The 57,671-nt window shown below is 62.9% G+C and carries 45 protein-coding genes and 1 pseudogene (1 of these 46 running past the window's edge); 26 read left to right on the top strand and 20 right to left on the bottom strand.

Going from position 1 to position 57,671, the window contains the following annotated elements; translation table 11 throughout:
- Positions 1–510, top strand: the 3' end of a protein-coding gene (locus AB7849_RS08775) for an SPFH domain-containing protein (RefSeq protein ID WP_008212435.1). It extends 522 nt beyond the left edge of the window; only the last 510 of its 1,032 coding nucleotides appear in the window; its start codon lies beyond the left edge, outside the window; its stop codon occupies positions 508–510.
- Between the two features lie 4 nt (positions 511–514).
- The gene (locus AB7849_RS08770; RefSeq protein ID WP_369500867.1) at positions 515–1,453 is read left to right on the top strand and encodes a sugar kinase; all 939 of its coding nucleotides are present in this window, start codon (positions 515–517) and stop codon (positions 1,451–1,453) included.
- A 127-nt stretch (positions 1,454–1,580) separates the two neighbouring features.
- Here AB7849_RS08770 and AB7849_RS08765 read toward each other — a convergent pair whose 3' ends face one another.
- On the bottom strand, positions 1,581–2,528 hold the full coding sequence (locus AB7849_RS08765) for a hypothetical protein (RefSeq protein ID WP_369500866.1): 948 nt from the start codon (positions 2,526–2,528) through the stop codon (positions 1,581–1,583).
- A 348-nt stretch (positions 2,529–2,876) separates the two neighbouring features.
- On the opposite strand from AB7849_RS08765, the gene AB7849_RS08760 reads away from it, so the two are divergent.
- The 4 genes and pseudogenes from AB7849_RS08760 to AB7849_RS08745 all read left to right on the top strand — a co-directional run bounded on the left by AB7849_RS08760 (position 2,877) and on the right by AB7849_RS08745 (position 7,758).
- Entirely contained in the window at positions 2,877–5,321 is a 2,445-nt protein-coding gene (locus tag AB7849_RS08760) for a transposase (RefSeq protein WP_008212433.1), read from the top strand.
- Between the two features lie 5 nt (positions 5,322–5,326).
- Positions 5,327–6,403, top strand: a complete 1,077-nt coding sequence (locus AB7849_RS08755) for an ATP-binding protein (RefSeq protein ID WP_369500865.1) — start codon at positions 5,327–5,329, stop codon at positions 6,401–6,403.
- A pseudogene (locus AB7849_RS08750) lies at positions 6,400–6,831 on the top strand (hypothetical protein); the annotation flags it as partial. The gene AB7849_RS08755 and the pseudogene AB7849_RS08750, both read left to right, overlap by 4 nt.
- A 345-nt stretch (positions 6,832–7,176) precedes the next feature.
- Positions 7,177–7,758, top strand: coding sequence for a hypothetical protein (locus tag AB7849_RS08745; RefSeq protein WP_237711839.1), 582 nt, complete (start codon positions 7,177–7,179; stop codon positions 7,756–7,758).
- 710 nt (positions 7,759–8,468) lie between these two features.
- On the opposite strand, the gene AB7849_RS08740 is transcribed toward AB7849_RS08745, so the two are convergent.
- Positions 8,469–8,666, bottom strand: coding sequence for a transposase (locus AB7849_RS08740; protein WP_369500938.1), 198 nt, complete (start codon positions 8,664–8,666; stop codon positions 8,469–8,471).
- Positions 8,667–8,898: 232 nt separating this feature from the next.
- Here AB7849_RS08740 and AB7849_RS08735 point away from each other — a divergent pair, with 232 nt between their 5' ends.
- The 4 genes from AB7849_RS08735 to dsr1 are packed head-to-tail and all read left to right on the top strand — an operon-like array spanning position 8,899 to position 20,497.
- Positions 8,899–12,000: a BPTD_3080 family restriction endonuclease gene (locus AB7849_RS08735; RefSeq protein WP_008212430.1), complete on the top strand. Its 3,102-nt coding sequence runs from the start codon at positions 8,899–8,901 to the stop codon at positions 11,998–12,000.
- The gene (locus AB7849_RS08730) at positions 11,993–13,855 is read left to right on the top strand and encodes a GmrSD restriction endonuclease domain-containing protein (RefSeq protein WP_369500864.1); all 1,863 of its coding nucleotides are present in this window, start codon (positions 11,993–11,995) and stop codon (positions 13,853–13,855) included. Before AB7849_RS08735 ends, AB7849_RS08730 begins: the two co-directional genes overlap by 8 nt.
- Positions 13,855–16,704, top strand: a complete 2,850-nt coding sequence (locus tag AB7849_RS08725) for a site-specific DNA-methyltransferase (RefSeq protein ID WP_369500863.1) — start codon at positions 13,855–13,857, stop codon at positions 16,702–16,704. Before AB7849_RS08730 ends, AB7849_RS08725 begins: the two co-directional genes overlap by 1 nt.
- A 4-nt stretch (positions 16,705–16,708) precedes the next feature.
- Complete coding sequence (gene dsr1, locus AB7849_RS08720; protein ID WP_037100257.1) at positions 16,709–20,497, top strand: anti-phage defense-associated sirtuin Dsr1; 3,789 nt, start codon at positions 16,709–16,711, stop codon at positions 20,495–20,497.
- A 13-nt stretch (positions 20,498–20,510) separates the two neighbouring features.
- On the opposite strand, the gene AB7849_RS08715 is transcribed toward dsr1, so the two are convergent.
- Positions 20,511–20,924 (bottom strand): DUF5615 family PIN-like protein, encoded by a 414-nt coding sequence (locus AB7849_RS08715; RefSeq protein WP_008212425.1) that lies wholly within the window; start codon positions 20,922–20,924, stop codon positions 20,511–20,513.
- Entirely contained in the window at positions 20,921–21,604 is a 684-nt protein-coding gene (locus AB7849_RS08710; RefSeq protein ID WP_008212423.1) for a hypothetical protein, read from the bottom strand. Before AB7849_RS08710 ends, AB7849_RS08715 begins: the two co-directional genes overlap by 4 nt.
- A 132-nt stretch (positions 21,605–21,736) precedes the next feature.
- Here AB7849_RS08710 and AB7849_RS08705 point away from each other — a divergent pair, with 132 nt between their 5' ends.
- The 4 genes from AB7849_RS08705 (at position 21,737) to AB7849_RS08690 (ending at position 27,193) form a co-directional block, all read left to right on the top strand.
- Positions 21,737–23,914 carry a 3'-5' exonuclease gene (locus AB7849_RS08705; RefSeq protein ID WP_369500862.1) on the top strand — a complete coding sequence of 726 codons (2,178 nt, stop codon included), beginning with the start codon at positions 21,737–21,739 and terminating at the stop codon, positions 23,912–23,914.
- A gap of 320 nt (positions 23,915–24,234) precedes the next feature.
- Positions 24,235–25,245, top strand: a complete 1,011-nt coding sequence (locus AB7849_RS08700) for a two-component system sensor histidine kinase NtrB (protein ID WP_037101297.1) — start codon at positions 24,235–24,237, stop codon at positions 25,243–25,245.
- Entirely contained in the window at positions 25,238–26,614 is a 1,377-nt protein-coding gene (gene ntrC, locus AB7849_RS08695; protein WP_092704614.1) for a nitrogen regulation protein NR(I), read from the top strand. The genes AB7849_RS08700 and ntrC overlap by 8 nt, the downstream gene beginning before the upstream one ends.
- A 123-nt stretch (positions 26,615–26,737) precedes the next feature.
- Entirely contained in the window at positions 26,738–27,193 is a 456-nt protein-coding gene (locus AB7849_RS08690; RefSeq protein WP_369500861.1) for a GNAT family N-acetyltransferase, read from the top strand.
- A 132-nt stretch (positions 27,194–27,325) separates the two neighbouring features.
- Here the strand turns inward: AB7849_RS08690 and AB7849_RS08685 are convergent, their stop codons facing one another.
- Positions 27,326–28,462 (bottom strand): hypothetical protein, encoded by a 1,137-nt coding sequence (locus AB7849_RS08685; RefSeq protein WP_369500860.1) that lies wholly within the window; start codon positions 28,460–28,462, stop codon positions 27,326–27,328.
- A 115-nt stretch (positions 28,463–28,577) separates the two neighbouring features.
- On the opposite strand from AB7849_RS08685, the gene AB7849_RS08680 reads away from it, so the two are divergent.
- Both AB7849_RS08680 and AB7849_RS08675 read left to right on the top strand, forming a co-directional pair.
- On the top strand, positions 28,578–29,864 hold the full coding sequence (locus AB7849_RS08680) for an acetyl-CoA C-acetyltransferase (RefSeq protein WP_008217429.1): 1,287 nt from the start codon (positions 28,578–28,580) through the stop codon (positions 29,862–29,864).
- Between the two features lie 121 nt (positions 29,865–29,985).
- Positions 29,986–30,522: an energy transducer TonB family protein gene (locus AB7849_RS08675; protein WP_008212874.1), complete on the top strand. Its 537-nt coding sequence runs from the start codon at positions 29,986–29,988 to the stop codon at positions 30,520–30,522.
- Between the two features lie 42 nt (positions 30,523–30,564).
- On the opposite strand, the gene AB7849_RS08670 is transcribed toward AB7849_RS08675, so the two are convergent.
- The 5 genes from AB7849_RS08670 to AB7849_RS08650 all read right to left on the bottom strand — a co-directional run bounded on the left by AB7849_RS08670 (position 30,565) and on the right by AB7849_RS08650 (position 35,809).
- Positions 30,565–32,490 carry a phospholipase D-like domain-containing protein gene (locus AB7849_RS08670; protein WP_369500859.1) on the bottom strand — a complete coding sequence of 642 codons (1,926 nt, stop codon included), beginning with the start codon at positions 32,488–32,490 and terminating at the stop codon, positions 30,565–30,567.
- 31 nt (positions 32,491–32,521) lie between these two features.
- Positions 32,522–33,118 (bottom strand): YceI family protein, encoded by a 597-nt coding sequence (locus tag AB7849_RS08665; protein WP_237711975.1) that lies wholly within the window; start codon positions 33,116–33,118, stop codon positions 32,522–32,524.
- Positions 33,119–33,314: 196 nt separating this feature from the next.
- The gene (locus AB7849_RS08660; protein WP_092704625.1) at positions 33,315–33,788 is read right to left on the bottom strand and encodes a SixA phosphatase family protein; all 474 of its coding nucleotides are present in this window, start codon (positions 33,786–33,788) and stop codon (positions 33,315–33,317) included.
- Between the two features lie 169 nt (positions 33,789–33,957).
- Positions 33,958–34,590: a ParA family protein gene (locus tag AB7849_RS08655; protein WP_008213764.1), complete on the bottom strand. Its 633-nt coding sequence runs from the start codon at positions 34,588–34,590 to the stop codon at positions 33,958–33,960.
- Between the two features lie 178 nt (positions 34,591–34,768).
- Positions 34,769–35,809, bottom strand: coding sequence for a hypothetical protein (locus AB7849_RS08650; protein ID WP_008213767.1), 1,041 nt, complete (start codon positions 35,807–35,809; stop codon positions 34,769–34,771).
- A gap of 169 nt (positions 35,810–35,978) precedes the next feature.
- Between AB7849_RS08650 and AB7849_RS08645 the strand changes: the two genes are divergently transcribed.
- Positions 35,979–36,161 carry a hypothetical protein gene (locus AB7849_RS08645; RefSeq protein WP_037101090.1) on the top strand — a complete coding sequence of 61 codons (183 nt, stop codon included), beginning with the start codon at positions 35,979–35,981 and terminating at the stop codon, positions 36,159–36,161.
- 125 nt (positions 36,162–36,286) lie between these two features.
- On the opposite strand, the gene speE is transcribed toward AB7849_RS08645, so the two are convergent.
- Positions 36,287–37,156, bottom strand: a complete 870-nt coding sequence (gene speE / locus AB7849_RS08640; protein ID WP_008213772.1) for a polyamine aminopropyltransferase — start codon at positions 37,154–37,156, stop codon at positions 36,287–36,289.
- Positions 37,157–37,437: 281 nt separating this feature from the next.
- On the opposite strand from speE, the gene speA reads away from it, so the two are divergent.
- Positions 37,438–39,327, top strand: coding sequence for a biosynthetic arginine decarboxylase (speA, locus tag AB7849_RS08635; protein ID WP_369500858.1), 1,890 nt, complete (start codon positions 37,438–37,440; stop codon positions 39,325–39,327).
- A gap of 108 nt (positions 39,328–39,435) precedes the next feature.
- Positions 39,436–40,221, top strand: coding sequence for a 3-hydroxybutyrate dehydrogenase (locus AB7849_RS08630; RefSeq protein WP_369500857.1), 786 nt, complete (start codon positions 39,436–39,438; stop codon positions 40,219–40,221).
- Positions 40,222–40,324: 103 nt separating this feature from the next.
- Here the strand turns inward: AB7849_RS08630 and AB7849_RS08625 are convergent, their stop codons facing one another.
- From AB7849_RS08625 to radC, 4 genes are all read right to left on the bottom strand, one after another.
- Positions 40,325–41,077: an SDR family NAD(P)-dependent oxidoreductase gene (locus AB7849_RS08625; protein ID WP_369500855.1), complete on the bottom strand. Its 753-nt coding sequence runs from the start codon at positions 41,075–41,077 to the stop codon at positions 40,325–40,327.
- A gap of 141 nt (positions 41,078–41,218) precedes the next feature.
- On the bottom strand, positions 41,219–41,917 hold the full coding sequence (locus AB7849_RS08620; RefSeq protein WP_008215582.1) for an SPOR domain-containing protein: 699 nt from the start codon (positions 41,915–41,917) through the stop codon (positions 41,219–41,221).
- On the bottom strand, positions 41,917–43,605 hold the full coding sequence (gene argS / locus AB7849_RS08615) for an arginine--tRNA ligase (RefSeq protein WP_008215580.1): 1,689 nt from the start codon (positions 43,603–43,605) through the stop codon (positions 41,917–41,919). The genes AB7849_RS08620 and argS overlap by 1 nt, the downstream gene beginning before the upstream one ends.
- A gap of 630 nt (positions 43,606–44,235) precedes the next feature.
- On the bottom strand, positions 44,236–44,907 hold the full coding sequence (gene radC / locus AB7849_RS08610; RefSeq protein ID WP_092704641.1) for a RadC family protein: 672 nt from the start codon (positions 44,905–44,907) through the stop codon (positions 44,236–44,238).
- Positions 44,908–45,003: 96 nt separating this feature from the next.
- Here radC and coaBC point away from each other — a divergent pair, with 96 nt between their 5' ends.
- The 3 genes from coaBC to AB7849_RS08595 are packed head-to-tail and all read left to right on the top strand — an operon-like array spanning position 45,004 to position 49,019.
- Positions 45,004–46,209: a bifunctional phosphopantothenoylcysteine decarboxylase/phosphopantothenate--cysteine ligase CoaBC gene (gene coaBC, locus AB7849_RS08605; RefSeq protein ID WP_369500854.1), complete on the top strand. Its 1,206-nt coding sequence runs from the start codon at positions 45,004–45,006 to the stop codon at positions 46,207–46,209.
- Entirely contained in the window at positions 46,206–46,661 is a 456-nt protein-coding gene (dut, locus tag AB7849_RS08600) for a dUTP diphosphatase (RefSeq protein ID WP_008215807.1), read from the top strand. The genes coaBC and dut overlap by 4 nt, the downstream gene beginning before the upstream one ends.
- A 36-nt stretch (positions 46,662–46,697) precedes the next feature.
- Entirely contained in the window at positions 46,698–49,019 is a 2,322-nt protein-coding gene (locus AB7849_RS08595) for a phosphomannomutase/phosphoglucomutase (RefSeq protein WP_369500853.1), read from the top strand.
- A gap of 107 nt (positions 49,020–49,126) precedes the next feature.
- Here the strand turns inward: AB7849_RS08595 and AB7849_RS08590 are convergent, their stop codons facing one another.
- The 3 genes from AB7849_RS08590 to AB7849_RS08580 all read right to left on the bottom strand — a co-directional run bounded on the left by AB7849_RS08590 (position 49,127) and on the right by AB7849_RS08580 (position 51,089).
- Positions 49,127–49,780: a DUF4124 domain-containing protein gene (locus tag AB7849_RS08590; RefSeq protein WP_008215803.1), complete on the bottom strand. Its 654-nt coding sequence runs from the start codon at positions 49,778–49,780 to the stop codon at positions 49,127–49,129.
- A gap of 91 nt (positions 49,781–49,871) precedes the next feature.
- A complete protein-coding gene (pyrE, locus tag AB7849_RS08585) occupies positions 49,872–50,519 on the bottom strand; it encodes an orotate phosphoribosyltransferase (RefSeq protein ID WP_369500852.1) in 648 nt (215 codons plus the stop codon).
- 75 nt (positions 50,520–50,594) lie between these two features.
- Positions 50,595–51,089, bottom strand: coding sequence for a GNAT family N-acetyltransferase (locus AB7849_RS08580; protein WP_008213576.1), 495 nt, complete (start codon positions 51,087–51,089; stop codon positions 50,595–50,597).
- 35 nt (positions 51,090–51,124) lie between these two features.
- On the opposite strand from AB7849_RS08580, the gene AB7849_RS08575 reads away from it, so the two are divergent.
- The 3 genes from AB7849_RS08575 to AB7849_RS08565 all read left to right on the top strand — a co-directional run bounded on the left by AB7849_RS08575 (position 51,125) and on the right by AB7849_RS08565 (position 53,567).
- Entirely contained in the window at positions 51,125–51,895 is a 771-nt protein-coding gene (locus AB7849_RS08575) for an exodeoxyribonuclease III (RefSeq protein ID WP_008215798.1), read from the top strand.
- 10 nt (positions 51,896–51,905) lie between these two features.
- Positions 51,906–53,150 (top strand): AmpG family muropeptide MFS transporter, encoded by a 1,245-nt coding sequence (locus AB7849_RS08570; protein ID WP_369500851.1) that lies wholly within the window; start codon positions 51,906–51,908, stop codon positions 53,148–53,150.
- Between the two features lie 105 nt (positions 53,151–53,255).
- Positions 53,256–53,567: a hypothetical protein gene (locus AB7849_RS08565; RefSeq protein WP_008213583.1), complete on the top strand. Its 312-nt coding sequence runs from the start codon at positions 53,256–53,258 to the stop codon at positions 53,565–53,567.
- Between the two features lies 1 nt (position 53,568).
- On the opposite strand, the gene AB7849_RS08560 is transcribed toward AB7849_RS08565, so the two are convergent.
- Together AB7849_RS08560 and AB7849_RS08555 are read right to left on the bottom strand one after the other, a co-directional pair.
- Positions 53,569–54,687: an anhydro-N-acetylmuramic acid kinase gene (locus tag AB7849_RS08560; RefSeq protein WP_008215794.1), complete on the bottom strand. Its 1,119-nt coding sequence runs from the start codon at positions 54,685–54,687 to the stop codon at positions 53,569–53,571.
- 12 nt (positions 54,688–54,699) lie between these two features.
- Complete coding sequence (locus AB7849_RS08555) at positions 54,700–56,151, bottom strand: OapA family protein (protein ID WP_008215793.1); 1,452 nt, start codon at positions 56,149–56,151, stop codon at positions 54,700–54,702.
- Between the two features lie 182 nt (positions 56,152–56,333).
- On the opposite strand from AB7849_RS08555, the gene tyrS reads away from it, so the two are divergent.
- Positions 56,334–57,545: a tyrosine--tRNA ligase gene (gene tyrS, locus AB7849_RS08550; protein ID WP_008215791.1), complete on the top strand. Its 1,212-nt coding sequence runs from the start codon at positions 56,334–56,336 to the stop codon at positions 57,543–57,545.
- The last annotated feature ends 126 nt before the right edge of the window (positions 57,546–57,671 follow it).

Genomic DNA, 57,671 nt, shown 5'->3' with positions numbered 1-57,671 from the left:
GCCCAGGTTCGCGAGCAGATCCTCAAGCAAGCCGATGATGCAACCTATGTGCGCCGCAATGCCGCGATCGAGCAGGAGCGCGCCGTCAAGGAGAACGAGCTCAATACCGAGATCGCGGTGGAGACCAAGAAGCGCCAGATCCGCGAAACACAGCTGGAAGCCGAACAGGCGGTATTGGCCAAACGCCAGGCAATCCAGGATCAGGATATGGCCGGTAGGATTGCCCTGGAAGACAAGAACAAGAGCCTGACCTCCTTGCGTGCCGCGAATGCACAGACTGAAGCCGATGCCAAGGCCTATGCGGTGGCGGCCACCATGAAGGCAGTACAGGGCATCGATCCGAAGGTGCTGCAGGCTCTGATGGTCGGACAGGCCGACCCCAGCGTGCTGATTGCGCAGGCCTTCCAAGGTTTGGCTGAAGGTGCCGGTCGGATTGGCGAGCTCAACATCTCGCCGGATCTGTTGCAGCAGCTGACGCAGCCGCGAGCCAAGTTACCGGCCAAGGCCTGACGCCATGGATGCGCTGAACCAGCGAATCGTGCTGGTGACTCGCAAGACGCGGCTGGAGGAGTTGATCGTGCGTTTCAACACGATCGAACAGGCGCGCTTCTACGTCGAGCATCTGGGTGCGGACTTTTCGGACTATGAGGCCGAGCATCGGGTCTATCTGGAAGCTGTTCGTACAGCCGAGGTGACCTTGGGTCGCTTCGGCCGTGTCCAAAGGCTGGATCGCGGATTCCTCTCCAACTATCTCTTCGCACCGGACGCCTTGGTTGTAGTACTGGGACAGGATGGCCTTGTGGCCAACACGCTCAAGTACCTCAAGGGGGCACAGCCGGTCATTGGGGTCAATCCGGATCCGGCGCGTTGGGACGGGGTTCTCCTTCCCTTCGAGGTTGAAGATCTGTCGGCTATAGCGAAGGAGGCTATTGCCGGGAAGCGGTCGCTGAATCGCGTCACGATGGCGCGAGCAAACCTGAGCGATGGGCAGGAGCTCTATGCGGTCAATGACCTTTTCATCGGCCCGCGCTCGCATGTATCCGCGCGCTATCAGATCCATCAAGGGGGTCGATCCGAAACGCATTCCTCCAGTGGAATCATCGTGTCTACTGGGTTGGGCTCAACTGGGTGGTTTCAGAGCCTGTTGGCCGGTGCGGCTGGCGTTGCTGGGCACGCACTCGCGGGGCCGGCACAAGCCATGCGAGAACATGGATTTGCATGGGATGCCAACCATTTGCAGTTCACGGTGCGCGAACCATTCCCCAGTCGCACGACACAAGTCGAGTTGGTTTTCGGGCGAGTGACTCATAAGGAACCATTGCAACTCGTCTCGCAGATGGCAGGTTACGGCGTGATCTTCAGCGATGGGATCGAAGCTGATTTCCTGGAGTTCAATGCCGGGATGACGGCGACCATCAGCGTGGCGGAAAGGTACGGACAGTTGGTGAACTGATTGCTCGGGCAAATGCGTTGGAGAGCAGAGCTTGATGAGAGTTTGGAATCTCAAGGCTTACGAGCGCTTTCAATGGAGACGCGGTGATTTTTCCTAGTCATCAATGAACGCGGGCAGGTACAAACCTTTACCTCTGGCGACCAAAGAGCCTCAATTTTTCGAGCTTTCCGATAGCTTCCCTGTGCATATGATGTCGGCCACTGGACGACTCCAGTAGATCGGTCAAATCGACGCGAGCATCTTCGCCAGGAGTAGATAGTGCGAAAGCATGGGCGTGAAACAGATCTACTGTCGTCCTCGGATTGAGACTTCTGCCCTTTAGGGATCTGTGCACACCACCAGCGGCTTGTATCACGTCCTCAAAGCGATCGCGCATGGCCTCACCAAATGCTTCAAATGCGGTTCGCGACTTCTGTATGACGTATTCACCGTTGGAAAGACCGTCAAGTACGCCTTCGCCGATCACCAGCGACACGACATCGAAGGATCCTTTGTAGCGAGGGTCTACACAAATCAATCCTAGGATATAAACCAAGGCACGACCGTAGTCGAAAGCCTTCGGATGGGCTTTTTCCGACATGGCAACGCGAATCGCTGCGACAAGAGCCGTGACCACATCGAGTTCGATGACGTTCTCACGACTCGCTGGAGACGCACCTCGAGAGAGATAGTCGACGAGTGAGTCAGCACTGTAGCTGCTGATCAAAGACGCCAGAATGGCCCTGCATGTCGGGACATCCGTATCTGGCCTAAGAGCTATCCATAGCGCGTTCTGGTGAACATGTTGACTCAAAGGGGCTGTAATGCCCACGCCATCCAGTGTCTTCCTGTTTGGTTTGCGGGTTCCGTCCAGGAACTCCTTCTGCCTGGTCTTATCGAGTGACCGCCAGCTATTTGGCGTGGCATGCAAGGACTCGTGGTTCATACGAGCGAGCGCTTTTGCGTGCCAGTCCTCGTCGTCGGCGATGCTCGCCCAAGTAGCTGTGCGAGCTTTCACAACCATTGATAGATACGCAGGACCGCGCGTGCTCGTCCAGCCATCTGGCGTACCGGAATTTTTGCTGGTGCTGGTCATTTAGTGCGAATCAATGACTTACATCAATTTTCCCGCCAAAGCAGGGGATTTCAAACCCCTAACCGATGTGCCTAATCTATGAGGCCTCGCCCGCGCACTGCGCTTCACGACGTCCTAGATAAGGAGAGACCATCACCAAATCCGTGCCAGGAAAAAGAAAAGCCCAAGGGTTTGCGTCCCTTGGGCTTTTGCTGATGGAGCGCTGACTGCAAGAGTCTGCTCCTCTAGCTTCCTGCGCTCCCATTCCTAAGTCAAGTAACCCCGTCCATGGGGTTAGGAAGAGTGCGTCCTGGCGCAAGGTTGCTGCCATGCAGCAAATCCCGACAGGTATGTGCTCGAGGAGAACGCATGACGATGAAATCCCACACGCATGCCGTGGCGGCAATGTATGAGCGAGACGTTGGCGGTTTGAATGAGCCAGAGCGGCAATTGATCTATGCCCGATGTGGGCTGACCCAGGCACAGATCGCGAACGCAGAAACAATGGTGCGCAACAGCGGACTTCGCGATGTCGGTAGTGGCGCGTTAAACAATGTGCGTGTGCAACTTCACTCGAAGAAGAATGGAAGTTCTCGAACTGTCGAGAGCCATACCTGCGAGCGCCTGTTCGCTTATTCGCTGGAAATGGATCTCGAAGTATTGGCCTATTACGTGCAGGTACCCTGCAGACGAATTATCCGCATCAAGGACAACGGCCAGCAACATGTATCGCAGGCAACGCTCGATTTCCTGGTGTTCTACAACGACCGCGTCGAGCTTGTTGAGTGTAAGTACGAAAGATGGCTTCAGAAGGCCGCGTTAGAATCGGTAGAGTGGGAACTTGCCGATGGACGCTGGACCTGCACGCCCTACGAAAATTGGGCAACGGTCAATGGACTTTCCTTTGAGGTTTGGTTCCCACCATGGCCGCTCGGCATCTACTTGCGCAACGAGGAGGCTGCATACGCCCTAAAGGGCGTAGCACTCAATGCCGCCGAGCAACGTGCAGCAGATCGCGCTTTTTCAGAGATATCGGTGGCTCCCCGCAGTCTCGACGAATTGTGCGAGATCGTTCCGAATTTTCGGGAACGGATCGCCTTATGGCTCATTGCGCACTCCAAGGCATTCGGACCTATGCAGAGTACGCCGATTGAGATGGGAAGCTGCTTCCTGCTCTATTCGGATCCGAGACAAGCAGAGTGTGTCGACAGAGGAACACTGCATCAAATCGCATGCAACTTTGCGCAACCGCAGCTCAACGATCCCCTGATAACGGCACCGACGACCGACTTCCAGAAAGCAGCGAAACGCCTGGAACGCCTGGATTCCATTGCGTGCGGAAAGGACAACCCCACCCGCCGGATGACTGAACTTGCCCGTCATGTATCCAAAGTTGTGGCGGCAGGCCGATCACGGCTCTCGGCTTGCCTTACACGATACGCATCAAGTGGCAACCGAGAGTCACGCCTTCTGGAGGGGCAACGGGTCGCCATTGAAAGCGTCATTCGGACTCATTGGGATCGCTACCAAGTTCGCACACTTCGGACACTATGGTTTGAGCTGGAAGACGAATGCAAACGGCGCAGCGTCCCGACGCCGAAGTTCACGACGCTCAATCGTGCGGTAAAGCAACAGGACGTGACCAAACGAGCGCTGGCCATGGGAGGCATGCGTGCTTACCAATCGGTGCGATCGAGCTCTGATCCGCGGGATCGGTCCCAACACGCTTTAGGCTATGGACACACACTGCATATAGATTCGTCCATCTTTGACAATCGCTGTGCGCCGGATTTGGTACTGCTTTTCCCCGCCGAGAAGCCTACCTTCTACATCGGCGTCGACGAAGCGACATCAATGCCGATGGCGCACTCGTTGATTTTTGGATCAGCTCGGACAGATGGCTTTGCCATCCTCATCCGGGAATTCGTCTTCCGACATGGCTTTCTGCCGTGCGTGATCTTCGTAGATCGAGGGCCGGAAAATACGTCCGATTGGCTAAAGGAATTCTGCCGCCAGGAACAGATCTCGTTGATGCACTCCCCCACGGGTGGAAGCGTGTTCAACGGTCTAGCCGAGAACACAATCAAACAGATCAACACGCAGGTCGCTCACGACTTCGCCGGATCCACTGAGCTGGACATGAAAGGTCGTAGCGTCGATGGCAAGTACAAGAGTCGGAACAACGCAAAGACCACCTTTCTGACCATCTCCAAGGCGTTTGATGAGTTTGTCTATGGGGATCTCCTCAAAACACCTCTGGCAGACGGTGGGACGCCGAGTGAAAAAAGGGACGAGTCGTTATCGCGATACGGGAATCTGGGAAGGCTTCACGAATACAACGATGACCTCCTCATCAAGACATCGATTCTCATCGACTTCAAAGGTAAAGCGACCGAGCGCAAAGGAATCCGGACGGGCGAAGGCTTTTTCACCAGCGAGGAACTGAAGATCCATTTGCGTTCCAAGCAACCGGACGCGGTTCGCCGAGACTGCGCGGATCCCTCGGTACTGTATGTGAAGATCGATTCTGCCTGGGTCAAGGCGTTTCACAGCAGCGCCCAGAGCATCGCTTTGATGTCGAAGCGGGAAAAGTTGTTCGTCTTGATGAGTCAGCCCTTGGTCAACCGCGAAAGGCGGAGCAACAAACTGGCCGTGGATCGGGACCGCTACCACCGGCATCGGGCGCAGGCAGCAATGCCTGCTCACCCACATCTTGCGCCCTCAGCGAAGGAGGAAACAACGTCGCCGGAAAATCTCGATGTGCGGCCACCGGTTCCCGAGTGGGATGCGCTCGAGTCACTACCTGAGGAGTAGGAAGCATGCCAAAGCTGATCATGCACCGGAATTTTCAGGTGCCCAAGGACGAGCTTACTCGGGCGATTGAAGGTGCGGAGCCGGGCCAGTTGATCTTTCAGATCGGACCAACCGGTGTTGGAAAAACCACCATGCGACATGCCGTGCTGAGGACCATCTTCGGTAGCCCTGAACATTGGGGGCCCGGGCGGGTACCTGCCATCGAGGTAATGGCATTGCTCCAAAACCAAGCATATTTCACGTCATTCGGACTGGTGGATTCCCTCTTGGGCGAACTATTCGCTCCCGACCTGCATTGGCTTCTCGACGGTGGTTCAGACAGTCCATCGGTCCTTCGGATCATCAGTGAAGTAGCGGAGTCACGCAAAATCTGGGAAACACGTCCGCGACAAACACAGCCCGAAAGAAAGGCGTGGGAACAATTTGGACAGCTCGCAAAAAATCGATCGATGCGTCTCGCATCCATCGACCAGGCCGCTGCCCTTTGCACAAATCACAAGAACACGTCGCCTGCCGACCACATCCTAAATTTGATGTCGATCGCTGAAAAACACCGGTTGAATATTTTGCTAAGCGGAGTACATACGATTGCGCAGCTTTGGAACACGCGAGCAGAGATTCGCCGACGCTCAATTATTGTCTGGGTGCCGCCCTATAGCTTTGTCCGACCGACGGATCGCGATCCGTTTTTACAGCTGCTTCGAACGCTTGGAAGCCGATATCGGCTTTCCAAGCCTCGATTGCTGTACGACATGGCGGCCGTCATTTTGGCGGCAACAGCGGGCATCTACGGCATCGTCGAGAAATTGCTAAAGGACGCATCGGTCAAGGCAGCAGGCGCGGGTCGAGGCGAGATCAGAAAGGTGGATATTGAAGCCTCGGTGTATGGCGATGCTGATCTCAGACAGCTGTGGGAGGATGTTCATGCATTCGAAGAGGCGAGAAAAGAAGGCTCCACAAAAGCGCAAGCCTCCGTCGTCGTAGCAAAATGGAATCTGCCTAGTCCTCGTCAGGGTAAGAGTAAGAAAGGGGCCGCCGAGGCTGTGAGGGCCAACGACGTGCCGCAAGGGACGGTGGCATGAGCCCTCAGCATCCATGGTGGACTACCCTCCCTCCCATACCGCTGCGCGGAGTCGGTACCGCGATGGTCGAGTCCCTTGACCATTATGTGCATCGGATGGTGTGGACCGTCGGTATATCGCGTTCTGGTCTCATCGCACTGAGCAGCGCAGGCGGTTCTCAATCGAGCAACCCCAGTCATCCTTGTGCACTTTCTGGGCTATCTCCCTATTCGGAGAGTTGCATTTTTGGTTTGGAGAGGCTTACTGGAGTAGATCAGCTTCGGTATGGCACGCTTTGGGTATTGAAAGACGTTGCTGGCAAACTTGCATTCGGGCGACCGGCCCGTCTACGACGTTGGTGTCCGGCTTGTTACAAGGAGTGGAGTCAGGAGGAGTCATGGGAGCCGCTGATTTGGGCGGTGCAAGTCTTCTCGTTATGTCCTACTCATGGCTGTGCATTGGAATCGCAGTGTTCAGCCTGCGGCGCATTTCAGCCAGCGAACATATCGTTAATGCGACGACGCGCATGCACCAAATGTCAGAGCGATCTTGGGGGTAAGGGGCAACGTCCAGCGCAGTCGGGCTTCATGGCATGGGTGGATCGACAGGTAAGCGATGTTATCGGGTTGTGCGCGACTCCCGGGCAGGCCCCTGTTCGTGCGGATAGTTTCTCCATCTACATGGAATCGTTGGTGGAGCGAGCAAAAGGCCGAGAGAAAGTGCCACGCATCCTTAAGAGCCACATAAAGAACACACGATGTAATAGCGGACCATCTAAGCCGTCGATTCGCACCATGATCAATATGTGCGCGTTACAAGGGGTTTCCGTTCTTGAGATGTTGCTGAGTCCTGAGGGCGCATCTTCAGCACCGTTGCTCGACCTCTGGAACGGCTACACCATTTTACCTTTTGGTCCAGGTCCGTATGGGAGCAAGGTGGGGATCGTCGATTGGCTTCTGCGGAAAGTAATAGCCAAGTGCAGAGGCTTCTATTTGCCGCCGATGGAGTGTGTTCTTGCTGAGACGGGATTGAGCCGCTCCTGCTTGCGTGAACTCAATGTCGATCTATACGAGGACTATGAGAGCCTTTACCGAACCCAAGCGGGGCCGACAAAGACGTATCGCCTTGCGCATGCGTTCCAGATTGCTTTGGACTACCTGTCAAACGTGGATGCTCCAAGGCTTGACCGTAACCTTTTTTGGTCGCTTCCAAAACGGGTCGCTCCTGTTGCACATCTTTCATCAGAAGAGGCTGAGCCGGCCTGTTGGTCCGCTGTCCTGTACTTGCGCCTGGCGCGTAGAGCAAAAGAACGATCGGAAAATGCCTACCTAGATGCTATGGTGGATCCGCCCTGGCTGCACGGAACTTCGGAGTAGTGGAGCAAGAGTTTCGCGGATAAGCGGAACAATGGTGCTCGCAATTTCTGGCGCTCCAGCGCCAACCATCTTGCTGATCCCAACTTGTCGCAGTCCACGATACGGCGTGGGTGCAGGCTGCAGCTCTCCTGATCGGCGGAGGCTTTGTCATGATTGAGTATCTCAGACCGCATGCTGCAATGGATGGATATCCTCAACGATTCAAGCATTCACCGAATCAGCGCGCAACGGGCCTAACCTTCCAGGGTTTCATACGTGTTGCGCCACGGCATTTGACTGAACGATTCGGCCCGCCATCCGGAGCTAGCGGTGATGGCAAGGTGTCAGGGACTTATGTCTTTGAGGATGATCGCGGTAGCACCTTGGCGATCTATGACTGGAAGTCTACAGCGCTATATGACGGCCATCCGGCGGCCAACCTCCCCACCGTTCAGGCGTTTTGGGCTTGCCGAGAATCCGCGGAGCTCTCCTTGGCCGTTAGAGGCAGCGTCGACCTGGTTGAGTTCGCTAGGTGGATTGGGGCCACGAGCATAGGCGTGGAAAGAACATTGCAATGGGTGGAGCTCTGACGCTCGGCATGCCGCTCACTTCAACAACCTTCGGCTTGGTATTTCGTCGCAGACCATGCGACATCGATAAAAGACGCTGCCTCAAGAAAGCTTACGTGAGGATCGGCCATGACAATGCCAGACGAAAGAACCAGAGCACTCCTATGGGCAGGCAGCTTCCTGATAGGCCGCATCGGCCAGAACGACACCCCTCGGAATCCCGGCTGCTAGGGCCGCATCGATTTGTTCCAGGTTCAGTGATTGTCTTGGCGCGAAACGCCATCCGATCCGAAACCCCCGTCTTCGTGCGACGCACGGTGTCTTGCACCACTCTTCGGGCAGATACAGCTGGCACCCCATGGGTGCCTGCGTGAAGACTCTGCTGACCAAGTCATCCGCCGCAAGACCTGCCAGCCACGTGGCGTGCGACTGCGCCATGAAAATATGGTGGCGGAGAGGCGATCTCCTAGTGACTCCACCACCTGCGCTCCTTCCGTGAAAATCACTCGTTGCCCATAAGAACGCATCGCCATACAGTGGATGGTCGAGGCGTGCCATCTAGCGCCAAACAGCAAGTAGACACAGGGGAAGTATGGACAGCCAGTTCTTCGAGAAGCCGATTCTCAACTCGCCGTATGAGTATCCTGCGCGGCATTGGGAACTCGACGATACCGGCCAGCCAACTCAGCGTGTGCAGGCGAGCCGCCGCACAGCTGAGTTCTTTACCCCGATACCGAAACCCCGTAAGCGCAAAGGTAAGGCCGAACAAGGCGACTTGGTGTTTGACGAGGGCAAGGGCCTCTCGACCGAAGCCCAACGCTACGACCACACCACCGTCATCAATACGGTACGTCAGCAAGTGGATCGCTGGCGCCAGTTGCCGAATCCCGCCGATTGGCATGTCACGCCGGAAACCGTGCGTCTGCTGCAGCACTGGCGCCATCACCCGTTCGGTGGGATACGGCCGTTCTTCTGCCAGATCGAGGCGGTGGAAACAGCCATCTGGCTGAGTGAAGTCGCCCCGCACATCGGCAAGGCAGGCCAGGGCATCCTGGAACACCTCGCCAATGCCAACAACGACGCCAATCCGGAGTTGATGCGGCTGGCACTTAAACTGGCGACCGGTGCCGGCAAGACCACGGTCATGGCCATGCTGATTGCGTGGCAGACCGTTAATGCCGTGCGCCGTCCGACCAGCAAGCGCTTCAGTCGTGGCTTTCTGGTGGTCGCTCCCGGCATCACCATCCGCGATCGTCTGCGCGTGCTGCTGCCGAACGACCCGGACAGCTACTACGCCAGCCGCGAGTTGGTGCCCAGCGACATGCTGGAGGATCTGGGCAAGGCCAAGATCGTTATTACCAACTACCACGCATTCAAGTTGCGTGAACGCATCGAGCTGTCCAAGGGTGGTCGGCTGCTGCTGCAGGGACGTAATGGAGCGCCACTGGAGACGCTCGAAACCGAAGGTCAGATGCTGCAACGGGTGATGCCTGAGCTGATGGGCTTGAAGAACATTCTCGTCATCAATGACGAAGCGCATCATTGCTATCGCGAGAAACCGGGCAGCGACGAAGACGAAGACCTGAAGGGCGATGACCGGAAGGAAGCCGAGAAGAACGCGGAGGCCGCTCGCCTTTGGATATCAGGCCTTGAGGCGGTGAACCGCAAACTCGGCGTGGCACGAGTGATGGATCTTTCCGCCACGCCGTTCTTCCTCAGCGGCTCCGGCTACGCCGAGGGCACGCTATTCCCGTGGACCATGAGCGACTTCTCGCTGATGGACGCGATCGAATGTGGCATCGTCAAACTGCCGCGCGTGCCCGTGGCCGAGAACATCCCCGGCGACGAAATGCCGATGTTCCGCAAGTTGTGGGAGCACATCGGCAAGAAGATGCCCAAGAAGGGCCGCGGCAAGAACGCTACGCTCGACCCACTCAGCATTCCAGTGGAGCTGCAGACCGCACTGCAGGCACTGTACGGGCATTACGAGAAAACCTACGTGCTCTGGAAGGCCTCCGGCATCAAGGTGCCGCCGTGCTTTATCGTGGTGTGCAACAACACAGCCACGTCCAAGCTGGTCTACGACTACATCTCGGGCTTCGTCCGCGATAACGAGGATGGCACGTCCAACGTCGTCAACGGTCGCCTGGAACTGTTCCGCAACTTCGACGAGCACGACAATCCGCTGCCGCGGCCCAACACCTTGCTGATCGACAGCGAGCAGCTCGAATCCGGCGATGCGCTCGACAAGGGTTTTCGCGACATGGCCGATCCCGAGATCGAGCTGTTCAAGCGCGAGGCGCTCGAACGCGGCGGCGCCTTGGCCAACGATCTGCGCGAGGGCAAGGACATCGACGATGCCACGCTCCTGCGCGAGGTCATGAACACAGTCGGCAAGCCAGGCTCGCTGGGCGAATCAATCCGCTGTGTAGTTTCCGTGTCCATGCTTACCGAAGGCTGGGATGCGAACACCGTCACCCATGTGCTCGGTGTACGCGCGTTCGGAACTCAGCTGCTATGTGAACAGGTCATCGGCCGCGCCCTACGCCGTCAGTCCTACGACCTCAACGAAGAAGGCTTGTTCAACGTCGAGTACGCTGACGTGCTCGGTATCCCGTTTGACTTCACCGCCAAGCCGGTCGTTGCACCGCCACAGCCACCTCGTGAAACCATCCACGTCAAAGCCATGCGACCCGAGCGCGACGCGCTTGAGATTCGCTTCCCGCGCGTAGCCGGTTACCGCGTTGAGCTGCCCGAAGAGCGTCTAACCGCCAACTTCAACGAAGATTCAGTCTTTGAACTCACGCCAGCCATCGTTGGTCCGTCCAAAACCAAGAACGCAGGCATCATTGGCGAGACTGTGGATCTGAGCTTGGATCACATCCGCGACATGCGTCGATCCACCTTGCTGTTCAACATTACCCAGCGTCTACTCACTACCAAGTGGCGTGACTCGGGCGAGCAGCCCAAGCTGCACCTGTTCGGTCAGCTCAAGCGCATCACAAAGGAGTGGCTCGATACCTGCCTTGTATGCAAGGGCGACACTTATCCCGGCCTGCTGATGTACCAGGCGCTGGCCGATATCGCGTGCGAACGAATTACCAAGGCCATCACAGCCGACGAAATCAAGAAAGGGCGCGCAGTCAAGGCCATCCTCGACCCGTACAACCCCACTGGCTCCACCGTCCACGTCAACTTCAACACATCGAAGACAGATCGCTGGGAGACCCTCGGGCCGCCACCGAAGTGCCAGCTCAACTGGGTCATCCTCGACAGCGATTGGGAAAGCGAGTTCTGCCGCGTTGCCGAGGCGCATCCCAAAGTTCTGGCTTACGTCAAGAACCACAACCTCGGCTTCGATGTGCCATACCGCTACGCCGCTGAAACTCGGATCTATCGTCCCGATTTCATCATCCACGTCGATGATGGTCATGGGCCCGACAATCCGCTACATCTCGTCGTCGAGATCAAGGGTTACCGCGGCGAAGACGCCAAGGAAAAGAAATCCACCATGGACACCTACTGGGTGCCTGGCGTGAACAACTTGGGCGCGTACGGCCGCTGGGCATTTGCCGAGTTCACTGACGTGTTCCAGATCCAGGACGACTTCGCCAAGAAAGTTGAGGCGGAATTCAAAAAAATGATCAATAGCGTCGCATCCGGCGCAGCACAAGAGGCACCAGCAAATGTTTGACACCACCAAGGAAGACCTGAAAGACATCCTGCGCAAGGTCAACGAAGGGAAACTGCAGCTTCCCGATTTCCAGCGGGACTACGTCTGGGGTGATGAAGACGTGCGCAGTCTTATCGCGTCGATTGCCAAGGGATTTCCCGTAGGGGCGCTGTTGACGCTTGAGACCGGCGGTGAAGTCGAATTCAAACCCCGCGTCCTTGAAGGCGTGGAAGTCAGGGATGTACGCCCAACCGAGCTACTGCTGGACGGCCAGCAGCGCATGACGTCCCTTTTCCAGGCAGCGTTCGCCAAAGCGCCTGTTCGCACCAGGAATGTGCACAAGAAGCTCGTGGAGCGCCTGTACTACATCGACATCAAAAAGGCGGCTGCCAGCAAGGGTAGTCTGGAGGACGCCATCATCGGCGTGCCTGCCGACAGGATCGTCCGCACGAATTTCGGCAAAACCATTGATCTGGACGTCTCTACTCGGGATCGCGAATTCGAACTCGATCTCTTTCCGCTAAATCAGGTCTTTGACAGTCGTGACTGGTTCTACGACTGGAGAGACTTCTGGCGGGCCAAAGGCCGCGACATCACCGAGCTCGATCGTGACTTCGTGCGCACCATCGTCGACTCCATCGAGCGCTACAAAATGCCGATCATCCGCCTCGATCGCAACAACAAGCGGGAAGCGATCTGCGTCGTGTTCGAAAAGGTCAACGTAGGCGGCAAGAAGCTCGACGCGTTCGAACTGGTCACCGCCATCTACGCAGCCGAAAAGTTCGACCTCCGTGAGGACTGGAACGGCACAAAAAAGCCAGCAAAAGCTGGCCGCCATTCCCGCATGATCGGCGCACCGAACCCGCGCGATGTGCTCACCCAGATAGCCAATACAGACTTTCTGCAGGCCTGCACGCTCTTGCATACGCGCGACCTGCGACTCCAAAAGGTAGCCGAAGGTGCAAAGGACGGTGATCTCCCGCAGATCTCCTGCAAGCGCGACGCGCTACTGGGACTGCCGCTGCACGCCTACCAAAAGCATGCCGATGCTGTGGAAGGTGGCTTCATCGAGGCCGGCGGGTTCCTCAATGAGCTGAAGATCATCTGGCATAAAGACATCTCCTATCCGCCACTGGTCGTCGGGCTCGCAGCGATTTTTGCGGTCCTCGGCAAAGAGGCTCAGACAGCCAAAGCCAAGCAGCAGCTTGCCCAATGGTTCTGGTCCGTCACGCTGGGTGAGTTGTTTGGATCCAGCACGGAATCCCGGCTGGCTCGCGATGTCCCCGAAGTGGTCGACTGGATAAAAAATCCGGCATCTCGCCCACGCACCCTCGACGAGGCGGTTTTCCAGGCGGTGAGGTTGCGCTCGCTTCGTTCACGGCAATCCGCTGCCTACAAGGGCTTGCATGCCCTGCTGATGAAAGGAGGCTGTCGCGACTTCATCACCGGGCGCCCGACTGACCTGATGACCTTCTTCAACGACGACATCGACATCCATCACGTGTTTCCGCAAGCTTGGTGCAAGAAACAAGGTATCGAGAAAGGCGTGTTCGACGCCATCATCAACAAGACGCCACTGTCGAAGCTTTCCAATATCTCGGTGGGTGGTGATGCACCTTCGGTCTACCTCAAGCGGATTGAGGAGAAGCAGGGTATTTCCCCGGCCGACCTCGATGCCATCTTGCGTACGCATCTGATCGAGCCGGCATACCTGCGTGCTGATGATTTCAATGCCTTCTACGAAGCCCGCAGCAAGGCGCTGGCGGAATTGGTGGCTGGCGCCATGCAGAAGCCCGTGGTGGAAGAGGCTGGCACGAACGAAGTCGAGCAGGAAGATGACTCGATGGAAGCCGACGAAGAGCTGGAGGCCGCCTGATGGCCAAGAAGCCCAAAACCCCGCTCACCGTCGAAGCCCTCAAGCACGACGAGGCCACTCGCAAGAACATCCCCACCGCCGAATACCAGTCGCTGATGCAGAAGGAGGACAGCGCGCCAGTGCGCGTGGCCTATCCGCGCGGCAACAACGGGCTGGACGAGGAGAAGGCGCAGCGCAATCGCGATCTGGACCCGCAGCTTGTGTGGCGTGGCAAGGATCAGCAGGACTGGTCCGATCTGGTGGTCAACGCGCCGCCGCTGTACATCCAGGAGAAGGTGCATCCCAAGGTGCTGATCGACGACCTGCGCCGCGAGACTGAGCGCAGGCAGGAAGCCATCGCGGAGACGCAGGCCGGCAACATGGCCGACCTGTTCGCCGACTTCAACGGCCTGCCCAGCGACAACGCCAAGACAGAGTTCTACCAGCATGACGCACACTGGGCCAATCGCATGATCCTGGGCGACAGCCTGCAGGTGATGGCGTCATTGGCCGAGCGCGAAGGCCTGCGCGGCAAGGTGCAGTGCATCTACTTCGATCCGCCTTACGGCATCAAATTCAACTCCAACTTTCAGTGGTCCACTACCAGCCGCGACGTCAAGGACGGCAACACCGACCACATCACGCGCGAACCGGAGCAGGTCAAGGCGTTTCGCGATACGTGGCGCGATGGCATCCATTCGTATCTAACGTATCTGCGCGACCGGTTGATGGTGGCGCGGGACCTGCTGACCGAGTCCGGGTCGATCTTTGTACAGATAGGGGATGAGAATGTTCACCGGGTGCGGGCGGTGATGGATGAGGTGTTTGGTGACGGAAACGCCATCGCCACGATTCCTTTCAAAAAAACGTCTGCACTGGGCGGGAAGACCCTCGATGTCGTTTACGACACGATTCTGTTCTATGCGAAAGACAAAGAGAACCTCAAATATAGAAAGCAGTTGATGTCCATCGGGCACGACACCTACGCGTATCCGAATGTGGAATCGATCGATGGTAGCTGGCGCCGACTGTCATCAGACGAGCGCGGAGATTTCGATCCAGCTTTTGGGCGCTTGTTTCGCACTGACAACATCACATCCCAAAGCGGAGGGGAAAAGACGGCTTTCCCAGTTAACATCGAAGGCAAGCTTCTCAAGCCATCAAAGGGATCGTTTTGGAAAACAAACGAGCGTGGGATGAACGTGCTCGCGAAAGCCGGAAGGTTAAAGGTAGTCGGAAACACCTTGACGTATACGCGCTATCAGGATGACTTTCCGGCGCGAGCACTTACTGCTTGGTGGGACGACACGATTCAATCGACCTTTGCAGCCAAAAACATCTATGTGGTCCAAACCTATACGAAGGTCGTTCAGCGCTGCCTCCTAATGGCTACCGATCCTGGGGACCTAGTGCTCGACCCAACCTGCGGTTCCGGCACCACCGCCTATGTGGCCGAACAGTGGGGGCGCCGCTGGATCACTCTCGACACGTCGCGCGTGGCGCTGGCGTTGGCCCGCGCGCGCATTATGGGTGCGCGCTATCCGTTCTATCTACTTGCCGACTCGCGCGAGGGTCAGCTCAAGGAGGCGGAGCTCCACCGCAGCGCGCCGTCCAGCGCCGCCACCCGCGGCAATATCACGCATGGTTTCGTCTACGAACGCGTGCCGCACATCATGCTGAAATCCATCGCCAACAACGCTGAGATCGACGTGATCTGGGACAAGTTTCAGCAGGCGATGGAACCGGTACGGGGGGCCTTGAACAAGGCGCTCGGAAAGCACTGGCAGGAGTGGGAGATTCCGCGCGAGGTCGATGGCAAATGGTCGGTCGAAGCGAAGCAACTGCATGCCGACTGGTGGCAACAGCGGATCGCACGCCAGTGCGAGATCGACGCCTCCATCGCTGCCACGGCCGGCAGCGAATATCTCTACGACAAACCCTACGAGGACAAGAAGAAAGTCCGCGTGGCCGGCCCGTTCACCGTCGAAAGCCTGTCGCCGCACCGCGTGCTGGGTGTGGACGAGAACGACGAGCTGATTGACGGCATCGGCGAAGGCAACGACGGCTACGGCGAAGAGCGCGATTTCGTGCAGATGATCCTGGAAAACCTGAAGACCGCCGGCGTGCAGCAGGCGCACAAGGACGACAAGATCAACTTCACCTCCCTGGTGCCCTGGCCGGGTGACCTGGTCTGCGCCGAAGGCCGCTACATGGAAGGCGATACGGACACAGGGACGGAGAAGCGCGCCGCCATTTTCATCGGCCCGGAGTTCGGCACCGTCTCGCGTCCCGACCTGGTGCAGGCCGCCCGCGAAGCCGGCGACGCCGACTTCGACGTGCTGATCACCTGCGCCTTCAACTACGACGCCCGCTCCTCCGACTTCGACAAGCTCGGCCGCATCCCCGTGCTCAAGGCGCGCATGAATGCCGACCTGCACATGGCCGACGACCTCAAGAACACCGGCAAGGGCAACTTGTTCGTGATCTTCGGTGAACCGGACATCGACATCCTCGACGCCGCCCAGCACGACGGCGAGGCAGGCCAAATCCAGGTCAAGGTCAACGGCGTGGACGTGTTCCACCCCAACACCGGCGAAGTCCGCAGCGACGGCCCCGACGGCATCGCCTGCTGGTTCATCGACACCGACTACAACGAAGAAAGCTTCTTCGTCCGCCACGCCTACTTCCTCGGCGCCAACGACCCCTATAAAGCTCTCAAGACAACGCTCAAAGCCGAAATCGATCTCGACGCTTGGGCCAGTCTCAACAGCGACACTTCGCGGCCTTTCGACAAACCTAAGTCCGGTCGCATCGCCGTCAAAGTTATCAATCACCTCGGCGATGAGGTGATGAAGGTGTTCAGGGTTTAGTGCGATGCAACTTGTCAGGAATGGCCCCGATCTTCCAGAGCGGCTCTTACAGGCACACGAGGATGGGCGCGTGGTGTTCTTCTGTGGTGCAGGTATTTCCTATCCAGCACGCCTTCCCGGCTTCGATGGATTGGTGAAGAAGCTCTACCAGATGCTATCGGCAACACCCAATCCCGTGCAAAGGGCTGCGATCAAGGCTGGGCATTTCGACATTGCGATTGGCCTGCTCGAAGACGACATCATGCATGGCCGTGAAACGGTACGCCGAGCGCTGGCTAGCATATTGGTGCCGGATCTGTCTGCTCCGAATGCTACAACTACCCACGAAGCTTTGTTGACGCTTGGGCGGAACCGCAGCGGGCAGACCCGGCTGATTACAACCAATTTCGATCGGCTGTTCGAGGACGTAATTGCAGCGAAATCATTGTCTGTCGAGCGTTATCAGGCTCCGTTGTTGCCAGTACCGAAGAATCGTTGGGATGGGCTGGTATATCTGCACGGCATGTTGACTGAAACTGCCACGCAGGGAGAGTTGAATCGGCTTGTCGTTTCAAGTGGCGATTTCGGTCTCGCGTATCTGGTCGATCGTTGGGCTGCGCGATTTGTCAGTGGATTGTTTCGTAATTACACGGTGTGTTTTGTCGGTTACAGCATCAATGATCCGGTACTGCGCTACATGATGGATGCTCTTGCCGCTGATCGACTGTTGGGCGAGTCACCGCCAGAAATGTTCGCCTTTGGCAGCTATTCCAAGGGCAAAGAAGGCGATCGCGCCAATGAATGGCGGGCGAAGAACGTTACGCCCATTTTGTACCGCGAACATGACCGGCATGCGCATCTCCACAAGACCTTGCGTGTCTGGGCCGAAACGTACCGTGATGGCGTGCGAGGGAAGGAGCGGATTGTCGCGGAATGTGCCATGACCAGGCCGTTGGCGAGCACCAAACAAGATGACTTTGTTGGCCGCCTGCTATGGGCGTTGAGCGATCCATGTGGATTACCTGCTCAACGTTTTGCTGAGTTTGACCCGGCACCCTCACTTGAATGGCTCGAACCGCTTAGCGAAGATCGATACAGGCACGCTGATTTGGCTCGCTTTGGCGTGTCATCGAAGTCGGAGTGTGACGACAAACTCACGTTCAGTCTGGTCCAGAGGCCATCGCCTTATGAGCTTGCTCCGCTCATGGCGTTGGTCGGTATTGCAGAGCGTGGCTGCCGCTGGGACAAGGTTATGGGACAGCTTGCGTGCTGGCTGCTCCGACACCTTGACGATCCTGATCTGTTGTTGTGGTTGATTAAACGCGGCGGCCAGCTGCACGACGAATTCCTGAGAAGGATTGAATTTCGCCTGGATGAACTTGCCGGTTGTAAGCCGGCTGACCTAGTACGCATTCGGGCCAGTGCTCCGAAGGCAATCCCCCGTCCCATGATGCTCGTTCTCTGGCGTCTACTTCTGACGGGGAGGGTGAGATCAGCAGCACAAAGCTTTGACCTCTATGGGTGGCGTAGCCGGTTCAAGAGTGTTGGCCTGACAACAGCGTTGCGCCTTCAATTGCGTGATGTGCTGGCGCCACGGGTATCGATACGCGAGCCATCTCGTTGGGGATCCGAGGATGGCGATGAGCCGAAGCGCATTCGGGACTTGGTCGAGTGGGAGATCGTCCTGTCCACGGATCACGTTCATTCCGGCCTGCGCGATCTGGCCAAGGACGAGCGTTGGTTGGCTGCATTGCCTGAGCTTCTCACCGATTTCTGTGTTTTGTTGCGTGACGTACTCGATCTGATGCGCGAACTCGGTGGCGCGGACGACCGCAGCGACCTGTCTTACATGCACCAGCCTTCGATTAGCGAACACCCACAGAACCGGAACTTCCATGACTGGACGGCTTTGGTCGAGTTAACACGAGATGCATGGCTCGCCACTGCGACGCATTCGCAGGAGCGGGCGCGGCTAGTTGCGGAAGGCTGGTGGCAGGCACCGTATCCGCTATTCCGACGCCTCGCTTTCTTTGCCGCGGGGCAGCCTGGCGTCATCCCCCATCGCCTCGGGTTGGATTGGTTGCTCGCCGAAGGGGCTTGGTGGCTATGGTCGCTGGAGACTGAGCGAGAGGTCATGCGTTTGCTGGTGGCCTTGGCACCGGGGCTTGGCAAAGCTGACTTGGCGGAACTGGAAGATGTGATCTTGCGTGGTCCGCCGCGTGAGATGTTCAAATACGACATTGGACCGGAGCGGTGGTCGCAATTGGTTGATAGGGAGGTGTGGCTTCGGTTGGCGAAGCTGATAGGCGCTGGTGCGCCATTAGGAATCGCGTCCTCCCAAAGATTGGAAGAACTTTCCGGGCGAAACCCCAAATGGAGTCTGTCGGCCGATCAGCGTGATGAATTTCCAGTATGGATGGGCGGCAGCAGTTGGGTAGGCGAGGACGACGAATTATCTCAGGCGATTGCGACTCCGTATCGTCGGAGGGAACTGGTCGATTGGCTCACGAAGCATCCTGTGGCCGATCCTTGGCACCATGATGAGTGGAGCGAGCGGTGCAGAAAGAATTTTCCTGCAGCCGCTTCAGCGCTATTGGAGCTTTCCCGTCAGGGGGAATGGCCAACCGAACGTTGGGCTGATGCACTGCTGGCGTGGAGGGAGAAGTCGCTGCTCAGGCTTTCTTGGAAGCACATGGCGCCTGCAGTGATCGGGATGCCGGATGAACAGTTGCTTGCGCTTGCGCATGGCGTTAGTGGCTGGATGACCGCTGTAGCTAGCGTCTTCGACTATCACGAGTCAGTCTTCTTCGAGATGGCGGACCGTATCTTTGGCTTGGATGTCGAAGATGGTGTCCTGACTGAAGAGCCATTGATGAGGGCGATCAATCACCCTGTCGGTCAGATTACGCAGGCACTCTTGGCGTGGTGGTCAAGAAGTGAGCTTGAAGATGGACAGGGCTTGCCCACCGCTATTCGCGATCGATTCACGCGTCTTTGCGATACGGATGTCGACAAGTTCAGACATGGCAGGGTTTTACTCGGATCTCGCTTGGTTTCTCTCTTTCGGGTTGACGAGAAATGGTCGCGTGAATGTCTCCTTCCATTGTTCGACTGGACGAGATCCGAAACAGAGGCAGCTTCGGCTTGGGAAGGTTTCTTTTGGGCACCGCGACTTTATCGTCCTCTGATGCAGGAGATGAAACGGGCGTTCCTGGATACGGCCAAACATTACGATGCGCTCAGCAAGGAGGACTCTCAATATGCGGCTATCCTTACCTTCGCAGCACTTGATCTAGGGGATATTTTTTCAGTTGCCGAGCTTGCTCAAGCCACTGTAGAGCTTCCGTTAGCTGGGCTTGAAGCTGTTGCGGCGACATTAGTGCGTGCGTTGGAAAACTCTGGTGAGCAAAAAGTGGAGTACTGGGATAACCGTATTTCGCCATATCTCCAGAAGGTATGGCCCAAGAAAATTCTTGCAGCGACGCCGAGGGTAGCTGAGCAATTTGCCCGTTTGTGTATTGTTGCTGGTGAGCGCTTTCCAGAAGCGTTTAAACAACTGCGCATGTGGATCCGCGAGCCAACAGGTGTGGATTTTTTGACGAGCCTTCTATATGAGTCTGGGCTGTGCAAGAAATTTCCTAATGCGGCTTTGGACTTTCTAGGGGCGATTCTCGGAGACCACGTTCAATGGATGTGGCGTCACGAAGCCGATTGTTTGCGTGACATTCAGAGCTCAGCACCTGAGCTGGCTACCGATCAGAGGTTTCTGAGTCTCGTGGACTTCCTGCGAAGTCGAGGAGCGCAGTGGCCCTGATGGAACGATCTCGTCACAACGTGATCTGCCCAAACTGTCCCTTTCCCCTGAAGTTCCATGGCACCTGAAACGCAGCTCCACCACTGATGCCTTCGGCTTGCTCGATGATGCGTGGCCACCAGCGGACAAGTTGCGTGGCCTTCTCCCAGAAGTTGTGATCCTTCCAGCCGCGGTCAAGGAAAAACACTTTCAGGCCGGCGCGTTTGAGTGCCTCACGCTCCAATCCCTTGTTCAGGCGATCGTGCGTGACCACGACCCAGCCGCCTTCCTGCGCAAGCATGGCGATCCACTCCGTATCCGGGGTGTTCGCAGCGAAACGGTCGCGTAGATGGGTAACCTCGTGGAGGTTTTCCCATTCCCTGATGGTCAGTTCGTGTAGCGCGCGAGCAAGCGCTGGTGGAAGATTGTTGTCGAGCAGCAGCTTCACGCAGCCTGCCGCTGCTCGAAGCGGATGGCGGTTTCAATCGCCTTGACCGGGACTTCGTACAAGCGTGCAACGCGCTGCTTGTCCTTGTCTTCCGCCAGCCATGCGTCGTAGAGAATGTCGGTGCGCAACGCGGTATCGGTGACCACTGGCTTGCCGAACGCCAGGTTCGGGTCGAGCACCACCGCCTTGCTGCGCTCCATGGGATACCAGCGTGCGGCACGTTTGTCGGCGCCAAACTCGATGCCGGCGTACAGGGAAGGCTGGACAACCTTGGTGAAGACATACTGCCGACGACGCAAATCTAGCAGATCGAGTTCGCCGCTTTCGCGCATGGCTTCGGCAAAGATGGTCTTGCCGTCGGTTTGGAAGCTTTTGCAGGTGAATGGATACGGGCTTTCGAGGATTTCACGGGCATTGATGGCGGCGATGCGAATCGTCTGGAGACTGATGCCGAGCTCACGAAACGCCTTGACGAAACGGATCTCCAGCAGGTCGTGGAAGCTTAATCCGTCGACATCTGCGCCGGATATCTCGGACGACCACAGCGGCGGATGATGCCGCAATGCTTCACCCTTGCCGCTGTTGTATCCCCGCAGCCACCGGCGCAACTCCACGGGCTGCACACCGGCAAGCCGGGCAGCTTCGGGGATGGTGTAGAGGCCAAGGCCGGTGAGTTGCATTGGACAGGTCTCCGTCGGGAATAATGGCGTGGAGAAACCGCCCCCTATTATGTCAGGATCAGCGGGCGTTGCCCAAGACGGGGGCGCTCAATGGCCCGCGCGTGCTGCGGGCCTGAAAACAGGGGCAGCATGATGGATTTCCGCATCGCCGATACCTTCACCGACAGCCTTGCGCGTCTCACGGGTGACGAGCAGAAGGCCGTGAAGACCACCGCCTTCGACCTGCAGCTGAACCCGGTCAACCCTGGCATGAGTCTGCACAAGTTGGACACGGCAAAGGACAAGAACTTCTGGTCGGTTCGGGTGAGCAGTGACATTCGCTTGATCGTGCACAAGACGGCATCAAGCCTGCTGCTCTGCTATGTGGATCACCATGACAAGGCCTATCACTGGGCTGAGCGCCGTAAACTGGAAGTGCATCCGACCACGGGTGCGGCACAGTTTGTGGAGATTCGCGAGCGGGTCGAGGAAATCCCGGTTCCGAAGTACGTGATGGTGGAACAGCCGGTGCCGAGCCAGTCGGACTGGATCAAGCCGGCGCTGTTTACCACCATCACGGACGACGAGTTGCTCGGCTATGGCGTGCCAAGGGAATGGTTGGCCGATGTGCGTGCAGCGAACGAGGATAGCCTGCTGGAACTGGCGGATCATCTTCCTGCGGAGGCGTCGGAAGCATTGCTGGAACTGGCGACGGGTGGTGTGCCAACTACCTCACGCAAGCCTCGCCGCGGCATCAAGTCGGCTGCTATGTCGTTTGATCCGGGCGTCATGTATGACCTCGATATTCCTATTGCATTTAACAGCGATGAAGCCGTCGACTCCGACGCGTTCGATCACCCCGATGCAAAGCGCCGCTTTCGTACGATCTACGACGTGGAAGAGCTGGAGCGCGCGTTTGCGTTCCCCTGGGACAAGTGGACGATCTTCCTGCACCCAGCCCAGCGCGAGTGGGTGGAGCGCGATTACAGCGGCCCGGCCCGAGTATCGGGCTCGGCAGGCACGGGCAAGACCATCGTGGCGCTGCATCGTGCGGTGCATCTGGCGCGGGCAAATCCGGATGCACGCGTACTACTGGCTACCTTCTCCGACACACTGGCCAATGCACTGCATGGCAAGCTGCGCCGATTGATCAGCAATGAGCCGAGGCTGGGCGAGCGGCTGGAAGTATCCACGATGGATGCTCTCGGCGAGCGATTGTACGACGCGCATTTCGGCCGGCTGCACCTGGCCAGTGTCGACGACGTTCGTTCCTTGCTGGCATCGGCCGCCACGATCCTGGCGGATCAACGGTTCAGCCGGTCATTTCTCCTGTCGGAGTGGCAGGACGTCGTCGACGCCTGGCAGCTGGATGCCTGGGAGGGTTACCGCGATATCCGGCGGCTGGGACGGCGCACGCGTCTTTCCGAAACCCAGCGCGCACAACTGTGGCCGGTGTTCGAGCAGGTACGCACCCAGCTGAAGGCGCGCAGCCTGGTGACGCGAGCCGGTATGTATGGCCAGCTGGTGGAGGCGCTTGCCACGCGCAAGCACCCGCCATTCGAGTTTGCCGTGATCGACGAGGCGCAGGACATCAGCGTGGCCCAGCTGCGGTTCTTGGCTGCCTTCGGTGCGCAATCACCGAACGCGCTGTTCTTCGCCGGCGACCTGGGCCAGCGTATTTTCCAGCAGCCGTTTTCGTGGAAGTCGCTGGGGGTGGACATCCGCGGTCGCGCCAGAACATTGCACATCAACTACCGCACCTCGCATCAGATTCGCATGCAGGCAGACCGACTGCTGGCGCCCGAGGTGGCGGACGTGGATGGCAATGTCGAGGACCGTAGCGGTACGGTGTCGGTATTCAATGGCGCCGAGCCCAACATCACACGGTGGCCATCTCAGGATGTCGAAGCGATGGAAGTGGGCCGTTGGTTGGAGCAGAGAATCAACGAAGGCGTGCAGGCCCATGAGATTGGCGTCTTCGTACGCTCATCCGGTGAACTCGACCGTGCACGCGCAGCGGTAAAGCACGCCGGCCTGCCGCTTCATCTACTCGATGGAAGCTCACAGAGCGCTCATGAGGAGGTTTCGATCGCCACCATGCATCTGGCCAAGGGCCTGGAGTTTCGCGCAGTTGCGGTCATGGCCTGCGATGACGAAATCATTCCCTCGCAGGAACGCCTCGAATCCGTCGCCGATGACGCTGATCTGGAAGAGGTCTACAACACCGAGCGCCATCTGCTGTATGTCGCCTGCACGCGTGCACGTGATCATCTTTGGGTTTCAGGAGTCGATCCGGTATCGGAGTTTCTGGACGACTTGGAGAGCACTTAAGGTTGGTCTGATAAGGATATTCGACCGCCGAACGGATCGATCCCTTGAGGTGTTCGATCCGTTCGGTCAGGCCGCGCAAGGCCTCACCATTCGTCTTAACCGGCCTACGGCCGCGGCCAATCCAAGGTCCCACGCACACGAGTGGCTTTTGGCGCCGGAATCAAAGCGGAATCTGGACACCAATGTTTGTACATACGTACGGACACCATAGTTTGTGCACTCGGTACAAACTATGGAGTTCTGTCCAAGAGAACAGGTTTGCAAGCCCGGTTTGGATTTCGCCATTTGCACCAAATCAATTCATTGCCCATAGTGGTGCAATGGAAACGATGCCGTGGCGATCACTGGCGGAGCAAATGGCAACCGGGCTGGCCCTGGTCGACGCGGATTTGCGCGTGCAGTGGCACAACGCCGCGCTGGCCGAATGGCTGGAGCTGGGCTTGCGCAGTGCCATCGGCGTGCCATTGGCGGGCTTGGTGGCCACGCCGGAGCTGGCGCAACAGGCGGCGCGGGCACTGGCCGAGCAACGGCTGTTGCAAGTGCGGGGCGTGGGCTTGGGCGGGGCCACTGGCGGTACGCGCCGGCTGGACGTCACGCTGCAGCCCTTCGATGCAGACCATCTGCTGCTGGAAGTGCATGCCCTGGCCGAACTGCCGGCCGTGGCTTCGCCGTTGTCGGCGACCTTGCGCGGCTTTGCGCATGAGGTGAAGAATCCGCTGGCCGGCCTGCGTGGCGCGGCGCAACTGCTGCAACGGCGCCTGCACGATGACGACCTGAAAGCACTGGCGGCGATGGTGCTGGCCGAAACCGACCGGCTGACCACGCTGGCCAATCGCCTGCTGCATCACGATGGCGCGCCACGACTTGGTGCGGTCAATCCGCACGCCTTGCTGGAGCGCTTGGTCGAGCTGCTGCGGGCCGAGTCGCCGCCGCCGACGCTGCGCCACGATTACGACCCCAGCCTGCCCGACGTGCACGGCGATGCCGATCGCCTGCAGCAGATCCTGCTGAACCTGGCGCGCAACGCGATCGAGGCCGGCGCGCGCACGCTCACCCTGCGCACCCGCGCTGAACATGGCATCCGCGTGGGGGAGCGGGTGTTGCGCAGCGCCTTGCGCATCGACGTGATCGACGACGGCCCCGGCGTACCGGCGGAGCTGCGCGAGACCTTGTTCGAACCGCTGGTTTCCGGTCGCGCCGACGGCAGCGGGCTGGGCCTGGCGCTGTCGCGCGAGATCGCGCATGAGCACGGCGGCGAGCTGCGTTACGCCAGCCGTCCGGGCGAGACCACGTTCTCGTTGTATCTGCCGCTGGAGCGCACGCATGGCTGACGACATCTGGATCATCGACGACGACCGCAGCGTGCGCTTCGTGCTGGCCGAGGCGCTGCGCGATGCGGGCTTGTCCGTGCGCGAATTCGGCGATGCGGCCACGGTGCGCGAAGCCTTGCGCAAGGGGCGGCCGGCGTTGCTCGTCACCGACGTGCGCATGCCCGGCGCCAGCGGGCTGGACTTGCTCGGCGAGCTGCAGGCACGCGAGATCGGCCCGGTGATCGTGATGAGCGCCTACACCGATGTCGCCACCACCGCCGCGGCGTACCGTGCCGGCGCGGTGGATTACCTGGCCAAGCCGTTCGACCTCGATCAGGCGGTGGCGTCGGTGCAGCGGGCGCTGGCCGATGCGCCACAAGCGGATGCACCTGCCCCGGCGGTCGCGCTGCCCAGCCATGCATTGCTGGGCGAAAGCGCGGCGATGCGCGAGGTGTTTCGCCTGATTGGCCGCGTCGCCGCCAGCGATCTCAACGTGCTGGTCACCGGCGAAACCGGCACCGGCAAGGAATTGGTGGCGCGCGCGCTGCACGAGGAAAGCGCGCGCAGCAGCAAGCCGTTCGTGGCGCTCAACACCGCGGCGATTCCCTCCGAGTTGCTGGAAAGCGAACTGTTCGGTCACGAGGCCGGCGCCTTCACCGGCGCGGCGCGCCGCGTGGCCGGCCGTTTCGAGCAGGCCGAAGGCGGCACGCTGTTCCTCGACGAGATCGGCGACATGCCGCTGGCGCTGCAGACGCGTCTGCTGCGCGTGCTGGCGGGCGGCGAGTTCTATCGGGTGGGCGGACGCGAGCTGATCCGCTGCAATGTGCGCATCGTCGCCGCCACGCACCAGGACCTGGATGCGCGGGTGGTTTCGGGCCAGTTCCGCGCCGACCTCAAGCATCGGCTCGACGTGGTGCGTATCGCGCTGCCGGCGTTGCGCGAGCGGCGCAGCGACATCGCGGTGCTGGCGCAGCACTTCCTGGCCACCGCCGCGCAGGAATTGAAGCTGCCGCCGAAGCGTTTCTCCAAGGCTGCATTGAAAGCCGTGGCGCAGCGCGATTACCCGGGCAACGTGCGCGAGCTGGAAAACCTGTGCCGTCGCGTGGCGGTGATCGCCGCGGGCAACGAGATCCTTCCCGCCGATCTCGGCCAGGCACCGGCCACCGCACATGGCGACTGGACCGATGCCCTGCGCGATTGGGCGAGCCGTGCGCTGGCCGACGACGAAGCCGATATCCACTCGCGTGCCCGCGAAGCGCTGGATCGCGTCTTGCTGGAAGCCGCGCTGGCCGCGCACCAGGGGCATCGCCAGCACGCCGCCGCGGCATTGGGTGTGGGCCGCAACACGCTGACCCGCAAGCTGGGGGCTTCGCGTACACGCAAAGGCTAGCACCGTACGACGGCGTGCATGGGACGCTTCGACTTCGCCTGCTTGCGCAGGCTACGCTCAACACAACGGTGGGGTGACGTCCTCGCTGTTATGTCCATCAAGCCATCTGCAAGCGAAACCCTTATGTCCGAACCCACGATCCGCCCGGCCACCCGTGATGACATCGCCCACCTGGTTGCCTGGAACGCCACGATGGCGTGGGAAACCGAGGCGAAGCGGCTCGATCCGGAAGTGCTGGCGCGTGGCGTCGCTGGCGTATTCGATGAGCCGCGGCGCGGCTTCTACCTTGTCGCCGAGCGCGATGGCACGGCCGTTGGCGGTCTGCTGGTCACCTATGAATGGAGTGACTGGCGCTGTGGCGATTTCTGGTGGATCCAGAGCGTCTACGTGGAACCGACGGCCCGTCGCGGCGGCGTGTTCCGCGCGTTGCACGAGGCGGTGGTGCAACGCGCGCGCGATGCCGGCGCGGTCGGCGTGCGGTTGTACGTCGAGACGGAAAATCACCGCGCCCAGGCCACCTACGAAGGCCTGGGCATGCAGCGCTGCCATTACTTCATGTACGAGCAGATGCTGCGCTGATCCGGCAAATCCGGTCATCGACACGGTTGCAGGAGCCCGCTGGCGGGCGATGCTCTTGTTTTGCATCTGCTGATGGGGCGCCAGAGCAAGAGCATCGCCCGCCAGCGGGCCCCTACAGCCGCGCTGCGTGGGTCAATGCAGCGGCGTGGCCGGTGCGCCGAGCTGGCCGACATCGTCCAGCAGCACGCGACCCAGCGCATGCACGTCGGTGGAAATGCCGTAGCGTTCGGCCAGCAGGGTGACCAGCGGGCCGAGTGCGGTGGGTTGCAGCGGATAGCCGTGGGCCAGCGCGCGGGCGCGACCGCCGTCGCCGCGTTGGGCCACGGTCAGCGCGACTACGCCGAGGCCGGGCGCTTCATGGGCGAACAGCGCCGGGGCGTCGTAGCCGGGGTTGGCATCGGCGAGGATTTCCAGCAGGTGGCCCTGGCTGGCCGGGGTGGTGTCGTTTTCCAGCTGCAGCGGAATGCGGTGCGCATCGAGCAGGGCGACGTACTGGCGCAGTTCGAACACGAGGCCGGCAACATCGTGCGCACGTTGCGCGGCATCGTCGGTCGTCTGTGCGGCGAGCCATTGCGTGGGTGGCTGTGCGTGCACCACGCCGTTGGCGTAGCGCAGGGCCAGGCCGCGCGCGCTGAGTGTGGATTCCTCGCCATACGGGGTGAGCAGCGCCGCTTCCAGCAGCGTCCACAACGGCGCCAGGTTCACGTGTTCGTATTGCACGCAGGTCAGCGCGATGAGGTCGTTGCGGCTGAGGTAGCGCGCGTGTTCCAGCTGCACACCGAGTGTGCGCATCAGCCAGTCGGCGGTGCGTTGGCCGGCTTCGCCGCGGCCGACCAGTTGCACTTCCAGTTCTGCGGAAAGGTCGTCGGCTTGTGCCTCGGGCGCCAGCAGCGACAACGGCAGCACGCGCATCGGGCCGTCGGCGTAGGTGGCGTCGGGCTCCAGCGGCTGCGCGGGCATGTGGCCTTCATGGCTGCCGAATGCCACCACGTTTTCCAGATGGCCGCGCGGCACGCGGCGCGCCAGTTCGTCCAGCGTGGCCCAGACCGGGAAGCCGGGTCGCAGCAGTTCCACCGTGTCGAACAGCGAGCCGGCGAGGGCCAGGCGGGCGCTGTCCACTTGCGGCACCAACGCGTGCAAATCGGCGGCAACCAGGGCCGCCAGTTCGGCGGCTTCGTCGCGGCTCAGGGTCAGCCGTGCCGGCGTCGCGCCGTGTGACAGCTCCAGCACCAGGACGGCGGGGAGGGCAATCGGCTGCGAACTTTCCACGTGAATGTTTCCGGAAACGGCAAAGCGTCGATTCTACCATTCACGGTTTTGGGCTTTCGCCATACGCCGGGGCAGGGTAGCCTTGCCTTGTCAAGCGTATCTGGATAGCAGAAGCATGGAAAACACCCAAAAGCGCGTCGGTGTGATCGGCGGTATCCGCATTCCGTTCTGTCGCAACAACACCGCGTATGCCGATGTGGGCAACTTCGGCATGTCGGTGAAGGTGCTCGGCGCGCTGGTGGAGCGCTTCGGCCTGCACGGCGAGGAATTGGGCGAAGTGGCGCTGGGTGCGGTGATCAAGCATGCCTCGGACTGGAACCTGGCGCGCGAGGCGGTGCTCAGCTCCGGGCTGGCGCCGACCACGCCGGGCATCACCACCGCGCGTGCGTGCGGTACCTCGCTGGACAACGCCATCATCGTGGCCAACAAGATCGCCACCGGGCAGATCGAGGCGGGCATCGCCGCCGGTTCGGACACCACCAGCGACGTGCCGATCGTGTACAGCCCGCGCCTGCGCAAGCGCATGCTGGCGATCAATCGCGCCAAGGGCTGGCAGGACAAGCTGGCCGCCGCCACACGCGGCTTCTCGTTCGGTGAGCTCAAGCCCTCGTTCCCGGGCGTGGCCGAGCCGCGCACCGGCATGTCGATGGGCGATCATTGCGAGAAGATGGCCAGGGAGTGGCAGATCAGCCGTGAGGCGCAGGACCTGCTGGCGCTGGGCAGCCACCACAAGCTGGCGGCCGCGTATGACGCGAACTTCTTCGAGGACTTGCTGGTACCGTTCCGCGGCTTGAAGCGCGACGGTTTCCTGCGTCCGGATTCCACGCTGGAAAAACTGGCCTCGCTGAAACCGGCGTTCGACAAGCGCTCGGGCAAGGGCACGCTGACTGCGGGCAATTCCACGGGATTGTCCGACGGCGCCGCCGCGGTACTGCTGGGCAGCGACGAATGGGCGGCCAAACGCGGCCTGAAGGTGCAGGCCTACTTCCGCGATGCCGAAGTGGCGGCGGTGGATTTCGTGCACGGCGAGGGCTTGCTGATGGCGCCCACCATCGCCGTGCCGCGCCTGCTCAAGCGCAACGGGCTGAGTTTGCAGGACTTCGACTTCTACGAGATCCACGAGGCGTTTGCAGCGCAGGTGCTGTGCACCTTGCGTGCGTGGGAAAGCGCCGATTACTGCAAGCAGCGGCTGGGTCTGGATGCACCGCTGGGCTCGATCGATCCAGGCAAGCTCAACGTGCATGGTTCCTCGCTGGCGGTGGGTCATCCGTTCGCCGCCACCGGTGCGCGACTGGTCGCCACGCTGGCCAGGTTGCTGGAACAAAAGGGTTCGGGTCGCGGCCTGATCTCGATCTGCACCGCCGGTGGCATGGGCGTGACCGCGATCCTCGAGCGTCCCTGAGCGACAGTGCCGGCCAGGCGGGAGCGAGCGGCTTCAGCCGCGATTCGCCCTGCGCGTGCATAAATGGGCGTCATTGCGGCTGAAAGCCGCCTCTACGAGAAGGCAGGCCGCCGCTACCGTCATGTTCCGTCTGCGCACCACCACCACCTTGAGTCTGTTGGCGATGGCCATCGGCATCGGCGGTACGGCATGGCTCAGCCAGCAGACCGCCGGCTGGGCCGGGTTGCCCGCGCATGCGGCGCGCTGGCCCACCTATCACCATGCGATAGCGCAACGGCGGCATCACTCGCATGCGCCGTGGCTGGCGGTGCATCGGACCCGGCCCGAAGCGACGACGGCGATGGATGTGCAGGCGGCGACGCCGGCACCGGTCGAGCTGGTGCCGGTCAGCATGCCGACGCGCCCGGTGCCGTACGCGGCGATGCGCCATCATCTGCAAGGCCAGGTGCTGCTGCATGTGCAGGTGGACGGGCAGGGGCGCGTGACTGGCGCCAGCGTGGCCGATTCCAGTGGCGATGCGGTGCTGGATGCGCACGCCCTGGCCACCGTGCGCGACTGGCGTTTCGCGGTGCCGGCCGGTCATCCCGACGGTGCTAGCGGCGAACTGCCGATGCACTTCACCGCAGGCGATGAACGTCAACTCGCGCAGGTACCTTGAAGTCGCTCCAGCGCCGACCCGACGGGTGCGTGAAACCCTTGCTCAGAGGATGCCTTTCACCCCGGCGCCGAATGCGGTGATCAGCCGGGTGATCACTGACTTGGGCGAGAGCGCCACGTCGGGGAAGTCGCCCACCGGCTTGTAGCAGCTGTAGAACGCCGGATCGAACGGCGACATCGGCGTGCAGCCGGGCTTGAGGTCGTAGCTGGTGGCGTAGCGGAACGGCCACAGGTCGAACAGCGGCAGTTTTTCCGAAACGTCGCCGATGAGCTGGCTGATGCCGCCGAGTACCGGCACGGTGGGCCGGCGCGCGCCGATCACCCAGGCGTTTTCCGGCTGGGTATCGCGCAGGATCGAATTGCGCAGTTCGGTGGCGAAGCGCGGGTCGTAGACGATCACGCCGGCCTCGGTGTTGTAGTGGTCCGAGCGCGGGTCGAAGTTGTGCGAGCCGACCATTGCGAAACGATCGTCCACCACCAGCGACTTGGCGTGCAGTGCAAAGCGCCGCCCGGTGCTTTGCAGTGGGGCGGGCCGGTTGCGTCGGCCATTGCTGCCGAACAGTCCGGGGCGACGCGCGGTGCCGGCGAAGTGCCCGCGGTCGTCTTCCGCATCCAGTTTCACGTTCTTGCCGGCCGCGCTGCCGCGATGGGTGCCGTGGTCGGTGGGGGCGAAATCCTCGTCCCACACGTTCGCCTGCTCGTAGGCCTCGGCGGCGCTGTCGGCATGCGGTTTCAGCTCGTGGATCTCGAAACCGAACTTGGTGAGATAGCGTTTGCGATGCTTGAACGACGGCGCATACACCGCGAAGGCATCGGTGGATGCCAGCGAATTGGTGGAGACGATGATGCGCGGTGGCGGGACGTCCTTGTGCAGGCGCTCGAAGATTTTCCGCGCGTGCTTGCTCATGACCAGGTAGGGCGTCTGCAGAATCACTTCGTGCTTGGCATCGGCGACCATGCGCATCAGGTGCGCCGTGAATATGTGAGCGCTGCGCTTGTGCGGGTCGTCGGTTTTTGCCGGCAGATCGCTGAAATAATCCACCTTGCCGGTGCGCAGGCTGTTGTCGATCAGATGCAATTCGAGCCAGTCGGGGTCTTCCGCCTCGGCCTGCGCGCGGGCTACGCGCGCAGGCCGAGCGTAGTGCGGCGCGGGCCAGGTGGGTGCGCTGGCATCCTCGCGGATGCGCCGGTTGAGGTCGCGCAGATGGGTCAGCGCCACCGAGCGCTTGTGATGCCAGAACAGCTTGAAGCTGGCGGCCATCTCCTTCGCGGTGGGTCCGCCGACCATCACTTCGCGGTCGACGTAATCGAAATTGTCGTCCCAGTTGAAATAGCGGTCCTGGTAATTGCGCCCGCCGGTGATGCCGATGGCGTCGTCCACCAGCAGCAGCTTGTTGTGCATGCGCTGGTTGAACTTCATGAAGCAGCACATGAGGCCGGCGGCGAATTCCAGCGGCGGCGTCTGGGCGTCATGGAAGGTGGGGTTGTACAGCTTCACCTGCAGGTTGGGGCTGACCCGGGCGAGGCGGTCAAGCAGGCCGAGGTCGTCGAACGAGAACAGCTGGTCGGCGAGGATGCGCACGTGCACGCCGCGGCGCGCGGCCTGCACCAGCTCGTTGAGCACGAGCTGGCCGATGTCGTCCTCGTCCCAGATGTAGGTTTGCACGTCGATGCTGCGGCGCGCCGCACGGATCAGGCTGATGCGCGCCACCAGTGCCGCCTGGCTGTCGTCGAGCAGGGTGACGGTGTTCACCGGGTGCTGTGGCGTCGAGTCGGCGATCGACTTGTCGGCCGCCTGCAGCAGCGGTGACGGCAGCGCGCAGTGGTCGGCCTGGCTGCAGTCGGTCTGGCGATCCGGGCTGGCCGCGACGATGGCGTTGGCCTGGCGGATATGCACGCGCGAGACCGCACAGCCCTGCAGCAGGGCCGCACATGTGACAAGGAGTAGGGCACACCAGCGCAGACGCATCCGACGGATGATACGGGTTATCGCGGGGTGGTTACGGTTTTTTCGTGGCCTGCGGCGGGTTGTCGCGGGATGGCGGAGCGGTCTGCGTGGCTGGCCGCAAGCTGATCGCGAGGTTCAGCTCGACCCGGTCCGCCAGGGTGGCACGGTGCGCGATCATGCCGAAGTCGGCGCGCTGGACCGCTCCGCTCAGCGAAATCCGGCAGCGCGGCACCACTGCGTTCGTGCAGCGCATCGGGTGCAGCGTGAAGCTCATCGGGGCGGTTACTCCGCGCAGGCTCAGGCGCCCGGGCAGCGGGCCGCCCTGTTGCAGCGTGGCCAATGGCAGTGGATCGGAGACGAAGCGGATGAATGGGTAGTTGGCGGCATCGAAGAACTCCGGGGCAAGCACCCAGCGACGCATGCGCGATGAATCCATGGTCACGCTGTCCACCGCGATGTTCGCGCGCACGACCACGCTGTCGTCTCCCGGGCCCGCCAGTACCGCACCGTCGATATGACGGAAGCGCCCGCTGATTTCGTGCAGCCACAACAGTCGCACGCCGAACACGGCTTGCGACTGGCTGCTGTCGATGCGGTAGCCGACGGGTGGCGTGGCGGCCTGTACTGGCAGCAGGGGAAGCAGCGGCAACAGCCAGGCGGCGAAGGCGCGGGGCGGGCGCTTCGCGCCGATGTGCGCGCAGCATGCGACAAGACCCGTGCGCAGCCAGCCCGTGCGGATGCTGCGGTGTACGGCTGAAACCGCGAGAACCGCCGGGCGGAAAGGTGCGGCGAACCGCACTTTCACCGGAAGGCGGCGCCCGGACGATGGTTTCGGCAAGCGTCGGTCATGGCGACCAGAACGCGCCGAGGCGGGCGCTGCCCGGTTCCAGCGCGCCATCCAGGTGCAGCACCGCCAGGCCGCCGGGGGGCATGCCGCGGAATTCGTCCGAGCGGCCTTCCACCAGCAGCGCGACCAGCCGTTCGATGCCGGGGTTGTGACCGACCAGCATCACCGTGCCGGCATCTTCGTGCTGGTCGAGCAGGGCCAGCAGTTCGCCGGGGGTGGCGTCGTAGATCTCGGTCGCGGATTGCGCGGACGGGGCCTTGTTCAGCGCGGCCAGTGCCAGCTCGGCAGTGGCGCGGGCGCGTTCGGCGGGTGAACAGAGCACGCGGTCGGGGCGCGTGCCGTGCTGGGCCAGCCACGCGCCGGCGGCACGGGCCTCCTGCTCGCCGTGGCCACTGAGGCGGCGGTGGGTGTCGCTGTCGCCGCTGCTGGCGGGTAGCGCTTCGGCGTGTCGAAGCAGGATCAGTTCGTGCATGGCGTGCTCCGTGGCAATGGCAATACGACAAAGTGTCGGCAACGTGCTTCCCGCACGGGGCCGATTCGGCGCGTCCGGGACAGGCCCGGGCGTGCCTCCGACGGTTCGCCGGCTTGTGCCGTCGAGCCGCGGGCGATCCGTCCATGGATCGCACTGACGGGACAGGCTGTCAGTGCTGGCGCTTGATCCAGCGCAGCAGCGGTGCCCAGTCCTGTTGATGGTTGCGCACCTGTTCCGAAGCGTAGTCGAAAATGCCTTTGCCGAGTGCGCCGAGCAGCACATAGGCCTGGCTGTCGCGCAATTGCGCCACCACCGGGAACGGCGCGGCCTCGGCCAGCTGCGCCACGGCGTCCTGGCTGGCGTGGGTCCACGGCTTGAGCCGGTTGGCCACGATGGCCACCGGCAGCTTGCCGCGCTTGATCCGGTTGATCTCGCGCAGGTGTTCCAGGAAACCCAGGCTGGCATCCAGGTCGAACGACGAGGGCAGTACCGGCACCAGCAGCACGTCGGCCTGTTCCAGGTAGGGTTCGAGTTCGCGTTCGTGCGAGCCGGCAGGCGTGTCGATCAGCGCGACCTCGGTATCCGACGGCAGTTTCTGCAGGCCTCGGCGGCCGCCCTCAAGCCCGAGTACCCCGGGCACGTTGTCCGGCCGAAGCGCGGCCCAGCGATAGCTGGAACCTTGCCGGTCGCCGTCGATGATTGCGGTGCGCTTGCCCTTCTGCGCCCAGTGCGAAGCCAGCTGGGTCACCAGCGTGCTCTTCCCGCAACCGCCCTTGCTGCTTGCCACAAGCACCGTCAGCATCGGCCCACCTCCATTGCGAAAGGTGGCCCCAGACTAGCAGCCTGTCGGACCGATGAGGAATGGGCTGCAAATTCGCCGCCATCAAGCCCGGCGGGCCGCCGGCCGGGTATGGCTCGGTTGGGTGGCAGGCCGCTTTCCGTCGGCGCGACGACGCCCCGACATGACCGCCGGGGTGTGGCTATTCCGACGCCTTGGGTTGCGCGTCAGCCGGGGCTTCGGTGGGAATGTGCGCGTCGCGCAGTGCGGCCAGGATCAGGCTCATCTGGGAGCCGCCGTTGCGTGCCAGCGCCAGCAGGTGCTGGGCTTCGGCCTTGTTGTTGCGCGCGCGGCTGGCCAGCTGGGCGAAGTTCTGCACCTGCCAGACCAGGTCGCGGCGGGCGTTGCGGGCATCCTGCTGCTGCGCGGGGTCGGAATTCAGCGTTTCGCGCAGATGCAGGCCCAGCGAGCGGGCCAATGCGCTGGAACCCCATTCCAGCGTCTTGCCGAGCTTGAGGCATTCGGCCTTGACGGTGGCATCGTCGGCTTCGCTCTTGCACAGCTCGGCCACCACGCGCAGGCCGGGTTGCGGTTGGGCGGCGGCCAGGCCGAAGGCGATCATCATCTGCACGCCTGCCGGGCCGGCGCTTTCGGCGGGATCGAGCGTGTCGGCCGGTGGCGGCAAGGTGGCCACGGCATAGGCCAGCGCTTTCAGGCTGGTGCCGGCGTAATCGTCGTACAGCTTGGCGTCGGCCGCACGGGCCAGGTCGGCGTGCGCGTCCTTTTTCTGCATGTTGCGCATGTCCTGGCCCAGCTTGAGCAGCCAGACCGCGGCGTTGTCCGGGGCCTGCGTCACCAGTTTCGCCAGCGCCTTGGTATTGGGGCAGGCCTCGGCCTTGGCGTCGCAATCGGACAATTCCGCCCAGGTAACCGCCGGGCCGGCATCGGATGCCTGCGCGGCGCGGTGGATCAGCACATGGAAGCTGTTGACCTCGGGCTGGTTGGTGAGCGGGCGCGCCAGCAGGGCGGCGCCGAGCAGGGGCTGTGCATCGACACGCGGTGCCAGCACGCTGACCAGATCACGCTGGAAGCCGCGCAGGGCCTTGTCGCGTGCGGCGGCCTTGGCTTCGGCCTTCTTCGAAGCCGCGTGCGTGGTCTTGTGGGCAGGGCTGCCGGCGGCCAGCAGCGGCGTGGCCACCAGGCTGCAGGCGAGGCCGAGGGCGAGAATGCACGATCCACGCATGGGTTGCTCCGACGCTCAAAGCGCCAGCATAGCGGGCTTTGCTTGAAGCGCGCCTGATCCGGGGAGGCGCGAGGCACGCTGGGCGCACGAGTCACTTGCTAGCATGACGATTCCCCCCCGACCGGGCTCTGCATGGCCCAGGAGACAGCAGGTGGTGACATCGTTCACGATGATGACGGGCGCATCGGCGCCATGGTTCGCCGGCTGGGGCACGTTGGCGCTGGTCAATGCCGGCTTGGCCCAGGGCAAGAACCGCAGCGGCTTGCTGTGGTTCCTGCTGTCGCTGGTGCTCGGGCCGATCGCGACCCTGGCGCTGGTGCTGATGCCGAAGGTGCGGGCGAAGCTGTTCTGATCGCACGCCCTGTGGCGCAGGACCGGCAGGTAGGAGCCCGCTAGCGGGCGATGCTTTTGCTTTCCGCTCGCAGCAACGCCAAGGCAGCAGCATCGCCCGCGAGCGGGCTCCTACAAGCCGCAGTCTTATTCGCCCAGCGCTTCGCGCATGAATTCCGGCGAGGCCAGCGCGCCCTTGTGGATCTCGGCGTTGTAGTAGCGGGTGGGGAAGTTCTTCGCCATCGCACCGCGCTCGCGGAAGCCGGACAGGTCGCCGCCCTTGCGTGCCATGGTGCAGCTCCACCAGCCGGTGGGGTAGCACGGCTGCGGGAACGGCAGCGTCTTCACCGCGCTGAAGCCGGCGGTGCGCATGGCCGAACGCATCGACTTGATCAGCTCGATGTGCGCGATCGGCGATTCCGACTGCTGCACCAGGATGCCGCCGTGGCGCAGCGCCTTGAAGCAGCTGGCGTAGAACGCACCGTTGAACAGGCCTTCGGCGGGGCCGACCGGGTCGGTCGAGTCGACGATCACCAGGTCCAGCGATTCCGGCTCGGCCTCGGCCATGTACTTGATGCCGTCGATGAACAGTAGTTCGGCGCGCGGATCGTTGTTCGACTCGCACAGTTCCGGGAAATATTCCTCGGCGAGGCGGGTCACGCGCTCGTCGATCTCCACCTGCACGGCCGACTCGACTTCCTCGTGGCGCAGCACTTCGCGCAGCGTGCCGCAGTCGCCGCCGCCGATGATCACCACGCGCTTGGCGCGCGCATGGGTGAACAGCGCCGGGTGGGTCATCATCTCGTGGTAGAGGAAGTTGTCGCGGCTCGTCAGCATCACGCAGCCATCGATCACCATCAGGTTGCCCCAGTCGGTGGTCTGGTGGATTTCGATGGTCTGGAACGGGGTCTTTTCCGCGTGCAGCTGTTTCTCCACGCGATATCCAATGGAGGAGCCGGAAGCCAGGTGGGCTTCGGTGAACCAGCGGGCTTCATTGGGCGTGGGTTGCTGCGACATGGCGGGTGTTCCTGATAACGCGTGATGAAGGACAAAGAGGCGTAATTGTAGCCGTTTCGGCGATGAAGGTAGCGCCCCGGATGTCCGCACATTGTCATGGCGTCCCCGTTACAATGGATTCCCTGCCCCGGTCTGCGCTCAGTCGCACCGGGCGGGCAGTCCATCCGGCCCCGCGGCGTGCGAGGCTTCCGGCCGGCGGACCGCTTCACCGTCAAGGCTCGCCGCTGCGACGACATGATCCGTGTGTGCCGCAAGCACCCCCGCACAAGGAGTTTTCATCCATGTCGAAGCCCTGGACTACCGACAGCGCCCGTCATACCTACGCCGTTTCGCATTGGAGCGACGGTTACGTCGACGTCGACGCGGCCGGCGACATCGCCATGCGTCCGCGCGGCGCGCGCGGCCCGTCGCTGCCGTTGCCGGCCATCGTCGAGCGTGCCCGTGCCGAAGGCCTGCGCCTGCCGTTGCTGGTGCGTTTCCCCGACATCCTCGCTGATCGCCTCGCGCGGCTGCAGGGCGCGTTCGCCAAGGCCATCGACGAATGGCATTACGCGGGTGGCTATACCGCCATCTATCCGATCAAGGTGAACCAGCAGCGCGGCGTGGCCGGTGAGCTGGTGGCCGCCGGCGTCGAGGGTTTCGGCCTGGAAGCCGGCTCCAAGCCCGAGCTGATGGCGGTGCTGGCGATGGCGCGGCCCGGCTCCATCGTGATCTGCAACGGCTACAAGGACCGCGAGTACATCCGCCTGGCGCTGATCGGGCGCAAGCTCGGCCTGCGCGTGCACATCGTGATCGAGAAGCTGTCCGAACTGGACCACGTGTTCACCGAAGCGAAGGCGCTGGGCGTCGAGCCGTTGCTCGGCGTGCGCGTGCGGCTGGCCTCCATCGGCGCGGGCAAATGGCAGAACACCGGCGGCGACAAGGGCAAGTTCGGGCTGTCGCCGAACCAGGTGCTGCAGCTGATCGAGCGGCTCGACGCGGCCGGCCTCAAGCACACGCTGAAGCTGCAGCACTTCCACATGGGCTCGCAGATTTCCAATGTGCGCGACATCGCCAACGGCATGCGCGAGGCGACGCGGTACTTCGTCGAGCTGATCCGCATGGGCGTGCCGCTGGAGATTGTCGACGTCGGCGGCGGCCTGGGCGTGGACTACGAGGGCTCGCGCTCGCGCAGCCACAATTCGATCAACTATTCGATGGAGCAATACGCCGCCACCATCGTGCAGTCACTGGCCGAGGCGGTGGAGGCCGAAGGCCTGGCCGCACCGCACATCCTCACCGAGGCCGGCCGCGCGATGACGGCACATCACGCCGTGCTGGTGGTCAACGTGAGCGAAGTGGAACCGGTGCCTGATGGCGCCATTCCCGCCCCGCGCGACGACGAGCCGCTGGCGCTGCGCCACCTGCGCGAAGTGCATGCCGAACTCGACCAGCGCCCGCCGCTGGAGCTGTATCACGAGGCCCAGCACCACCTGCACGAGGGCCAGACGCTGTACGCGCTGGGCCAGTTGTCATTGGCCGACCGGGCGAAGCTGGACGAGATGTATTACGCCATCGCCAACGCCGTGCGCGCCCGCCTCACCCCGGTCGAGCGCGCCCACCGCCAGGCGCTGGACGAGCTGGACGAGAAACTGGTCGACAAGTACTTCGTCAACTTCTCGGTATTCGAGTCGGTGCCGGACATCTGGGCGATCGACCAGATCTTCCCGATCGCGCCGATCGCGCGGCTCGATGAAGAGCCGACCCGGCGCGGCGTGATCGTCGATCTCACCTGCGATTCGGATGGCCGCATCGACCACTACGTCGATGCCGAAGGCGTGGACGTCAGTCTGCCGCTGCATGCGTTGAAGGACGGCGAAAGCTATCGCCTCGGCATCTTCATGGTCGGCGCCTACCAGGAGACCCTGGGCGACATCCACAACCTGTTCGGCGATACCGACGCGGTGAACGTACGCGTGGATGGCGACGGCTACACCTTCGCCCACACCCGCCGCGGCGACACCACCGATCTGATGCTCGACTACGTCGGCTACGACCTCGCCGCACTGCGCAGCAGCTACCGTGAGCGCATCGCCAGCGCGGGCGTGACCGGCGACGAAGCCGCGCGGTTGTACGACGCGCTTGATAGTGGCCTCACCGCCTACACCTACCTCGCCGAAGACACGAAATAATTGTGGGAGCGCACCCGTGCGCGATGTTCTGCGTCACGTGTGCAGCGAAAAGCATCGCGCGCAGGGTGCGCTCCTACATCGCAAATCACCTCGCTACAGGAGCAGCACATGACAAGTCTCAATGGCAAGGTCGCGCTGATCACCGGCGCGGCCAGCGGCATCGGCAAGGCGATTGCCGAGCTGTACGCGCAGAATGGTGCCAGCGTGGCGATCGCCGACATCAACCAGGACGCTGCCGACAAGACGGCGGCGGAAATCAATGCGGCCGGCGGCAAGGCGATCGGCGTGGCGATGGACGTGACCAGCGAGGACGCAGTCAATGCCGGAACCGACAAGGTGGTCGAAGCCTTTGGCGCGCTGGACATCCTGATTTCCAACGCCGGCGTGCAGATCATCAACCCGATCGACCAGTTTGCCTTCGCCGACTGGAAGAAGATGCTGGCGATTCATCTGGATGGTGGCTTCCTCACCACCAAGGCCGCCTTGCAGCACATGTACAAGGATGACCGCGGCGGCATCGTGATCTACATGGGCTCGGTGCACTCGCACGAGGCATCGAAGCTGAAGGCACCGTACGTCACCGCCAAGCACGGCCTGCTGGGACTGGCGCGCACGCTGGCCAAGGAGGGCGCGCCGCACAACGTGCGCTCGCACGTGATCTGCCCCGGCTTCGTGCGCACGCCGCTGGTCGACAAGCAGATCCCCGAACAGGCGAAGGAGCTGGGCATCAGCGAGGACGAGGTGATCGAGAAGGTGATGCTGAAGGACACCGTCGATGCCACTTTCACCACCGTCGACGATATCGCGCAGACCGCGCTTTATCTGGCCACCTTCCCGTCCGCGGCACTGACCGGGCAGAGCATCGTGGTCAGCCACGGCTGGTTCATGCAATAAAGTCCCGCTCCAGTCGATCCTGCAGGAGCGCACCCTGTGCGCGATTGCTCTTCGTAATGTGGCAAGAGCAATCGCGCACAGGATGCGCTCCTGCAGGCGAATGTCAGCCGCGGTGCACCTGCAGGCCGGCGGCCGACTGGCTGACCGGCATCACTTCGATGCGGTTGATGTTGAGGTGTGGCGGCAGGCTGGCGATCCACCAGATGGTGTCGGCGATGTCCGTTGCCGTGATCGGATGCGTGCCGGCGTAGAGCTTGTCCGAGGCGCCTTGATCACCGCCGGTGCGCACCAGAGTGAATTCGGTTTCGGCCATGCCCGGCTCGATCGAGGTCACTCGCACGCCGGTGCCATGCAGGTCGGTGCGCAGGTTCTGGGTGAAATGAGTGACGAAGGCCTTGGTGCCGCCGTAGACGTTGCCACCCGGGTACGGGTAGCTGCCCGAGATCGAGCTGATGTTGACGATGGCGCCACGGCGTTCGATCAGTTGCGGCAGCAGCAGGTGCGTCAATGTCACCAGCGCGGTGACGTTGACGTCGATCATCTGCTTCCACTGCGCCAGATCCGCCTTTTGCGCCGGCGCGGTGCCCAAGGCCAGGCCGGCGTTGTTGACCAGCAGGTCGATGCCGGTGAAGGCCGATGGCAAGGCCGCGTGCGCCGCGCGCAAGGCGGCTTCGTCGCGGATGTCGAAGGCCGTGGCGTGCACGCGGTCGGCACCGTGCGCGTCGACCAGCTTCTGCAGTCGGTCGGCGCGTCGGCCGCTGGCGATCACGCGCCAGCCTTCGCTCACGAAACGTTCCACGGTGGCGGCGCCGAACCCGGAGGTGGCGCCGGTGATCCATGCTGTCTTGGTTGTCATGCGCAAAAGTGTAACGCCGGTGACGCCGGGGTTGGAGCCGTGATTTCGAAATCAGCGCGTGGAGGTCCGGTTGCGCGCGCCGCGGACAGCAAAGGGGCCGCATTCGCGGCCCCTTTGCGTAAGCAACGGCAGGACTTCGGGCTAGTTGCCTTCTTTCAGCGCAATCGCCTTGATGCCGGCGGCGGTCAGTCGCTGCTTGACCGCTTCAAGCGCGGTGGCGGAACGATACGGACCAAGGCGTACGCGATGGTAGGTCTGGCCGCCCACGTTGACGGTCTGCACGTTGGCGACGAAGCCCTGCAGGGCAAGCTTGGCCTTCAGCGTTTCCGCGTCGGCGGCGGCCGGGAACGCGCCGACCTGCAGCAGGTAGCCGTTGCCGGCGGGTGGCTGGACGGCCGACGCCGGTGCGGCGGTGATGTTCTGGCTGACCGCGGCGGGTGCGTTCGCCGCGGCTTGGGCGGCGGCCTGCTGCTGCGCCTGTGCCTGTTGTGCCGAGGCCTGCTGTTTCTGCTGCTGTTCGGCCTTGGCCTGGGCGCTGATTTCGGCGTCGGGGATGCGCACTTCCTTCTCCGACAGCACGGAGTAGAAGTCGTACTTGGGCTTGGCCGGGGCGCTGGCGGACGGCTGCAGCCCGGTGTCGCTGTCCTGCTGGGCGGTGGCCTGCGGGTTGGGCTGCGGGCCCTTCTTTGCGCTCATCGGCATCAGCGAGTGACGCATCAGCATCACCACCACGATGGCGCCGATGATGATGCCGACCAGCAGTCCGGCCCAGCTCGGGAGTCCGCCGTTGTTGTTGCGCACGGCCTGCCGACCTTTGCCCTTGCCCTTGCGTGTTGCCATTACATGCTCTCCGGGGCGCCCAGGCCCAGCAAATCCAGTCCGTTGCGCAAGACCTGTCGCGTGGCCACCACGAGGGTCAGGCGCGCGTCGCGCAGGTCCTTGTCGTCAACCAGGAACTGGTGTGAGTTGTAGTAGGTGTGGAACGCGTTGGCCAGCTCGCGCAGCCAGTTCGCGATCACGTGCGGTTCCAGCCCGGCCGCGGCGGCCTCGACCTGCTCGGGGTACTTCGACAGCTCGGTCAGCAGGATCTGTTCGTGCTCGTTGTCCAGCCGGGCCAGTTGCGCCAGCCCATTATCCGGATCGAACGTGAACCCCTTCTCGCCGGCCTGGCGCAGCACCGAGCAGACGCGGGCATGGGCGTACTGGATGTAGTACACCGGGTTGTCGTTGGATTGCGAGCGAGCCAGGTCGATGTCGAACACCAGCTGCGAGTCGCTCTTGCGCGAGATCAGGAAGTAGCGCGTGGCGTCGCGGCCCACTTCGTCGATCAGGTCGCGCAGGGTGACGTAGCTGCCGGCGCGCTTGGAGATCTTCACCTCCTCGCCGCCGCGCATCACCGTCACCATCTGGTACAGCATGTAGTCCGGCCAGCCCTTGGGAATGCCGCAGTCCAGCGCCTGCAGGCCGGCCTTCACGCGCGCCAGCGAGCCGTGGTGGTCCGAGCCGAGCACGGTGATGGCCTGCTCGTAACCGCGCTGCCACTTGCTGAGGTGATAGGCCACGTCCGGCACGAAATAGGTGTAGGTGCCGTCGGACTTGCGCATCACGCGGTCCTTGTCGTCGCCGTAGTCGGTGCTGCGCAGCCACAGCGCGCCACCGTCCTCGTAGGTGTGACCGTGGCTGACCAGCTCGCGCACGGTCTCTTCCACCTTGCCGTCGCTGTACAGCGAGGATTCCAGGAAATACGTGTCGAACTCGACCCCGAATGCCTTCAGGTCCAGGTCCTGTTCGTGGCGCAGGCTGGCCACGGCGAAGCGGCGGATGGCGTCGAGATCGTCCGGATCCTTGGCGCCGGTGACGGTCTGGCCATCGGCTTCCACCGAAGCGCCGGCCAGATAGGCCTGGGCCACGTCGGCGATGTAGTCCCCGCGATAGCCGCCCTCGGGCCAGCCGGCGTCGTCGGGGGCAATGCCGCGTGCGCGCGCCTGCACCGAGATGGCCAGGTTGGCGATCTGCACGCCGGCATCGTTGTAGTAGAACTCGCGCTTCACGTTCCAGCCGCTGGCATCGAGCAGACGGCTGAGGCAGTCGCCGATGGCGGCGTTGCGGCCGTGCCCTACATGCAGCGGGCCGGTCGGGTTGGCCGAGACGAATTCCACGCCCACGGTGCGGCCGGCGCCCTGGCGGTTGCGGCCGTAGGCGGCGCCGTCGGCCATGATCCGGCGCACTTCGGCGTGGTAGGCCTCGGCGGCAAGGAAGAAGTTGATGAAGCCGGGCCCGGCGATCTCCACTTTCGCCAGCAAGCTGTTCTGCGGCAGGGCTGCCACCAGCTTTTCGGCCAGTTCGCGCGGCTTGGCGCGTGCCGGTTTGGCCAGCAGCATCGCCAAGTTGGTGGCGAAATCGCCGTGCTCGCGGCTGCGCGCTCGCTCGATCACGAACCCGGGCAGGTCGATGTCGGCGGGCAGGGTGCCGTCGTTCCGCAGGGCTTCGAGAGCCTGCAGCAGAAGGTCGCGCAGCGGTTGCTTCATGGGGCGAAAGTCGATGTCTGATGGAACCGCGCATCGTAACAGACCGCACTGCAGCAAACCCGACCCGCCAGCCCGCGGGCGGGGCCTTGCCGGGTGTTGCGCTGCGGCGAGCAAGGCTGTGGATAAGTCTGTGGGGAAAGTTGGCGGCCGTGCGGGGAATGCGGGGTAGCGGCCGCTTTGTCCAGTTATTTCACGTAAAAAACATTTTCATATCAATGAGTTGTGGTGTGAACATGATGTCTTCAGCAAGGCATGGGCTGTAAGTGGCGCAAGAGCGCTTGTGTGCATAAGTTTCAGCGGGTTGGGGCCGTCACCGATGTGCCTGCCGCATGTCACGAGGCGGTCATGTGGCGTTGCGACACTGGCCATGTATCCCCCGATCCCTCCCCGTCGGTGCGATACGGTGACGGCTGCACCCTCCCCCGGCAGCCACGGCGCGAACGCAAAGTTCGCGCCGTTTTTTTTTGCGAGCCTGGCGGCTTGGCGAGGTGGGCGGGTGTTCGCAGGGGACCGTGCCTGTCCTGCAGGAGCGCGTGCGTGCCCGCTGCGGTACATGACACTCGAACGGACCGGTGAACAGGTCGTCCACGACTCTGGAGTCATGCTTCACGGTTGCCGCAGGATCGGCCCTCAGATCAGCCCGCGCGCGGCCATCGATACCGGTTCGCCGCTGCCGATCACCAGATGATCGAGCACGCGCACGCCGACCAGTTGCAGCGCCTCGCGCAGTTCCCGGGTGATCGCCCGGTCGGCCTGGCTGGGTTCGGCCACGCCCGACGGGTGGTTGTGGGCGAAAATCACCGCACAGGCATTGTGCTGCAGGCAGGCGCGCACGACTTCGCGCGGATGCACGCTGGCGCCGTCCACGGTGCCGCGGAACAGTTCCTCGAAGGCCAGCACGCGATGGCGGTTGTCCAGATAAAGGCAGCCGAAGACTTCGTAGGGCAGGTGGCGCAGGCGGGCGCGGAGGTAGTCGCCGCTGTCGCGCGGGTTGCCCAGGCTGGGGCGTTCGGCCAATTGTTCGGCCAGGCTGCGCCGGGCCAGTTCCAGCGCGGCGGCAATGCGGGCGCGCTTGGCCGGGCCCAGGCCCACGGCGCGCACGGAGTGGTCGGGTCGGCCGAGCAGGGCGCCCAGGCTGCCGGCGCCGGTCAACAATTCGCGGCCGAGCGCGATGGCATCCTTGCCGCGCACGCCGCTGCCCAGCAGCACGGCCAGCAGCTCGGCATCGGACAGCGTGGCGCTGCCATGCGCCAGCAGTTTTTCGCGGGGGCGTTCGCCTTCGGGCCAGTCGCGGATACTCATGCCGGCAGCATGCCTGCCAGGGTGCCGACGCGGCAGCGGCAGCGAGGCATGAATCCGGTAAGCTAACCGTCTGCCCGGATGTCAGAACTTACGTACATGAGTCTTGCCCAACGTCGCATTCTGCTGGGAGTGTCGGGCGGCATTGCCGCCTACAAGTCCTGTGAACTGGTCCGCCGCCTGCGCGATCTCGATGCCGAGGTGCGCGTGGTGATGACCGAAAGCGCCACCCACTTCGTCGGCCCCGCCACGTTCCAGGCGCTGTCCGGCCAAAGCGTCCGCACCAGCCTGTGGGATGAACAGGCCGAAGCCGCGATGGGACACATCGAGCTGGCCCGCTGGGCCGAGCGCATCCTGATCGCGCCGGCCAGCGCCGACGTGATCGCGCGGCTGGCGCACGGCCACGCCGACGACCTGCTCAGCACGCTGTGCCTGGCCAGCGCCGCGCCGTTGTACCTGGCGCCGGCGATGAACCAGCAGATGTGGGCACATGCAGCGGTGCAGGCCAATCTCGCCACGTTGCGTGCGCGCGGCGTGCAGGTGCTGGGTCCGGCTGCGGGCGAACAGGCCTGCGGTGACGTGGGTTCCGGACGCATGCTGGAGCCGCATGAGTTGCGGGACGCGCTGCTCGCCTCGTTCGGCGATGGCGCGCTGGCGGGGCTGAACGTGGTGGTCAGCGCCGGTCCCACCTTCGAGGACATCGACCCAGTGCGTTTCATCGGCAACCGCAGCTCCGGCAAGATGGGTTTTGCCGTGGCCGCGGCTGCCGCGCAGGCCGGTGCCCGGGTGACCCTGGTGGCCGGGCCGGTGAGTCTGGCCGCGCCGGCAGGTATCGCGCGGCGCATCGACGTGCGCAGTGCCGCGCAGATGCAGGCAGCCGTGCTGGATGCCTGCGCGCAGGCGGACATCTACATCGCTGCCGCCGCCGTGGGCGACTACCGTCCGGCCGAAGTCGCCGAGCGCAAGCTGAAGAAGCAGGCCGGTGCCGATATGGTGCTGAAGCTGGCGGAGAACCCCGACATTCTCGCCAGCCTGTCGGCGCAACCGACGCATCCGTTCCTGGTCGGTTTTGCCGCCGAGACCCATGAAGTGGCGAACTATGCGCGCGGCAAATTGCAGCGCAAGGGGCTGGACATGATCGCCGCCAATCGCGTCGGCGAAGGCATGGGTTTCGAGACCGCGGACAACGCACTCACCCTGTACTGGGCCGATGGCGAAGTGGAGCTGCCGCGCACCGACAAGGCCGCGCTGGCGCGCCAGTTGATTGCGCACGTGGCCGAACGCTACAAGACGGCACGCGCATGATCGACGTCGAGCTGAAGATCCTCGACCCGCGCCTGGGCGACAGCATTCCGCTGCCCGAGGCGGCGACGGCCGGCAGCGCGGGGATGGACCTGCGCGCGGCGATCGACGAGCCGCTCACCCTGCAGCCGGGCGACAGCACGCTCGTGCCCAGCGGCATCGCCATCCATATCGGCGACCCGGGCTGGTGCGCATTGATCGTTCCGCGTTCGGGCCTCGGTCACAAACATGGCGTGGTCATGGGCAACCTGGTCGGGGTGATCGATGCCGACTATCAGGGCCCGCTGATGATTTCCTGCTGGAACCGCGGCACCCGGCCGTACACCATCGCGGTGGGCGAGCGTGTGGCCCAGTTGTTGCTGGTGCCGGTGGCGCAGGCGCGACTGAAACCAGTGACGGAGTTCACGCCCTCGGCGCGTGGTGAAGGCGGTTTCGGTTCCACCGGGCGACACTGATGGTTTGCAGCTGAATCAACCTGCGGGGGACAGGGCATGGCGATGAATTTCGCGCGATCGCGACGATCGATTCCGGACTGGCGCAGCCTGCTGCCGCTGGCCGGCGCCACGCTGCTCCTGATCGGCGGCCTGTTCTGCGCATGGCAGACCTGGCTGATTGCCGACCAGGGGCGTTCGCTGGCGCAGGTGCATCATGCGCAGGACCTGGCGGTCACCGCGGTAGCCAGTGCCATCAATCGCGAGCGCACCGAGGTGGCCAAGGTATTGGCCGGCGCCGATCCTGCCGTGGTGCAGAACAATCCGGCGCAGGCCGCGGCATCGCTGCGCCAGGGTTTGCCGCAGGTGCAGCAGTTGGAGCTCTACAGCGGCAGCCTCAACGAAGTGCTGCATGCCAATTACCGCCAGTTCGGTTACGCCAAGGCGGCGCAGTTGATGGCGGCGCAGGATGCCGATGGCGTGCCGCCGATGCAGACGGTGTTCCATGGCTCGAACGAGCGGCGCATGAGCCTGGTCATGCCGCTGGGGCCGGCGCAGCAACCGCTGGCCTGGGCCTGGATCGAGCTGCCGTTTGCGCCGCTGCGGCAGGCGTTCGAGGCGGTGCCGGTGCCCAGTGGGCGACTCGTGTTGCAGCAGGATACCGACGGTGGTGCGTTGCAATTGCTGTCCAAGGGCGCACGTGCGGGCGAGCTGGAGGCCATGGCCAAGCCCGTGCCCGGCAGCACGCTGGGCGTGGCAGCGGCGAAACCCGGCGCCTACGTGGTGTTGCCGGACTCGTTGCTGCTGGCGGCGCTGCTCACCCTGCTGGGGCTGGGCGGCGGCGTTTATTTGTTGTGGTGGCGCGCACACGCATCGCGTGAAATGCCGATCGAGGAAATTGAAGTGCCTGAACAGACAGACGAGCCGCCGATGATGGCTCGGCCGGACCCCCGCCCGAATGCGTCCAAGCCGGCGGCAAAACCACCCGTTATCAGCCCGGCCGACGTCGATCCGAGCATCTTCCGCGCCTACGACGTGCGCGGCGTGGTCGGCAAGACGCTGACGGCGGAAGTGGCCAAGGCGCTGGGCCAGTCGATCGGCATGGTGATGCGCGAAAAGGGCTTGCGTGAAATCGTGGTGGGCCGCGATGGTCGTCTGTCCGGGCCCGAATTGGCCGGCGCGCTGGGCGATGGCCTGCGTGCGGCAGGCATCGACGTGATCGACATCGGCGCCGCGCCGACCCCGGTGGTCTATTTCGCCGCCTATCGCTTCAATACCGGCAGTTGTGTCGCGGTGACCGGCAGCCACAACCCGCCCGACTACAACGGTTTCAAGATCGTGATCGGCGGCGAGACGCTGGCCGAGGACGCGATCCAGGATCTGTACCGCCGCATCGCCAGCGGCGCACTGGACAACGACGGCCTGGGCGGCCTGCGCCATGTCGACGTGGTGCCGGACTACATCGAGCGGATTGCATCGGACGTGCAGACCGAGCGCCAGCTCAGCGTGGTGATGGATTGCGGCAACGGCATTCCCGGTGCGGTGGCGCCGCAGGTGTTCGAGAGCATTGGCTGCAAGGTGCTGCCGCTGTATTGCGAGGTGGACGGCAACTTCCCGAACCACCATCCCGATCCGTCCGATCCGCACAACCTGGAAGACCTGATCCTGGCGGTGAAGCAGACCGGCGCCGACCTTGGCGTGGCTTTCGATGGCGACGGCGACCGCCTCGGCGTGGTCACCAAGGCCGGCGAGATCATCTATCCCGACCGCCTGCTGATGCTGTTCGCGCGCGACGTGCTGTCACGCCAGCCCGGCGCCACGATCATCTATGACGTGAAGTGCACCGGCCATCTGAAGGGACAGGTGCTCGACGCCGGCGGCAGCCCGCTGATGTGGCGCACCGGCCATTCGCTGATCAAGGCGAAGATGCGCGAGACCGGCGCCGAGCTGGCCGGCGAGATGAGCGGCCATTTCTTCTTCAAGGAGCGCTGGTTCGGTTTCGACGACGGCATCTACGCCGGCGCGCGGTTGATGGAAATCCTCGCCGGCGACCTGGAAGATCGCACGCCCGAAGATATCTTTGCCACCTTGCCCAAGGGCGTCTCGACACCGGAGCTGAAGATCGAGCTGGCCGAGGGCGAGCACTACCGCTTCATGGAAAAGTTCAAGGTGCAGGCCACGTTCGGCGAGGCCACCCTGGTGACCATCGACGGCGTACGCGCGGACTGGCCGGATGGCTGGGGTCTGGTGCGGGCCTCCAACACCACGCCGGTGCTGGTGCTGCGCTTCGACGCGGACAACGAGGCGGCGCTCAAGCGCATCCAGCAGGTGTTCCGCACGCAGTTGCTGGCGGTCGATCCGGGGTTGAAGCTGCCGTTCTGATGCCGACTTGCCCATGATCTCCCGACGCGAAGCATCGGGAGATCATGGGCGGCTCGTTGTGTCGCGGCCAGTGGAGGGCGGTTCGCGCGAGGCGGACCATCACGCGCTCAATAGCCGCGTTCTTCCTTTTCCTTGGCCTTCAGCGCGCGGAAGTGCAGCAGCTGCTGCGCCTGCTGCTGCACCAAGGCAGCGCGGCCGCCCTGCTGGCGGGCCAGCGTGGTGCGCTGGTCGGCGACGATGTCACGCTGCTTGGCGATGCTGTCGGTGAGGAACTTCGGCACCGGCTTCTTGTTGTTCTCGATGTCGGCGGCGCGAGCGAGCAGGTCGGTCAGCGCCTTTTCCTGGCTGTGCAGATTGATCTTGGTGGTGCCGATCTGCTGGTCGAGGCTGCTCAGCGTCTGCTGCTGCATGCTCTTGTAGGCAGCCTCGTCGGGGTAGGTATTGAGCAGCTGCAAATCGTCGCGCTTCTGCTGCTGGGCAATACGTTGCTGCTCGGCCTGTTGCGCGGCGAGTTTTTGTGCGGCGGCGCGCTCTTGCGGCGTCAGCTGCTTGTGCACGCGCTGCACCACCATGCCCTGGTTGTTCAGCACTTCGTAGCCGGACTTGATCGCGCTGTCGGTGAGGCTGTCGCTGAAGTGCGGCAAGCCCTTGGCATCCACCCAGCGATAGCGGATGCCGCCGGCACCGGTGGTGTGCTGCGCTTGTACCGACAGGCTGAAGGCCAGTGTCGCGAGTGCGATGACAAAAACGTGTTTGTGCATGAATCTCCCCCTTGCCGCCGCAGTATAGCCGGCGGCCGGTATCGGCATGGGAAGCCGGTCACGCCGCGAGGGTTTGGCCTTGGAGAACCGCTCAGGCCTGCACACCGTAGCGCTCGCGATAGGCTTGCAGGCGCGCGTGTTCGCCGGCCAGTTCGGGGCGTTCGCCGGCGTAGGCCAGCACGTCGGCGAGGCTGGTGATGGCGATCACCGGGATGCCGTAGTCGCGGGCCACTTCCTGTGCGGCGGACAGCTCGCCCTGGCCGCGTTCCTGCCGGTCCAGCGCGATCAGCACGCCAGCCGGTTCGGCGCCCTGCGCGCGGATCAGCGCCAGCGACTCGCGCACGGCGGTGCCGGCGGTCATCACGTCGTCGACGATCAGCACCCGACCCTTGAGCGGCGCACCGACCAGCACGCCACCCTCGCCGTGGTCCTTGGCTTCCTTGCGGTTGTAGGCCCATGGCAGGTCGCGGTCGTGGCCATCGGCCAGTGCGATGGCGGTGGCGGCGGCCAGCGCGATGCCCTTGTAGGCCGGGCCGAACAGCATGTCGACCTCGATCCCGGCCTTTGTCACCGCCGCGGCGTAAGCGCGGCCGAGCCGGCCCAGTGCGGCGCCGGAATCGATCCGGCCCATGTTGAAGAAGTACGGGCTCTGGCGGCCGGATTTCAGGGTGAACTCACCGAAGCGCAGCACCTCGCGCTGCAAGGTGAGTTCGATGAAATCGCGCTGGTAATCGTGCATGGAGACTCTCGCTGGTCGGTATCGAAGGGGCCATGGGCCGGCCAAGTCGGAATCCGTGAAACGGTCGGCTTCCGGTCAGCGCAGCGAACGCCACAGCAACAGCTGCGGCCCGGCGCGGCCGCCATGGTACAACCGACCGCTGTCGACGAAGCCGGCGCGCAGGTACAGCGCCACCGCCGTGGTGTTGCTGCGATCCACCGTGAGCACCAGCCGGGATGCCTCGGGGTGGCGATGGCCGAGGTCATCGAACAAGGCCGCCAGCGCACGGGTGCCCAGGCCCTGGCCTTGGCGCGTCGCATCGATCTGGAACGAGCGCAGGCCCAGCGCATCGTTTTCGCTGTCGTTCCCGGTCAGCGTGCGTGCGCTGGTTTCGATGCGGTAATAGCCCACTACCGCCTCGCCTTGCACGATCGCCATCGGCGTGCTGCCGGGACAGCGTTCGGCGTCTGGCAGGGTGATCTCCGGCGGGCTGACGAAATCGTCCTGCGCGGGCTTTACGTGCAGGGCCAACACGGCCTCGCGCAAGTCGGGCGTGACCGGGCAGACGCGGATGGCTGGGGATGCAGGCATGGTTGTTATGATGCCCCATCGCTTCGGGAGTACGTATGCGCATCATCAGCTTGAACGCCAACGGCATCCGCTCGGCCGCGACCAAGGGCGTGTTCGACTGGTTCGGCCGGCAGGGCGCGGACGTGGTCTGCCTGCAGGAGACCAAGGCGCAGGAAGACCAGTTGTCCGATCCGATGTTTCGCCCCGATGGCCATCATTGCTTCTACCGCGATGCGACCAGCAAGAAGGGCTATTCGGGCGTGGCGATCTACGCCAAACGCGAGCCGGACAAGGTGCTCACCGAGCTGGGCTGGGACGAGTTCGACAACGAGGGCCGCTACATCGAGGCGCGCTTCGGCAAGCTGAGCGTGGTGTCGCTGTATTTCCCCTCCGGTTCCTCCGGCGACGAGCGCCAGCAGTTCAAGTTCCGTGCGATGGAATGGATCGCGCCGGTCTTCGAGAAGTGGCGGAAAAGCGGCCGCGACTACGTGATTTGCGGTGACTGGAACATCGTGCGCAGCGAGAAGGACATCAAGAACTGGAAGTCCAACCAGAAGAACTCCGGCTGCCTGCCGGAGGAGCGCGCGTGGTTCAACGGGATGATCGACGGGCGCGGCTGGGTGGACAGCTACCGCACGCTGCATCCCGAGGGCGAGGACTACACGTGGTGGTCCAATCGCGGCCGTGCGCGCGAGAACGACGTGGGTTGGCGTCTCGACTACCAGATCTGCACACCATCGCTGCGCGAGCGACTGAAAGCCTGCTCGATCTACCGCGACGAACGCTTCTCCGACCATGCGCCGTACACGGTCGATTATGTCGACTGAACTCCCGGCCATGCCGGAACCCGTTGCACCGGGGCGCAACTGGCGCGTGCTCAGCGTCGGTCTGCTGGGCTTCTCCTCCGGCTTGCCGCTGGCCTTGTCCGGCAGCACGTTGCAGGCGTGGTTCACCACGGCGGGCATGAGCCTGCGCGATATCGGCTGGATCACCCTGATCGGCTCCGCCTACGTATTCAAATTCCTGTGGGCGCCGCTGCTGGATCGGTTGTCGCTGCCGTTTCTCGGCCGTCGCCGCGGCTGGGTGTTGCTGATGCAGCTGCTGTGTGGGCTGGCTCTTTTCAGCATGAGTTTTTACACGCCCCAGGGTGCGGCCAGGACGATGGCCTTTCTCGGCGTGTTGTTGGCGTTTGCCTCGGCCACCCAGGACATTGCTTACGATGCGCATCGCACTGACCTGCTGCGCCCGGAGGAGCGCGGCTGGGGCATTGGCCTGATGCAGGGCGGCTATCGGATTGCGATGCTGGTGTCCGGTGCGCTGGCACTGATCCTGGCCGACCATGTGGGCTGGGGCTGGACCTATCGCGTGATGGGCGTGCTGATGCTGGCGGCCATGCTGGTGACAGTGTTGTCGCCGGATGCGCCGGACGAACGGCCCGCGCGCAGCTTCATGGCTGCCGTGATCGAGCCGTTTGGCGACTTCTTCCAGCGCTACGGCAAGCTGACTTTGGCCTGGCTGGCGTTGATGGTGCTGTACAAGTTGTGCGATGCGTTTGCACTGTCGCTATCCACCACTTTCCTGCTGCGCGTGCCGAAGTTTTCGCTGACCCAGGTCGGCACGATCAGCAAGACCTTCGGATTGGTTGCCGGTTTGCTCGGCGCCGTAGGTGGCGGCTGGCTGGTGACGCGGATGCGACTATTCCCGGCGCTGCTGCTGCTGGGCCTGTGTCAGGCGCTGGTGAACCTGGGCTACATCTGGCTGGTGCATAGTGGGCCGAACGTGGGCGTAATGGCGGCCGTGGTGTCTGCGGAGTACTTTTTCAGCGGCTTGGGCAGTACCGCCTTCGTGGTGCTGGTGACGGCGCTGTGCAACGTGCGCTATTCGGCGACCCAGTTCGCGCTACTGTCGGCGTTGGCCGCCGTGGGCCGGGTATTTCTGGGGCCGATCGCGGCGTGGCTGGTACCGCAGGTCGGCTGGTCGGAATTCTTCGTCATCACGGCGTTGTCCGCGCTGCCGGGCCTGCTGCTGGTGGTTGCCCTGCGCGGCGCGATCGATCGTGCGGAGCGCGCTCGCGTCCACTGAGACGCGTGAATTGTGAGGGCGTTCCGGTCCGGGCACTTGCCCGGGGCCGGTTCCACGGCCACCATGGCCTGATCAGGGGGCATGCGTAGCGCGGGAGCAACGCGGATGCCGGATCTCGTCATACGACACATCGACAGTCTGATGGCCGAGCGGATCAAGTCGCTGGCCAAGGATCGCCAATGGTCGATCAATGATGTGGTGCTGCATGCGTTGCGGCACGGCCTCGGCATGTCCGAAAGCAGCAATATCTTCGCCGAGACCCTGCTCGATCCCGGGGCCATGACCGTGCTCAGCGGGCAATGGGACAGCAAGGAAAAGGCGGCGTTCCAGGAGGCGCTGCAGGCGCTGGTTTCGGCGCCTTCCGAGCAGTTGGCGCCGGTGAATATCGGCGACCCGATGCTGGAAGGCGAAGGCTGACTCAGCGCGGTGCGGCGTAAATCGCGCCGAGTACCCGCGATCCGCGTGCGCCGGTAACTGCCGGCAGGTTGCCGGGCAATCCGAGCAGGCGCTGGCGGGCCAGCCACGCGAAGGCGGTGGCTTCCAGATAATCCGGATCGATGCCGAAGGTGACCGTGCTGGCTACCGTGCGTGGTGCCAGCAGTTCGCTCAGTCGATGCATCAGCACGGGGTTGTGCACGCCGCCACCGCAGGCCAGTACGTCTGTCGCATCGGCCGCGTGCGCAAGGATTGCCTCGGCGATGCTGCGTGTGGTCAGTTCCAGCAGGGTGGCCTGCACATCGGCTGGCGCCAGTTCGGCGACGCGCCGGTGCGCATCCAGCCATGCGAGGTGGAAGTGTTCGCGCCCGGTGCTCTTGGGCGGCGGCAGCGTGAAGTAGGGATCGGCGAGCAGCGACTGCAGCAGCGCCTCGTCCACATGGCCGCTGGCGGCAAAGGCGCCGTCGCGGTCGAAGGCTTTGCCGCGGTGACGCAGACACCATGCGTCGAGCAGGCCATTGGCCGGGCCGGTGTCGAAGCCGAGTACGCGGCCATCGGCGCCAAGCACGGTGATGTTGGCGATGCCGCCCAGGTTCAGCACCACTCGCGTGCGACCCGGTGCGGCCAGCAGCATGGCGTGCAGGGCTGGCAGCAACGGTGCGCCCTGGCCGCCGGCGGCCACGTCGGCGCGGCGAAAATCCGCCACGACGTCGATGCCGCAGCGTTCCGCGATCACGCTGGGGTCTCCGATCTGCAGGGTGAAGGGATGGGCGCCATTCGGGCGGTGTCGCACGGTTTGTCCGTGCGAGCCGATCGCGGATATTGCTGATGCCGGCGTGTTGCTTTGTTCGAGCAGGCGTTGCACGGCGTCGGCGAAACAGCTGCCGATCGCCACGTCGAGTCGGCCGTAGGCATCCAGATCCAGTCGTGCTTCGTCCTGCGCCACCGCGAGAATGCGTTCGCGCAGCGGGTCGGGCCATGGATGCACGAGAGCCGCGATGCTGTGCGGCGTATCGCCCTCGAAGCGCACCAGCGCGGCGTCGATGCCGTCGGCGCTGGTACCGGAGATCAGGCCGACGTACAGCGCCCGGGAGTCATCCATGCGCGGGCGGGATCAATCGTTGCTGGCCGGTTCGGCTGCCGTATCCGCACGTGCGAACTGGTAGCGCTTGTCGAGCATCTTCAGTCGCGCCAATTGCGGCTTCACCACAGTGCTTTCGAACTTCGCCAGCTGGGTGGCCGGCAGCGGCTGCGGCTTGGGCATGGTCACGGTCAGCGGATTGACCTGGTGGCCATCGATGCGCACTTCGTAATGAAGATGCGGGCCGGTAGCCAGGCCGGTCATGCCGACGTAGCCGATCACTTCGCCCTGGCGCACATGCGTGCCCACCCGCTCGCCGCCGGCGAAGCGCGACATGTGCCCATAGGCGGTGGAGTAGGTGGCGTTGTGCTTGATCAGGACGAAGTTGCCATAGCCGCGTTCCCAGCCCCGGTAGACGATGGTGCCGTCGCCGGCCGCGTGGATCGGCGTGCCCTTCGGCGCGGCGTAATCCACGCCCTTGTGCGCGCGGGTGTAGCCGAGGATGGGATGGAAGCGCGCCAGGCTGAAACGCGAGGAAATCCGGGTGAATGTCACCGGCGTGCGCAGCAGCGCCTTGCGCAACGGGCGGCCGTCCTCGCTGAACCAGCCCACGTTGCCGTCGGCCTGCTTGAAGCGGTACGCGGTGTAACGCTTGCCCCGGTTGATGAATTCGGCGGCAACGATGTCGCCTTCATGCAGGTAACGGCCGTCGCGGTAGACGTCGTTGTAGATCACCGTGAAGCTGTCGCCGCTACGGATGTCCTTGATGAAGTCGATGTCGTACTTGAACACGTCGGCGAGCTTGACCACCATCGCGTCGCTCATGCCGGCCTTGGAGGCGGCACCGAACAGCGAGCCCTGGATCACGCCGTGCGCCACGTGCTCGCGCTGCACCAGCTCGCGCTGCTGGGTGGTGACGACAGGCTTCGCATCGGCAAAACGCACCACGGTGCGGGTGGTTTCATCCTTGTCGAAACGGAAACCCTTGAGGACGCCGCCCGGGCCGACGAGGAAGTCGAACTCGTCACCGGGACGAATCATGCGCAACGGCGTGGGATCGTCGGTGGCCTGGACCACTTGGTGCAGGTCGGCCAGGCTCAGGCCCTGGTCCTGGAAAATGTCCGAGAGCGTCTGGCCGGGCTGTACGTGGACCACATGCCAGGCTTCGAAGCTGGAGCGGTCGACGGTGGGTGGCGGCAGTTTGGGCAGCGCCAACGGCAGCAGCGTATGCGCAGGCGCTACCGGAACAGGGCGCATCGCGGTGGCCCAGGCCGGGATGAGAAAACCCGACAGTATCGTGATCAGCAGCGCGGTACCGGCCAGCATCCAGCGTTCACGATGCCAGCGGATGGGTTCGGCTTCGCCGTGGGGCGGACTGAACGACCAGTGGGCGCAGCGTTGATAGAAATGGGAATGGCGACGCTGTGCCTTGCGACAGATCGCCCGCTTGCGCATCAAGCGCTTGCCCCGCTTGCCCTCGCCCATGTTTGGCCCACCCCCCGCTACAAAGTAACAAACGAGGCGTACCATAACGACCTTGTGTAAATGGCGTCAACGCCTTTTCCATCAATGGTTTGCGTGCCGTTTTGGATTAACGCACAATTAACGCGAACAACGTGATGGCCATCATCCATTGGCTGTCTAGGCAATCAACCATCGAGGAATGCATGAGCGAGCTTGAGCAGGCGCTGGCCACCATCGCGCGCGGCGCGGACGAAATCATCAAGCGGGAAGACCTGGCCGAGCGCCTGAAAAGTGGTCGCCCGTTGCGGATCAAGGCGGGTTTCGACCCGACCGCTCCGGACCTGCACCTGGGTCACACCGTGCTGCTCAACAAGATGCGCCAGTTCCAGGGCCTGGGGCATCAGGTGATTTTCCTGATCGGCGACTTCACCGGGATGATCGGCGATCCCACGGGCAAGAACGTCACGCGCAAGCCGCTCACCCGCGAGGATGTGCTGAAAAACGCCGAGACCTACGCGGCGCAGGTCTACAAGGTGCTTGATCGCGACAAGACCGAGTTGCGCTTCAATTCCGAATGGTTCGGCAAGATGACCGCCGCCGACATGATCAAGCTGGCCGCGCAGCACACCGTTGCCCGCATGCTCGAGCGCGACGACTTCGCCAAGCGCTATGGCTCGCAGCAGCCGATCGCGATCCACGAATTCCTGTATCCATTGGTGCAGGGCTACGACTCGGTGGCACTGAAGTGCGATGTCGAGCTGGGTGGCACCGATCAGAAGTTCAACCTGCTGATGGGGCGTGCGCTGCAGGAACATCACGGCCAGCCGCCGCAGATCGTGCTGACCATGCCGCTGCTCGAAGGTCTCGACGGCGTGCACAAGATGTCCAAGTCGCTGGGCAACTACATCGGCATCGACGAGCCGGCCATCGACATGGTCACCAAGACCATGAAGATCGGCGACGAGCTGATGTGGCGCTGGTTCGAGCTGCTCAGCTTCGATGTTTCGCTGGCCGAACTGGAAGCGATGAAGCGTGACATCGCCAGTGGTGCGCTCAATCCGCGGGACGCCAAGTTGCGCCTGGCGCGCGAATTGGCCACGCGTTTCCATGGCGCGGCGGCAGCCGAGCAGGCGATCGCGGGATGGCATGCCGTGGTGCGCGGCGAAGGCGATACCTCGTTGTTGCCGCTCAACGAGATCGCCGTGCCTGCCGAAGGGCTGCGTCTGCCTGCGCTGCTTACGGCGGCCGGTCTCACGGCCAGCAATTCGGAGGCGAACCGCAAGATCAAGGAGCGTGCCGCTCGCATCGATACCGAGGTGGTCGAAGATGCGCAACGCGTATTCGAAGTCGGCTTCGAGGGTGTACTGCAAGTCGGCAAGCGCAACTTTGCACGGGTGCGCCTCACGGCGTCCTGACCGCAGGGAGCGAGCGATGCGGTTGTTGCGGAAGAGACGAAGCGAGCACGCTCAATGACTTGCGTGGAAGAAGAAAAAAACTTCACGAAAGTGCTTGCCAAAAAGCGGGGTGGTGCCTAGTATTCG

The sequence above is a fragment of the Rhodanobacter sp. FW021-MT20 genome, from assembly GCF_041107475.1.
Taxonomy (GTDB): Bacteria; Pseudomonadota; Gammaproteobacteria; order Xanthomonadales; family Rhodanobacteraceae; genus Rhodanobacter_A; species Rhodanobacter_A glycinis.
Note: the sequence above shows the minus strand (reverse complement) of the source record. Positions and strands in the feature narration are given on the sequence as shown.

Coding starts and splice junctions, on each gene's coding strand:
- AB7849_RS08705 (WP_369500862.1), top strand. CDS start 21,737: ATGGATTTCCGCATCGCCGATACCTTCACCGACAGCCTTGCGCGTCTC.
- AB7849_RS08690 (WP_369500861.1), top strand. CDS start 26,738: ATGTCCGAACCCACGATCCGCCCGGCCACCCGTGATGACATCGCCCAC.
- AB7849_RS08725 (WP_369500863.1), top strand. CDS start 13,855: ATGGCCAAGAAGCCCAAAACCCCGCTCACCGTCGAAGCCCTCAAGCAC.
- dut (WP_008215807.1), top strand. CDS start 46,206: ATGATCGACGTCGAGCTGAAGATCCTCGACCCGCGCCTGGGCGACAGC.
- speA (WP_369500858.1), top strand. CDS start 37,438: ATGTCGAAGCCCTGGACTACCGACAGCGCCCGTCATACCTACGCCGTT.
- speE (WP_008213772.1), bottom strand. CDS start 37,156: ATGTCGCAGCAACCCACGCCCAATGAAGCCCGCTGGTTCACCGAAGCC.
- AB7849_RS08700 (WP_037101297.1), top strand. CDS start 24,235: ATGGAAACGATGCCGTGGCGATCACTGGCGGAGCAAATGGCAACCGGG.
- AB7849_RS08760 (WP_008212433.1), top strand. CDS start 2,877: ATGACGATGAAATCCCACACGCATGCCGTGGCGGCAATGTATGAGCGA.
- AB7849_RS08770 (WP_369500867.1), top strand. CDS start 515: ATGGATGCGCTGAACCAGCGAATCGTGCTGGTGACTCGCAAGACGCGG.
- AB7849_RS08680 (WP_008217429.1), top strand. CDS start 28,578: ATGGAAAACACCCAAAAGCGCGTCGGTGTGATCGGCGGTATCCGCATT.
- AB7849_RS08625 (WP_369500855.1), bottom strand. CDS start 41,077: ATGACAACCAAGACAGCATGGATCACCGGCGCCACCTCCGGGTTCGGC.
- dsr1 (WP_037100257.1), top strand. CDS start 16,709: ATGCAACTTGTCAGGAATGGCCCCGATCTTCCAGAGCGGCTCTTACAG.
- tyrS (WP_008215791.1), top strand. CDS start 56,334: ATGAGCGAGCTTGAGCAGGCGCTGGCCACCATCGCGCGCGGCGCGGAC.
- AB7849_RS08745 (WP_237711839.1), top strand. CDS start 7,177: ATGATCAATATGTGCGCGTTACAAGGGGTTTCCGTTCTTGAGATGTTG.
- AB7849_RS08630 (WP_369500857.1), top strand. CDS start 39,436: ATGACAAGTCTCAATGGCAAGGTCGCGCTGATCACCGGCGCGGCCAGC.
- argS (WP_008215580.1), bottom strand. CDS start 43,605: ATGAAGCAACCGCTGCGCGACCTTCTGCTGCAGGCTCTCGAAGCCCTG.
- AB7849_RS08555 (WP_008215793.1), bottom strand. CDS start 56,151: ATGGGCGAGGGCAAGCGGGGCAAGCGCTTGATGCGCAAGCGGGCGATC.
- AB7849_RS08670 (WP_369500859.1), bottom strand. CDS start 32,490: ATGCGTCTGCGCTGGTGTGCCCTACTCCTTGTCACATGTGCGGCCCTG.
- AB7849_RS08590 (WP_008215803.1), bottom strand. CDS start 49,780: ATGCACAAACACGTTTTTGTCATCGCACTCGCGACACTGGCCTTCAGC.
- AB7849_RS08595 (WP_369500853.1), top strand. CDS start 46,698: ATGGCGATGAATTTCGCGCGATCGCGACGATCGATTCCGGACTGGCGC.
- AB7849_RS08565 (WP_008213583.1), top strand. CDS start 53,256: ATGCCGGATCTCGTCATACGACACATCGACAGTCTGATGGCCGAGCGG.
- AB7849_RS08755 (WP_369500865.1), top strand. CDS start 5,327: ATGCCAAAGCTGATCATGCACCGGAATTTTCAGGTGCCCAAGGACGAG.
- AB7849_RS08735 (WP_008212430.1), top strand. CDS start 8,899: ATGGACAGCCAGTTCTTCGAGAAGCCGATTCTCAACTCGCCGTATGAG.
- AB7849_RS08710 (WP_008212423.1), bottom strand. CDS start 21,604: ATGCAACTCACCGGCCTTGGCCTCTACACCATCCCCGAAGCTGCCCGG.
- AB7849_RS08560 (WP_008215794.1), bottom strand. CDS start 54,687: ATGGATGACTCCCGGGCGCTGTACGTCGGCCTGATCTCCGGTACCAGC.
- AB7849_RS08570 (WP_369500851.1), top strand. CDS start 51,906: ATGCCGGAACCCGTTGCACCGGGGCGCAACTGGCGCGTGCTCAGCGTC.
- AB7849_RS08740 (WP_369500938.1), bottom strand. CDS start 8,666: ATGGGGTGCCAGCTGTATCTGCCCGAAGAGTGGTGCAAGACACCGTGC.
- coaBC (WP_369500854.1), top strand. CDS start 45,004: ATGAGTCTTGCCCAACGTCGCATTCTGCTGGGAGTGTCGGGCGGCATT.
- AB7849_RS08675 (WP_008212874.1), top strand. CDS start 29,986: ATGTTCCGTCTGCGCACCACCACCACCTTGAGTCTGTTGGCGATGGCC.
- AB7849_RS08580 (WP_008213576.1), bottom strand. CDS start 51,089: ATGCCTGCATCCCCAGCCATCCGCGTCTGCCCGGTCACGCCCGACTTG.
- ntrC (WP_092704614.1), top strand. CDS start 25,238: ATGGCTGACGACATCTGGATCATCGACGACGACCGCAGCGTGCGCTTC.
- radC (WP_092704641.1), bottom strand. CDS start 44,907: ATGAGTATCCGCGACTGGCCCGAAGGCGAACGCCCCCGCGAAAAACTG.
- AB7849_RS08655 (WP_008213764.1), bottom strand. CDS start 34,590: ATGCTGACGGTGCTTGTGGCAAGCAGCAAGGGCGGTTGCGGGAAGAGC.
- AB7849_RS08660 (WP_092704625.1), bottom strand. CDS start 33,788: ATGCACGAACTGATCCTGCTTCGACACGCCGAAGCGCTACCCGCCAGC.
- AB7849_RS08645 (WP_037101090.1), top strand. CDS start 35,979: ATGATGACGGGCGCATCGGCGCCATGGTTCGCCGGCTGGGGCACGTTG.
- AB7849_RS08620 (WP_008215582.1), bottom strand. CDS start 41,917: ATGGCAACACGCAAGGGCAAGGGCAAAGGTCGGCAGGCCGTGCGCAAC.
- AB7849_RS08650 (WP_008213767.1), bottom strand. CDS start 35,809: ATGCGTGGATCGTGCATTCTCGCCCTCGGCCTCGCCTGCAGCCTGGTG.
- AB7849_RS08765 (WP_369500866.1), bottom strand. CDS start 2,528: ATGACCAGCACCAGCAAAAATTCCGGTACGCCAGATGGCTGGACGAGC.
- AB7849_RS08575 (WP_008215798.1), top strand. CDS start 51,125: ATGCGCATCATCAGCTTGAACGCCAACGGCATCCGCTCGGCCGCGACC.
- pyrE (WP_369500852.1), bottom strand. CDS start 50,519: ATGCACGATTACCAGCGCGATTTCATCGAACTCACCTTGCAGCGCGAG.
- AB7849_RS08730 (WP_369500864.1), top strand. CDS start 11,993: ATGTTTGACACCACCAAGGAAGACCTGAAAGACATCCTGCGCAAGGTC.